Annotated in this window: 51 protein-coding genes and 1 pseudogene (2 of these 52 running past the window's edge); 37 read left to right on the forward strand and 15 right to left on the reverse strand. The window is 64.5% G+C overall.

Going from position 1 to position 55,763, the window contains the following annotated elements:
• The 25 genes and pseudogenes from mnxG to MRBLPB4O_RS12900 form a co-directional block, all read left to right on the forward strand.
• On the forward strand, positions 1–1,093 hold the 3' portion of the coding sequence (gene mnxG, locus MRBLPB4O_RS12780; protein WP_341798724.1) for a manganese-oxidizing multicopper oxidase MnxG. Its footprint begins 4,757 nt before the window's first position; only the last 1,093 of its 5,850 coding nucleotides appear in the window; the start codon falls outside the window, past its left edge; it ends in the stop codon at positions 1,091–1,093.
• A gap of 18 nt (positions 1,094–1,111) precedes the next feature.
• The gene (locus tag MRBLPB4O_RS12785) at positions 1,112–3,088 is read left to right on the forward strand and encodes a cytochrome D1 domain-containing protein (protein ID WP_341798725.1); all 1,977 of its coding nucleotides are present in this window, start codon (positions 1,112–1,114) and stop codon (positions 3,086–3,088) included.
• Positions 3,085–3,738 carry an SCO family protein gene (locus MRBLPB4O_RS12790; protein ID WP_341798726.1) on the forward strand — a complete coding sequence of 218 codons (654 nt, stop codon included), beginning with the start codon at positions 3,085–3,087 and terminating at the stop codon, positions 3,736–3,738. The genes MRBLPB4O_RS12785 and MRBLPB4O_RS12790 overlap by 4 nt, the downstream gene beginning before the upstream one ends.
• A complete protein-coding gene (locus MRBLPB4O_RS12795; protein ID WP_016499451.1) occupies positions 3,735–4,400 on the forward strand; it encodes an SCO family protein in 666 nt (221 codons plus the stop codon). The genes MRBLPB4O_RS12790 and MRBLPB4O_RS12795 overlap by 4 nt, the downstream gene beginning before the upstream one ends.
• Before the next feature lie 209 nt (positions 4,401–4,609).
• Complete coding sequence (locus MRBLPB4O_RS12800) at positions 4,610–6,094, forward strand: ABC transporter substrate-binding protein (protein WP_341798727.1); 1,485 nt, start codon at positions 4,610–4,612, stop codon at positions 6,092–6,094.
• A gap of 12 nt (positions 6,095–6,106) precedes the next feature.
• Positions 6,107–6,748 (forward strand): SurA N-terminal domain-containing protein, encoded by a 642-nt coding sequence (locus MRBLPB4O_RS12805; protein ID WP_049273631.1) that lies wholly within the window; start codon positions 6,107–6,109, stop codon positions 6,746–6,748.
• A 249-nt stretch (positions 6,749–6,997) separates the two neighbouring features.
• Entirely contained in the window at positions 6,998–7,531 is a 534-nt protein-coding gene (locus tag MRBLPB4O_RS12810; protein WP_049273640.1) for a response regulator, read from the forward strand.
• A gap of 61 nt (positions 7,532–7,592) precedes the next feature.
• Positions 7,593–9,266, forward strand: a complete 1,674-nt coding sequence (locus MRBLPB4O_RS12815; protein WP_341798728.1) for a GspE/PulE family protein — start codon at positions 7,593–7,595, stop codon at positions 9,264–9,266.
• The gene (locus MRBLPB4O_RS12820; protein ID WP_341798729.1) at positions 9,250–10,029 is read left to right on the forward strand and encodes a hypothetical protein; all 780 of its coding nucleotides are present in this window, start codon (positions 9,250–9,252) and stop codon (positions 10,027–10,029) included. Before MRBLPB4O_RS12815 ends, MRBLPB4O_RS12820 begins: the two co-directional genes overlap by 17 nt.
• Before the next feature lies 1 nt (position 10,030).
• Positions 10,031–10,573 (forward strand): pilus assembly protein, encoded by a 543-nt coding sequence (locus tag MRBLPB4O_RS12825; RefSeq protein WP_341798730.1) that lies wholly within the window; start codon positions 10,031–10,033, stop codon positions 10,571–10,573.
• Positions 10,560–11,123: a type 4a pilus biogenesis protein PilO gene (gene pilO / locus MRBLPB4O_RS12830; protein WP_258651673.1), complete on the forward strand. Its 564-nt coding sequence runs from the start codon at positions 10,560–10,562 to the stop codon at positions 11,121–11,123. The genes MRBLPB4O_RS12825 and pilO overlap by 14 nt, the downstream gene beginning before the upstream one ends.
• Entirely contained in the window at positions 11,123–11,647 is a 525-nt protein-coding gene (locus MRBLPB4O_RS12835) for a hypothetical protein (protein WP_341798731.1), read from the forward strand. Before pilO ends, MRBLPB4O_RS12835 begins: the two co-directional genes overlap by 1 nt.
• Complete coding sequence (locus MRBLPB4O_RS12840) at positions 11,644–13,509, forward strand: secretin N-terminal domain-containing protein (protein WP_156858793.1); 1,866 nt, start codon at positions 11,644–11,646, stop codon at positions 13,507–13,509. Before MRBLPB4O_RS12835 ends, MRBLPB4O_RS12840 begins: the two co-directional genes overlap by 4 nt.
• A complete protein-coding gene (locus tag MRBLPB4O_RS12845) occupies positions 13,506–13,985 on the forward strand; it encodes a type II secretion system protein (RefSeq protein WP_341798732.1) in 480 nt (159 codons plus the stop codon). The genes MRBLPB4O_RS12840 and MRBLPB4O_RS12845 overlap by 4 nt, the downstream gene beginning before the upstream one ends.
• A gap of 5 nt (positions 13,986–13,990) precedes the next feature.
• Positions 13,991–14,365 (forward strand): type II secretion system protein, encoded by a 375-nt coding sequence (locus MRBLPB4O_RS12850; RefSeq protein ID WP_012272103.1) that lies wholly within the window; start codon positions 13,991–13,993, stop codon positions 14,363–14,365.
• A complete protein-coding gene (locus tag MRBLPB4O_RS12855) occupies positions 14,340–14,867 on the forward strand; it encodes a type II secretion system protein (protein ID WP_341798733.1) in 528 nt (175 codons plus the stop codon). Before MRBLPB4O_RS12850 ends, MRBLPB4O_RS12855 begins: the two co-directional genes overlap by 26 nt.
• Complete coding sequence (gene csgE / locus MRBLPB4O_RS12860) at positions 14,864–15,259, forward strand: curli production assembly/transport protein CsgE (protein WP_016499463.1); 396 nt, start codon at positions 14,864–14,866, stop codon at positions 15,257–15,259. The genes MRBLPB4O_RS12855 and csgE overlap by 4 nt, the downstream gene beginning before the upstream one ends.
• The gene (locus MRBLPB4O_RS12865; RefSeq protein WP_016487339.1) at positions 15,256–15,669 is read left to right on the forward strand and encodes a curli assembly protein CsgF; all 414 of its coding nucleotides are present in this window, start codon (positions 15,256–15,258) and stop codon (positions 15,667–15,669) included. Before csgE ends, MRBLPB4O_RS12865 begins: the two co-directional genes overlap by 4 nt.
• A 34-nt stretch (positions 15,670–15,703) precedes the next feature.
• Positions 15,704–16,555 (forward strand): CsgG/HfaB family protein, encoded by an 852-nt coding sequence (locus tag MRBLPB4O_RS12870; protein WP_016499464.1) that lies wholly within the window; start codon positions 15,704–15,706, stop codon positions 16,553–16,555.
• A 316-nt stretch (positions 16,556–16,871) separates the two neighbouring features.
• Positions 16,872–17,177, forward strand: a pseudogene (locus MRBLPB4O_RS12875) (RHS repeat-associated core domain-containing protein); the annotation flags it as partial.
• A gap of 117 nt (positions 17,178–17,294) precedes the next feature.
• Positions 17,295–17,729, forward strand: a complete 435-nt coding sequence (locus tag MRBLPB4O_RS12880) for a hypothetical protein (protein ID WP_341798946.1) — start codon at positions 17,295–17,297, stop codon at positions 17,727–17,729.
• A gap of 426 nt (positions 17,730–18,155) precedes the next feature.
• On the forward strand, positions 18,156–20,066 hold the full coding sequence (locus MRBLPB4O_RS12885; RefSeq protein WP_341798734.1) for a sigma-54-dependent Fis family transcriptional regulator: 1,911 nt from the start codon (positions 18,156–18,158) through the stop codon (positions 20,064–20,066).
• A 2-nt stretch (positions 20,067–20,068) separates the two neighbouring features.
• Positions 20,069–21,802, forward strand: a complete 1,734-nt coding sequence (locus MRBLPB4O_RS12890; RefSeq protein WP_341798735.1) for an ABC transporter ATP-binding protein — start codon at positions 20,069–20,071, stop codon at positions 21,800–21,802.
• Positions 21,792–22,469, forward strand: a complete 678-nt coding sequence (locus MRBLPB4O_RS12895) for a peptidase S8 and S53 subtilisin kexin sedolisin (RefSeq protein ID WP_341798736.1) — start codon at positions 21,792–21,794, stop codon at positions 22,467–22,469. Before MRBLPB4O_RS12890 ends, MRBLPB4O_RS12895 begins: the two co-directional genes overlap by 11 nt.
• On the forward strand, positions 22,462–23,754 hold the full coding sequence (locus MRBLPB4O_RS12900) for a tryptophan 7-halogenase (RefSeq protein ID WP_341798737.1): 1,293 nt from the start codon (positions 22,462–22,464) through the stop codon (positions 23,752–23,754). The genes MRBLPB4O_RS12895 and MRBLPB4O_RS12900 overlap by 8 nt, the downstream gene beginning before the upstream one ends.
• Positions 23,755–23,791: 37 nt before the next feature.
• On the opposite strand, the gene MRBLPB4O_RS12905 is transcribed toward MRBLPB4O_RS12900, so the two are convergent.
• Together MRBLPB4O_RS12905 and MRBLPB4O_RS12910 are read right to left on the reverse strand one after the other, a co-directional pair.
• Positions 23,792–25,105 (reverse strand): hypothetical protein, encoded by a 1,314-nt coding sequence (locus MRBLPB4O_RS12905; RefSeq protein ID WP_341798738.1) that lies wholly within the window; start codon positions 25,103–25,105, stop codon positions 23,792–23,794.
• A 126-nt stretch (positions 25,106–25,231) separates the two neighbouring features.
• On the reverse strand, positions 25,232–26,725 hold the full coding sequence (locus tag MRBLPB4O_RS12910; RefSeq protein ID WP_341798739.1) for an aldehyde dehydrogenase family protein: 1,494 nt from the start codon (positions 26,723–26,725) through the stop codon (positions 25,232–25,234).
• Positions 26,726–27,219: 494 nt separating this feature from the next.
• Here MRBLPB4O_RS12910 and peaA point away from each other — a divergent pair, with 494 nt between their 5' ends.
• The 5 genes from peaA (at position 27,220) to MRBLPB4O_RS12935 (ending at position 33,661) form a co-directional block, all read left to right on the forward strand.
• Complete coding sequence (gene peaA, locus MRBLPB4O_RS12915) at positions 27,220–28,785, forward strand: quinohemoprotein amine dehydrogenase subunit alpha (RefSeq protein ID WP_341798740.1); 1,566 nt, start codon at positions 27,220–27,222, stop codon at positions 28,783–28,785.
• 48 nt (positions 28,786–28,833) lie between these two features.
• Positions 28,834–30,264: a quinohemoprotein amine dehydrogenase maturation protein gene (peaB, locus tag MRBLPB4O_RS12920; protein WP_341798741.1), complete on the forward strand. Its 1,431-nt coding sequence runs from the start codon at positions 28,834–28,836 to the stop codon at positions 30,262–30,264.
• Between the two features lies 1 nt (position 30,265).
• Positions 30,266–30,589 carry a quinohemoprotein amine dehydrogenase subunit gamma gene (qhpC, locus tag MRBLPB4O_RS12925; RefSeq protein WP_016499473.1) on the forward strand — a complete coding sequence of 108 codons (324 nt, stop codon included), beginning with the start codon at positions 30,266–30,268 and terminating at the stop codon, positions 30,587–30,589.
• A 32-nt stretch (positions 30,590–30,621) separates the two neighbouring features.
• Entirely contained in the window at positions 30,622–31,743 is a 1,122-nt protein-coding gene (peaD, locus tag MRBLPB4O_RS12930; protein WP_341798742.1) for a quinohemoprotein amine dehydrogenase subunit beta, read from the forward strand.
• A 244-nt stretch (positions 31,744–31,987) separates the two neighbouring features.
• Positions 31,988–33,661 (forward strand): fatty acid CoA ligase family protein, encoded by a 1,674-nt coding sequence (locus MRBLPB4O_RS12935; protein WP_341798743.1) that lies wholly within the window; start codon positions 31,988–31,990, stop codon positions 33,659–33,661.
• Positions 33,662–33,728: 67 nt separating this feature from the next.
• Here the strand turns inward: MRBLPB4O_RS12935 and mobA are convergent, their stop codons facing one another.
• The 3 genes from mobA to MRBLPB4O_RS12950 form a co-directional block, all read right to left on the reverse strand.
• The gene (mobA, locus tag MRBLPB4O_RS12940) at positions 33,729–34,304 is read right to left on the reverse strand and encodes a molybdenum cofactor guanylyltransferase MobA (RefSeq protein ID WP_174370435.1); all 576 of its coding nucleotides are present in this window, start codon (positions 34,302–34,304) and stop codon (positions 33,729–33,731) included.
• A gap of 61 nt (positions 34,305–34,365) precedes the next feature.
• Entirely contained in the window at positions 34,366–37,494 is a 3,129-nt protein-coding gene (locus tag MRBLPB4O_RS12945; protein WP_341798744.1) for an efflux RND transporter permease subunit, read from the reverse strand.
• Positions 37,495–37,505: 11 nt separating this feature from the next.
• Positions 37,506–38,681 (reverse strand): efflux RND transporter periplasmic adaptor subunit, encoded by a 1,176-nt coding sequence (locus tag MRBLPB4O_RS12950; protein ID WP_341798745.1) that lies wholly within the window; start codon positions 38,679–38,681, stop codon positions 37,506–37,508.
• 216 nt (positions 38,682–38,897) lie between these two features.
• On the opposite strand from MRBLPB4O_RS12950, the gene MRBLPB4O_RS12955 reads away from it, so the two are divergent.
• The gene (locus MRBLPB4O_RS12955) at positions 38,898–39,599 is read left to right on the forward strand and encodes a response regulator transcription factor (protein ID WP_016499479.1); all 702 of its coding nucleotides are present in this window, start codon (positions 38,898–38,900) and stop codon (positions 39,597–39,599) included.
• Between the two features lie 6 nt (positions 39,600–39,605).
• The gene (locus tag MRBLPB4O_RS12960) at positions 39,606–40,904 is read left to right on the forward strand and encodes an ATP-binding protein (protein WP_016499480.1); all 1,299 of its coding nucleotides are present in this window, start codon (positions 39,606–39,608) and stop codon (positions 40,902–40,904) included.
• Here MRBLPB4O_RS12960 and MRBLPB4O_RS12965 read toward each other — a convergent pair.
• The 4 genes from MRBLPB4O_RS12965 to nrfB form a co-directional block, all read right to left on the reverse strand.
• Complete coding sequence (locus MRBLPB4O_RS12965) at positions 40,879–41,970, reverse strand: GGDEF domain-containing protein (RefSeq protein WP_341798746.1); 1,092 nt, start codon at positions 41,968–41,970, stop codon at positions 40,879–40,881. The two genes, MRBLPB4O_RS12960 and MRBLPB4O_RS12965, sit on opposite strands and share 26 nt — an antisense overlap.
• A gap of 125 nt (positions 41,971–42,095) precedes the next feature.
• A complete protein-coding gene (locus tag MRBLPB4O_RS12970) occupies positions 42,096–42,935 on the reverse strand; it encodes a DUF4434 family protein (protein WP_341798747.1) in 840 nt (279 codons plus the stop codon).
• Complete coding sequence (locus MRBLPB4O_RS12975) at positions 42,935–45,940, reverse strand: phage receptor (RefSeq protein ID WP_341798748.1); 3,006 nt, start codon at positions 45,938–45,940, stop codon at positions 42,935–42,937. The genes MRBLPB4O_RS12970 and MRBLPB4O_RS12975 overlap by 1 nt, the downstream gene beginning before the upstream one ends.
• A complete protein-coding gene (gene nrfB / locus MRBLPB4O_RS12980) occupies positions 45,937–48,111 on the reverse strand; it encodes a cyclic di-3',5'-guanylate-activated glycosyltransferase NrfB (RefSeq protein WP_174370439.1) in 2,175 nt (724 codons plus the stop codon). Before nrfB ends, MRBLPB4O_RS12975 begins: the two co-directional genes overlap by 4 nt.
• A 192-nt stretch (positions 48,112–48,303) precedes the next feature.
• Here nrfB and MRBLPB4O_RS12985 point away from each other — a divergent pair, with 192 nt between their 5' ends.
• Together MRBLPB4O_RS12985 and ilvA are read left to right on the forward strand one after the other, a co-directional pair.
• Positions 48,304–48,735 (forward strand): PACE efflux transporter, encoded by a 432-nt coding sequence (locus MRBLPB4O_RS12985; protein ID WP_016499485.1) that lies wholly within the window; start codon positions 48,304–48,306, stop codon positions 48,733–48,735.
• Positions 48,736–48,915: 180 nt separating this feature from the next.
• Entirely contained in the window at positions 48,916–50,475 is a 1,560-nt protein-coding gene (gene ilvA / locus MRBLPB4O_RS12990; RefSeq protein ID WP_341798749.1) for a threonine ammonia-lyase, biosynthetic, read from the forward strand.
• A gap of 88 nt (positions 50,476–50,563) precedes the next feature.
• Here the strand turns inward: ilvA and MRBLPB4O_RS12995 are convergent, their stop codons facing one another.
• On the reverse strand, positions 50,564–50,770 hold the full coding sequence (locus tag MRBLPB4O_RS12995) for a hypothetical protein (RefSeq protein ID WP_341798750.1): 207 nt from the start codon (positions 50,768–50,770) through the stop codon (positions 50,564–50,566).
• Between the two features lie 368 nt (positions 50,771–51,138).
• Between MRBLPB4O_RS12995 and MRBLPB4O_RS13000 the strand changes: the two genes are divergently transcribed.
• On the forward strand, positions 51,139–51,939 hold the full coding sequence (locus MRBLPB4O_RS13000; RefSeq protein ID WP_341798751.1) for a lipopolysaccharide biosynthesis protein: 801 nt from the start codon (positions 51,139–51,141) through the stop codon (positions 51,937–51,939).
• A 72-nt stretch (positions 51,940–52,011) separates the two neighbouring features.
• Complete coding sequence (locus MRBLPB4O_RS13005; RefSeq protein ID WP_341798752.1) at positions 52,012–52,512, forward strand: methylated-DNA--[protein]-cysteine S-methyltransferase; 501 nt, start codon at positions 52,012–52,014, stop codon at positions 52,510–52,512.
• A gap of 3 nt (positions 52,513–52,515) precedes the next feature.
• On the opposite strand, the gene MRBLPB4O_RS13010 is transcribed toward MRBLPB4O_RS13005, so the two are convergent.
• From MRBLPB4O_RS13010 to MRBLPB4O_RS13020, 3 genes are all read right to left on the reverse strand, one after another.
• Positions 52,516–52,758, reverse strand: coding sequence for a hypothetical protein (locus MRBLPB4O_RS13010; RefSeq protein WP_016499490.1), 243 nt, complete (start codon positions 52,756–52,758; stop codon positions 52,516–52,518).
• Positions 52,755–53,498, reverse strand: a complete 744-nt coding sequence (locus tag MRBLPB4O_RS13015; protein ID WP_341798753.1) for a carbon-nitrogen hydrolase family protein — start codon at positions 53,496–53,498, stop codon at positions 52,755–52,757. The genes MRBLPB4O_RS13010 and MRBLPB4O_RS13015 overlap by 4 nt, the downstream gene beginning before the upstream one ends.
• Positions 53,499–53,574: 76 nt before the next feature.
• Positions 53,575–54,090, reverse strand: a complete 516-nt coding sequence (locus MRBLPB4O_RS13020; RefSeq protein WP_341798754.1) for a DUF3016 domain-containing protein — start codon at positions 54,088–54,090, stop codon at positions 53,575–53,577.
• Between the two features lie 75 nt (positions 54,091–54,165).
• Between MRBLPB4O_RS13020 and MRBLPB4O_RS13025 the strand changes: the two genes are divergently transcribed.
• Positions 54,166–54,897, forward strand: a complete 732-nt coding sequence (locus tag MRBLPB4O_RS13025; protein ID WP_341798755.1) for a metallophosphoesterase — start codon at positions 54,166–54,168, stop codon at positions 54,895–54,897.
• Here MRBLPB4O_RS13025 and MRBLPB4O_RS13030 read toward each other — a convergent pair.
• Both MRBLPB4O_RS13030 and MRBLPB4O_RS13035 read right to left on the reverse strand, forming a co-directional pair.
• Complete coding sequence (locus MRBLPB4O_RS13030; RefSeq protein ID WP_341798756.1) at positions 54,845–55,459, reverse strand: LysE family translocator; 615 nt, start codon at positions 55,457–55,459, stop codon at positions 54,845–54,847. The genes MRBLPB4O_RS13025 and MRBLPB4O_RS13030 overlap by 53 nt on opposite strands.
• A 105-nt stretch (positions 55,460–55,564) precedes the next feature.
• Positions 55,565–55,763, reverse strand: partial view of an AraC family transcriptional regulator gene (locus MRBLPB4O_RS13035; protein ID WP_341798757.1) — the final stretch only. The gene runs 620 nt beyond the window's last position; only the last 199 of its 819 coding nucleotides appear in the window; its start codon lies beyond the right edge, outside the window; it ends in the stop codon at positions 55,565–55,567.

Genomic DNA, 55,763 nt, shown 5'->3' on the forward strand with positions numbered 1-55,763 from the left:
CGAGGGTTCCACCGCCTTTGCCAATAACCTGATGCGGCCGTCCAGCCACGTGGGCCTGCATGCGCAGTTGCTGGCCTACGACATCACCAAGTCCGACGGCGCCAACGTTGGCCTGAACCCGGTGCAGACCGTACCTCCACGTGCCGGCACCAGTGGTGCTTACCCGACCAAGGTGTACCAGTACTACGCCGGCCACCTGGAGCGGGAAGGCAAACCTGTGTCGCAGCTAGGTCGCACGGTGGACAACATCAACTCCACTGCCATCGAGTTCGGCGGCCTCAACCTGACCCCGTCAGACTTCATCAAGCAGCCGCAGAAAGGCCTGGTGGGCGCCATGAGCATCCTGCCGCAAACTGCCACCTGGACCGAGGACGCCGCGTCCCGTACCCAGGCCACGGTGAAGGTCAGCGGGCAGCCGGACTACCGGGACTTCGTCACGGTGTGGCAGCGCGCCCTGAACATGCGCTGGGCCGATGGTCGTCCGGTGGAAGGCATCAACACCGAAGGCAACGGTGCTGCCGGTGACCCGCAAGACAACGGCAACATGGCGGTCAACTACAAGACCGAGCCGTTGTGGCTGCGCTTCGGCATGGCGCCTGACTCACCGTTCGGCCGTGCAAATGGCCTGGGCTTTGGTGATGTACCAAACGCCCACATGGCCTACGCCAACGCCCTGGTCGGCGGCGACCCGCAAACCCCGGTGCTGTACGCCAAGCCTGGGCAACCGGTGCGCAACCATATCGTGATGCCCAGTGGTGGCAGCCGCGGCATGGTCTACCAGCTGGACGGGCACCTGTGGCCATTGCACAACTACCAGGCCGAGAAGAGTGACGTGGACGGCTACCCGATGAGCCTGCCTGGCATCGGTTCGGTGCGCTTCGGCTACAACCCGATGGCCATGTACATCGGTGCCCAGGAGAGCGTACTGCCTGCGGCGCACTTTAGCTTCATGCTGCCGAGTGCCGGTGGTGCCAACGCGGTGGCAGGTGACTACCTGTTCCGCGACTACGCCGCCTACGGCAACCTCTCGGGGCTGTGGGGGATTCTGCGGGTGACCAACGAAGCGCCGCCGGCAACGGCCCCGGCGCAGTGACGGAAGGGGAGCGCGAGCATGAACAAAAAGACTCGCCCTGCTTGCTTGGGGGTATTGCTGGGGGTAGCGCTGATCGGCCTGGGCGTGGCGTATGAAAAGCTCTGGTGCGATCCCCGCGAGCTGTTGCAGGAACCTGCCGACCCGCAGGCCCTGCACCGGCTCAGCCGGGACGGCGTGACCGTGGAGTTCGAGGCCCGGCCGCTGGCCGGGGGCGAGTTGAAGGAAGGCGCCTTCGCCAATATCCGCTTCAAGGTCAGCGACCAGACCAGTGGCCAGCCGCTGTCGGGCATGGCCCCGGGGGCGTGGATCGACCCGGCGCAGTCGGCGCCGATAGGCGACCGCAACCAAAGCTGCAAGGCGCGGGTTGCGCTGTTTCTCAAGAGCAGCATCGGCGCCCGGCCGCTGCTCGACCTGAACAGCTACTTCCTGTTGATGCTGAACAACGACGCCAGCCTGACGGTGATCGACCCGACCGTTTCGGTGGGCGGCGTGACCAGCACCATGGCCCGCATCGACCTGCCCGGGCGGCCCATGGACTGGGTGGCCACCAGCGACGACAAGCAGGTGTTCGTGTCGATCCCCGAGCGCGGCAAGGTGGCGGTGATCGATACCGAAACCTTCACCCGCGTGGCCGACCTGGACGCCGGTGACCAGCCGCTGCGCGTGGCCTTGCAACCCGACCAGCACCGGTTGTGGGTGGGCAACAACAGCAGTGACCCGGCCAAGGGTGGGGTGACGGTGATCGACGTGCCAGGGCGTACCACCCTGAAAAGCTTCAACACCGGCACCGGGCACCACGAAATTGCCTTCAGCGCCGACTCGCGGTTTGCCTACGTCAGCAACCGCGACAGCGGCACCCTGAGCGTCATTGATATCCCGCAAATGCGCCTTGCCAAAACCATCAAGGTTGGCCCGCACCCGCTGTCGGTCAGCTACTCGGCGCTGTCCCAGGCCGTTTACGTGGTCGATGGCGAGGAAGGCAGCGTGCGGGTGTTCGATGCCCACAGCCACGAGCTGCGCCATATGGTCAAGGCCGAGCAGGGCCTGGGGCCGATGCGCTTCAGCAGCGATGGGCGCTACGGCGTGGTGCTCAACACCCTTGAGAACCAGGCACTGGTGATCGATGCCAGTACCGACAAGCTGATCCACCACATCCCGGTAGCGGCCGAACCCTACCAGCTGACCTTTACCAAGGGCTATGCCTATGTGCGTGGTCTGGCCTCGCCGAAAGTGACCATGATCAACCTGTCCAGCCTGGGCGAAGGACGCCCGCCGATCGTGCAGGGCTTCGAGGCTGGCCCTGCAGCGCCGCGCCAGGCCGGTGACCTGCCGCTGGCCCAGGGGTTGTCGGTGTCGCGTGATGACAATTCGGTGTTTGTGGTCAACCCGGTGGACAACACCACCTACTTCTACGCCGAGGGCATGAACGCGCCGATGTCCGGCTACAACAACCGTGGCCACCAGGCCCGCGCCGCCATCGTCGTCGACCGCAGCCTGCGCGAGGTGGCGCCCGGGGTGTACGGCTCGACGGTGAAACTGCCCGCTGCCGGCAAGTTCGACGTGGCCTTCCTGCTCAACCAGCCGCAGATCATCCACTGCTTCAGCGCCGATGTCGCCGAAGCGCCCAATGCCGGCAAGCGCAAGGCCGCGCATGCCGAGTTCATCGGCCTGGACCAACCAATGCCGCAGCACAGCGCCATTACCGCACGGGTGCGTATCGTTGGTGACGACGGCCAGCCACGGCTGGGCCTGAACGACCTGAGCCTGCGCTACTTCCTGGCGCCGTCGTCGATGCCGCGCAACCTGCAGTTGCAGGAAGTGGGTGAGGGCGTCTATCAGGCAGCCCTGACACTGCCCGAAGCCGGCGCCTGGTACCTGCATGTGCAGTCGCCATCGCTGGGACGCAAGTTTGCCGAAGAAAACTACACCAGCCTGCGCATCCTGCCGGCCACAGCAACCAACGCTTCCCAGACTGAAATGAGGAGTGTGCGATGAACGCCAAGCATTCTTTCCAACTGCTGGCACTGAGCCTGGCACTGGCCAGCAACCTCGCCCTGGCCCACGCCGGCCACGATCACAAGGGCGCCGAACAGCCACCGGCGGCGCGCCAGGAAAAGACCAGTGTACGTTTTGCCGACGTTTCCCTGCTGAACCAGGACGGCATGCCGGTGCGCCTGGAGAAGGACCTGGTCGGTGACCACCTGGTGGTCATGGGCTTCATCTACACCAGCTGCACCACGGTGTGCCCGGTGGTGTCGTCGATCATGGGCAAGGTCCAGCAACAGCTGGGTGGCCGGGTAGGCGAAGAAATCCACATGGTGTCGATCAGCGTCGACCCGCAGCGTGACGACGCCAAGCGCCTGCAAGACTACGCCAAGGCCTTCCAGAAGGGGCCAGGCTGGAGCTGGCTGACCGGCACCCCGTACGCTGTCACCGAAACCCTCAAGGGCCTGGGCAGCTTCAGCGCCGACCTCAGCCAGCACCCGCCGCTGATCCTGGTGGGTGACGGGCGCAGCGGGCACTGGACCCGCTACTACGGCTTCACCGACCCCACCGTACTGATTGAAGAAATCAACCGTCTCAGCGCCCGCCGGGTGCATGCCAAAAGTACGGCCATTGCCGACCACCATGAGGTGCAACCATGAGCTCTGTTACCTCCCGCCGCGGCGGCATGCGCGCTTTCGACTGGCTGGTGCTGGGCGGCTGCCTGTGGATTCTCGCTTCTGTGGCGTTCGCCCACGAAGGCCACCTGGAGCAGGCCCCCGAGCCACAGCCCGCCCCCCAGGCGATGACCAGTGGCGGCGGCACCCGCGATGCCCAGACCTGGTTCACGGATACCGTGCTGAAAGACCAGAACGGCCGCGAGCTGCGGTTCTACAGCGATGTGCTCAAGGACAAGGTGGTGATGCTGAACGTGATCTTCACCCACTGCACCGACGCCTGCCCGCTGATCACCCGCAAGCTGCGCGAAGTGCGCGAGGCCATGGGCCAGCAACTGGCCAGCCAGGTGACCTTTGTGTCGATCAGCAGCGACCCGCTCAACGATACCCCGCAAGCACTCAAGGCGTTTGCCGCCAAGCAGGGGGTTGATGGGCCGAACTGGCTGTTCCTGACCGGTGACAAGGCCAATGTCGACCTGGTGCTTGGCCGTATTGGCCAGTTCCTGCCCAGCCCCGAGCAGCACTCCACGCAGCTGATTGCCGGCGATGTGGCGGGCAAACGCTGGAGCAAGATCCGCCCGGATGCACCACCGGCGGCCATAGCCCAGCGCATGCAACTGCTGACCCAGCCCTTGGCAGGCCGGTGATTGCCATGGTGCGATCACCGTGGAGTCAACGACTGAGAGGGCAGCCTTTGTGGGAGCGGCCTTGCGTCGCGAAAGGGCTGCGCAGCAGCCCCGGCAATGGCAGCCTCAACCCAGAAAGCGGGGAGCGCTGCGCGCTCCTTTCGCGACGCAAGGCCGCTCCCACAGGTATTCGCACTGGGCTTTCGATCTGCTTGGCATGCTTGCTGGGCATGGCACCTTTTGCCTCAGCCCTGGACCTGACCGAACACGAACAAGCCGGCAAACGCCTCTACCGCGAGGGCGTCTCCAGCAGCGATGCACAATTGCAGGCCCGGGTCGGTGCCAGCGACATCAGTGTGCCCGCCAGCGTGCTGCCCTGCGCCAGCTGCCACGGCAACGACGGCCGTGGCCGGGCCGAAGGCGGCGTGCGCCCACCCAACCTGGACTGGCAACGCCTGGCACAAGGCCAGGGCGCACGCGAAGCCAATGGCCGCAGCTACCCGGCGTATACCGAGCGCAGCCTTGCCCGGGCCATCCAGCATGGCGTAGACCCGGCGGGCAATCGGCTGGACCCGGCCATGCCACGCTTCGAACTGACCATGGCCGACCAGCGCAACCTTACGGCCTACCTGAAACGCCTGGCCGAGGAACGCGACCCCGGTATAGAGGAGGGCGTACTGCGCCTGGGCACCTTGCTGCCGGCGTCCGGCCCGCTGGCCGAAGCCGGGCAGGTGGTACGTGCGGTACTGGAAGACGGGGTAGCGCAACTCAACCAGCAAGGCGGCATTCATGGGCGGCACCTGGAGCTGGTTGTGCTGGACCCTGGGTTCGACCCGGCCAGCGCCGAGCGGGCCTTGCAGCAGTTGCTGGAGCAGGAGCGTGTGTTCGCGCTGATTTCGCCTTTGGCACCGATGCTCGACCCGCGCCTGACAACCTTGCTGGCACCACAGAATGTACCCCTGATTGGCAGTACCCCGCGCAGCGGCGGCAGCGCGCAGATCTTCGACCCGCTGCCCGGCTTACCTGCGCAATTGCTGAGCCTGGCGGGCCACGCCCGTGCAGGTTTGGGCCTGGCACCGGGCGACTTGCGCGTGGTGTACGCCGGCAGCGACCAGGCAGAGGCGGCCAAGCAGGTACGTGAGCGCCTGTTGCAGGAAGGCTGGGCGCCGCCCGCCATCGAGGCCTTCGAGGGCCAGGCCGTGGACGGGCAGGGCATCGTCTTCCTTGGCCGCGCCCAGGCATTTGTCGAGCTGGCGACGGCGTTGCAGGCCGCAGGCCGCCAGCCCTACCTGTTCGCTGCGTCCGGCCAGGTGGCCGGCGCCGTGGCGCGTTTGCCCGAGCAATGGTCGCAACGGGTGTTTCTGGCCTACCCCTATGTCCCCGAAGACTGGACCGAGCAGGGCATGGCCACCCTCGCCGGGCTGCAGCAGCGCCAGGGCCTGGACCCACGCCAGGCGTCGTTGCAGGTCAATACCTTGTGCGCCCTGCGCCTGCTGAGCGAAGCGCTGAAACAGATTGGCCGTGATGCCAGCCGTGAACAACTGATCGGCGCACTGGAAGGCTTGCACGATGTGTCTACCGGCCTGACCCCGGCGCTGGGCTTTGGCCCCGGTCGCCGTCAGGGCATGGCCGGTGCCCATGTAGTGGCGGTGGCCCTGCCCGGGCCGCGTTTCACCGCAGTTACCCCTTACCGGCCGGTGCCGGACAGCCTTTGAGTGGAGGTTGCCATGCGTATTGTGTTGCTGTGCCTGTTGCTGGTAATGGCCAAGGCGAGCTGGGCCGATGTACCTGCTGCACGGGTCAATGGCGTGGAGATTGGGTTGACGCGCCTGGAGCGCTATTTCAGCGAATACCTGGCCGCCCAGGGCCGCGCGGTGACCAGCATCCGCAACCCGGGGCTTTATAAGCGCCTGCGCGATCAGGCGCTGGATGAGCTGATCGACAAGGAGCTGCTGTGGCAGGAGGCGCGGCGACAAGGCATCGCCATCAGCGACGCGCAGGTGTCGGCGCATGTCGGCGAGGTAGAAGCTGCGTTCGGCAGCCCGGCAATTTTCGAACGGCGTCTGGCAGAGGCGGGCTTTGACAGGGCGCAGTACACTGAGTACACCCGGCAAGATATGGCGGCCCAGCAGGTGTATGCCCAGCTCAGCGCAGTCGACGCGCCGAGCCCGGCCGAAGTGCAAGCATTCTATGATGCCAACCGAGAAACACTGCAAGGAGCGCAGAACCAAAGTGTTAACCCTTCGGTCATACACGAACAGGGCCTGGTCTTGGCCAGGGCCGCGCTCATCGGTGAGCGCGAGGCGCAAGCGCGCAAGTCCGTGCGCCAACGTTTGCGCAATTCCGCTAAAGTGGAGATCGCTGACTGAAGCCCCTGGTGGCGTTCCCCCCAATGCTGGGGAATTAGGGTTTGGCAATGTGCCATCAGTTTCCCCGGTTGTGGGGAAGCGGGCGGGTGTGCCTGCCCGCCGTGTGTTGGGTGCTGGCTGGCACCTTTTGCAAATCAATGGCTTACAGCGGTGCAACATGACTATTCACGCCTGGCACGAAGCCTGCTCAAGCCTGTACAAGGGCGCACTTCGCAGACCGGGAAACCGGGCAGTTCTTGGGAGTCGACCTTGGTGAACAGAGTATTGGTAGTCGATGACGAACAGACCCTTGCGCAGAACCTGCAAGCGTACTTGCAGGCGCAAGGCCTGGAAGTTCATGTTGCCCACGACGGTGCTAGTGGTATCGAACAGGCTGAGCGCCTGGCGCCACAAGTGATCGTGCTGGATTACCGCTTGCCCGACATGGAAGGTTTTCAGGTTCTGGAGGCTGTACGCAAGAACAGGCAGTGCCACTTCATGCTGATCACCGCCCACCCCACCGTCGAGGTGCGTGAGCGGGCCGCGGAGCTGGGTGTGAGCCATGTCCTGTTCAAGCCGTTCCCATTGGTGGAACTGGCCCGTGCAATCTTCGACCTGATGGGCATCGAGCGCCGGCGCAGGGCCACGGACAACCCGGCTGAAGGGTTCGTCGAACGACGCCAGAACAGGAACGAATCGTTCCCCCTGCAGTTGTACGATGGAAGCTGGGTGTTGGCTGACCGCCGCCGTAATGGCGCCAAGCCACCAGGGCCCGACGACGATCAACTGCTCACAGGGGAATAGCGGCGCCCGCACCCCTGGCTGAGCCAGCCTGCGACGCGCCCCCTGAGCGGAGTCGCAGGCCATGCCAGCAGCATTCGATGCACCAGTCTCAGCCTACCCCCGCGACCTGCTGGCCCAGGCCCGTCTGCAAGCCAGCGACGAGCGCCTGCTCAACTGCCTCGAACGCCTTGCTTGCGACAACCCCGACACCTTCACCCGTCGCCTTGGCCTGACCCTGCATTACCAGGTGCTGGACAGCCACACCCTGCTGGCGAGCAGCCCACGCTTTGACAAGGTCAGCCTAGCTGCGTGCCTGAAGCGCGAATTCGTGCTGATCGAGCAGGGCGGCCAGCTGTTGGGCGTGTTCGCCGACCCCTTCGACCCCGCTCGCCTGGCCTGGATCGATGATGTACTGCAAGGCGCGCCGCTGTACCTGGCCCACGCCGCCGAACTGGCCACCTTCCTTGCCCGCCACGAAGAAAGCTTCCACGCCGTCGATGCCCTTGACCATGACGCCGAGGCCAGCAGCGAAGGCGACCCGCTGCAACGCCTTTCGCTGGCCAGCATCAGCGAAGACCAGAGCCGCGTGGTCAAGCTGGTCAACTCCACCCTGTACGACGCCCTCAAGCTGCACGCCAGCGACATCCACCTGGGCATGACCGGCCAGGGCCTGACCATCAAGTACCGCATCGACGGTGTGCTCAACGGCGCCGGCAAGGCCAGTGGCAGTGCCTTCGCCGACCAGGTGATCTCGCGCATCAAGGTCATGGCCGAACTGGACATTGGCGAAAAACGCGTGCCCCAGGACGGCCGCTTCAAGGTTGCCGTGGGCGACCGGCAAATCGATTTCCGGGTATCGATCATGCCCAGCATCTTTGGCGAAGACGCCGTGCTGCGGGTGCTCGACAAGCAGGACTTGTCCGACCGGGTCAGCGGCGTGCAACTGCAGGCCCTGGGTTTTGCCGACGAAACCCTGCGCGCGCTGCGCCGGCTGGCTGCCGAACCCTACGGCATGATCCTGGTCACCGGCCCCACCGGCAGCGGCAAGACCACCACCCTGTACGCCATGATCAGCGAGATCAACCACGGCGTGGACAAGATCATCACCATCGAAGACCCGGTCGAGTACCAACTGCCCGGCGTGTTGCAGATCCCGGTCAACGAGAAGAAAGGCCTGACCTTCGCCCGCGGCCTGCGCTCCATCTTGCGCCACGACCCGGACAAGATCCTGGTGGGTGAGATCCGCGACCCGGACACCGCGCAAATTGCCGTGCAGTCGGCGCTCACCGGCCACCTGGTGTTCACCACCATCCACGCCAACAACGTATTCGACGTGATCGGCCGCTTCAGCCAGATGCAGGTCGACCCCTACAGCTTTGTTTCCGCGCTGAACGCGGTGCTGGCCCAGCGCCTGATCCGCCTGGCCTGCACCCATTGCTCCAGCCCCTGCGAAGTGGATGACGACACCCTGTATGGCTCGGGCCTGACCCGTGAGGGCGTGGCCGGCTGGAAGTTCGTCCGCGTGCAGGGCTGCGGCCAGTGCCGGGGCAGCGGCTTTCGCGGCCGCAGCGCCATCGCCGAACTGCTGCACCTGGACGACGACCTGCGGCAGATGATCGTCGAGCGCCGCCCCCTCTCGCAAATCAAGACCCTCGCCTGCCAGCGCGGCCTGCGCCTGCTGCGGGCTTCGGCCCTGGACCTGGTCCGCGATGGCCGTACCACACTTGAGGAGATCAACCGTGTCACATTCATCTGATCGTTTCTGTGCCGTGGTCGGCGCCGAGGGTGTCGGCTTGGGTTGCTGGCACAAACACCAACACCAGTGGCTGGGCAGCCGCGAGTTCAGTTGCGACGCCGCCCAGCCTGCCTGGGACGCCGCGGTCGACGCGCTGGCCGGGCTGTTGGCCGAGCATGCTGTACGTGGCGCCCGGTTGCGGGTGCTGTTGTCGGCCCGCTACAGCCGCTTCTGCCTGGTGCCCTGGAGTGATGCCATCGGCCACCCGCGCGAGCTGGACGCCTATGCCCGGGCCTGCTTCGAAAACCTCTACGGGCAGCCGTTGGACGACTGGCGTATCGTGCTGTCGCCTGAGCCTGCCGGTGCCGCCCGCATCGCCACGGCGCTGCCCGAAGCCCTGCTGCAACGGTTGCAGGGGCTGGGCCGGGAAACCCGCCTGAGCCTGCGCTCGGTGCAGCCGTACCTGATGGCTGCCTATAACCGCTGCTCGCCGCAGCTGGAGCAGGGCGACTTCCTGTTCGTGCTGGCCGAGCCGCGCCGCAGCGTGCTGCTGCTGGCCGCTGGCGGCGCCTGGCAGCAAGTGCTGACGCAAGGCTGCGCCGACAGCGACCAGGCCCTGCAAGCGTTGATCGAGCGCACCTGCGAGCTGTATGGCGAGCACCTGCCACGGGTGTACCTGCATGCCCCGGGCCGGGGCGACGTGCCGCAACTGGCGGCGGTGCAGCTGTGCCAGCCGGCCAGCGAAGCCGACCCGCTGTGCGCCATGTGGCGGGCGGTGGCTTGACATGCGCCGCCTTGAACTGGAATTCCAACCCCGGCGCAGCGGCCCACTGGCCTGGTCGCTGCTGGCCCTGGGCTGCGCCATGGTCGCCGGCCTGGTGCTGCTGCAACAGCATTTGCAGACCGAGCAGGTAGACCTTGAGGCCAGCGTGCACAGCCTGGAGCTGCAACTGGGCCGCCGCCCGGCCACCGTGGCCCCGCAAAGTACTGCTGCCAGCCGTGAGCAGGCCGAGCGACTGGCCCAGATGCGCAGCGTGTCGCAACAACTGCAACGCCCCTGGCAGCAGCTGTTCGCCATGCTCGAAGCCATGCCGCAGGACGATGTGGCGCTGCTCGGCCTGACCCCGGACGCGCGCAAAGGCCAGGTCCGTATCGCCGCGGAGGCACGCAACCTGGAAGCGATGCTGCAGTACCACCAGCGCCTGGAAGCCAGCGATGAGCTCAGCGATGTATCGCTGCTCAACCATGAGGTGTTGGCCGCGCAGCCCGAGCACCCGGTGCGCTTCACTCTCACCGCCACCTGGGAGACTGGCCATGCGCGCCCTTGAATCGCTGAACAGCCTCATCCTCCAGGAACGCCTGCGCCGCGTCGGCCCGGTTGGCCTGGCCGCCGTCGCCGTGGGCGTGCTGGCGCTGGGCGTGGTGTGCGCCGGGGTGCTGCCGCAGTGGCAGAGCGTGCGTGAACTGCGCGCCACCGAAGCGGACGCCAGCGTTCAGGTCGGGCGGGTCAAGCGTGGCGAGGTGAAGATCGCCGTCAAGCCCGAGCAGCAGGCCCTCGACAGCCTGCGCCAGCAACTGCCGGGGCAGCCCCAGGCCAGCGAGCTGATCGAGCGCCTCTACCACCTGGCCAGTGCCGAGCACATCAGCCTGGCGCGCGGTGAGTACGCCTTGGGCGTCGATCCCAAGACCCAGCTGGCTCGCTACCAGATCGTGCTGCCGGTGCGCGGCAGCTACCCGCAGATTCGCGCCTTTATCAAAGGCCTGCTCAAGCAGCTGCCGACCTTGGTGCTGGAAGACCTCGAGCTGCAACGCAAACGCATCGGCGACAGCGAGCTGAATGCCCGCCTGCGCATGACCCTTTACCTGTCGAGGTCATGATGAACACACAACGTGCAGTCATCTGGGCCAGCTTCCTCGGCGTGAGCGCAGTCCTCGCCTGGGCACCAGGGCACTGGTTTGACCAGGAAGATAGCGTTGCGGCCTTCGCGGGCTCGCCCGCTCCCACAGGTTCTGCGGCACTCACAAATCCGATGGGAGCGGGCGAGTCGGGGCGCCGAACCGCCGCGAAAGGGCCGGAACAGGCCTCCCGTGATCTGTTCCCAACCCAGCAATGGACCAAACCCCAAGCCCTGGCCACCGTCACCGAACAACCCGTGGCTGTCGCGCCCATCGTGGCCACAGCGCCGACCGCCCCGGAGCTGCCGTTCCAGTTCATCGGCCGCATGGGCAACGACAACGACCTGCAGATCTTCCTGCAGAGCGGCGAAAAACTCTACGTCGTGCGCCAGGGCGACGTCATCGAAGACACGTATCGCCTCGATCGGGTATCGGCCAGCGAGCTGAGCCTGGTCTACCTGCCTTTGCACCAGTCGCAGACCTTGTCTGTCGGGAGCGCACCATGAAGTCGTCAAAGCTGTGCAAGCCTGCTCCGTTCCTGCTGTTGGCGTTGTGCGTGGCCATTGCCGGCTGCGGCTCCAGCGCGGTACGCAAGGACAGCGACCAGCTGATGAAGGAGGGCCAGTACGAAGCCGGTATCGCCCGGCTGGAAGAAGCCCTGCGCGACGACCCGCGTGATACCGAGCTGAACATCGCCCTGGCCCACAGCCGTCAGGCCGCAGTCGAGGCGCTGATCACCCAGGCCGATGCCGACCGCATCCGCCATGACTTTGCCAACGCCCGCATGGGGTATGGCCGGGTGCTGACCCTGGAGCCCAACAACCGCCGCGCCCAGGAAGGTACGCGCCAGCTGGAGCTGATCCGTACCCTCGACGAGCGCGTGGCCCTGGGCCAGGCAGCGTTGCGCCAGGGCGACCTGTTCGGCGCCGAGCGTTACATGCGCGAAGTGCTGCGCCTGGACCCGCAAAACCAGAAGGGCATGGCCCTGCGCAGCGACATCGAGAATGTCCAGGCGCGCACCGCGCAACCCTTCCCGCAGCTGCGCAGCAAGCTGGACCGGCCGGTCACCCTGGAGTTTCGTGATGCCAACCTGAAGACCATTTTCGAAGTGCTGTCCCAGGTCGCCGGTATCAATTTCATCTTCGACAAAGACCTTCGCCCGGACATGAAGGCCACCATCTTCGTGCGTGAAGTGCGCATCGAAGACGCCGTGGCGCTGCTGCTGGAGCAGAACCAGCTGCGCCAGAAGATCGTCAACGACAACACCCTGATGGTGTACCCCGACTCGCCGCAGAAGACCAAGGACTACCAGGAACTGGTCATGCGCACCTTCTACCTGACCAGCATCGACGCCAACACCGCGCTGAACATGGTCAAGACCATGCTCAAGACCCGCGACGTGTTCGTCGACGAGCGCCTCAACACCCTGACCATGCGCGACACCCCCGATGCCGTGCGCATGGCCGAAAAGCTGCTGCAGTCGCAGGACCAGTCCAACCCCGAAGTGGTGCTGGAAGTGGAGGTGATGGAAGTGGCCACCTCGCGCATCCTCGACCTTGGCCTGCAATGGCCCAACACGTTCGGCGTGCTGACTTCCGACGGCAAACCGGTCAGCGTGCTCGACCAGCTGAGGGGCATCGACTCCAGCCGCATCAGCATCGGGCCGGCACCGCAGGCCAAGATCAATGCCTCGGACAAAGACATCAACACCTTGGCCAGCCCGGTGATCCGCGTCAGCAACCGCGAGCAGGCACGTATTCACATCGGCCAGCGAGTGCCGATCATCAGCGCCACTTCGGTGCCGTCCACCCAGGGCCCGGTGATCACTGAAAGCGTCACCTACCTGGACGTGGGTCTCAAGCTTGAAGTGCAACCCACCGTGCACCTGAACAACGAAGTGGCGATCAAGGTGGCCCTGGAAGTCAGTAACGCCACCCCGCTGGAGGCTACCCGCCAGGGCACCATCCCGGTCCAGGTCGACACCCGCAATGCCCAGACCACCCTGCGCCTGCACGATGGCGAAACCCAGGTACTGGCCGGCCTGGTGCGCAACGACCACAACGCCAGCGGCAACAAGATCCCGGGGCTGGGTGACATCCCCGGCCTGGGCCGGCTGTTCGGCAGCAACAAGGACGACATGAGCAAGTCCGAGCTGGTGCTGGCGATTACCCCGCGCATCGTGCGCAACCTGCCGTACCAGAGCCCGTCGGACATGGAGTTCTCCACCGGCACCGAGTCGGCCATGCAGGTACGTCAGATGGCCCCGCTACCGCCAATGGACGTGCCCGGCAACGCGCCGGCTACCGACGCACCGGTCGTGGACAGCCAGATGGCAGTGGCCCCGGCCAACGGGAGCCCACGGCCATGAAAGCCCGGCGCCGCATGCAGGGCTTCAGCCTGATCGAAGTGGTGCTGACCCTGGCACTGCTCGGGCTGCTGGCCAGCATGGCCGCGCCACTGACCGAAACCGTGGTGCGCCGCGGCAAGGAACAGCAACTGCGCGAGGCGCTGTACCAGATTCGAGATGCCATCGACGCCTACAAGCGGGCCTTCGACGCTGGCTACATCGAGAAGCGCCTGGACGCCAGCGGCTATCCGCCGAACCTGCAGGTGCTGGTGGACGGTGTGCGCGATGTGCGCAGCGCCAAGGGTGCCAAGTTCTACTTCCTGCGGCGCATCCCGCATGACCCGCTGCTGGCGGCCAAGGATGAAGACCAAGGCGGCTGGGGCCTGCGCGCCTATGACAGCAGCCCCGACAACCCGCGCGAAGGCGAAGATGTGTTCGACGTGTATTCCAGGGCCCGTGGCAAAGGCCTCAACAGCATCCCCTACGGGCAATGGTGACAGCCATGAAACGCAGCAAAGGCTTCACCCTGATCGAACTGCTGGTGGTCATGGCGATCATCGCCACGCTGATGACCATCGCCATGCCGCGCTACTTCAACAGCCTGGAAAGCTCCCGCGAAGCCACCCTGCGCCAAAGCCTGGCGGTGCTGCGCGAGTCGCTGGACCACTACTACGGCGACACCGGTCACTACCCGGACTCGCTGGAGCAGTTGGTTGAGCAACGTTACCTGCGCAATACCCCGGTCGACCCGATCACCGAGCGCAGCGATGCCTGGCAGCTGGTGCCACCGCCCGAGGGCGTGGCCGGCGGCGTGGCCGATATCAAAAGCGGTGCCACAGGGAGGGCGCGTGATGGCAGCCTCTTCGCTGAGTGGTAAGGCCGAGCGTGGCTTCACCTACCTGGGCGTGCTGCTGCTGATTGCGGTCAGCAGTGTGGCCCTGGCCGCCACTGGCACGATCTGGGCCAGCGCCGCCCAGCGTGATCGCGAGCACCAGTTGCTGTGGGTGGGCAGCCAGTACGCCCAAGCCTTGCGCAGCTACTACCGTGCCTCGCCGGGCCTGGCCCAATACCCGCAGGCGCTGGCCGACCTGCTGCAGGACAACCGCTTCCCTCAGGCCCAGCGGCACATTCGTCGGCTGTACCCCGACCCCATCACCAACAGCGACGAGTGGGGCCTGCTGCGTGCAATCGACGGCCGCATCACCGGCGTGTACAGCCGCTCGGACGCTACTCCGTTCAAGCGCAGTGGCTTCAGCGCCGAATGGAGCGGTTTCGAAGGGCTGGAACACTACAGCGACTGGCAGTTCGTCGCCGAGCAGGCCTTCAGTGAAAGCGCCGGCGGCGTGCAGACCCACAGCGGCCCGGGAGACACGCCATGAATACCTTGGCTGCGCTGTGCCTGGGCCTGCTGCTGGCGTTGGCCACTTCGGCCAAGGCCGGGGACGAAGACGAGATGCAGGGCTTCATCGTCGACAACACCATTTCGCACATCGGCCACGACTTTTACTACTACTTCGCCGACCGCCTGCGCGCCACCAGCCGCCTGGACTTCAACCTGGTGGTACGCGAACGCCCGGATGCCCGCTGGGGCAGCCTGGTCACCGTGGAGTTCGAGCGTGAGGTGATGTACCGCCGCTTCCTGCCACCAAACACCACCGAGCTCAAAGACGAGGCCGTGGCAGCCGCCGACCTGGTCAAGCAGCAAATCATTCAACGCAAGCTGCAACGCCTGCTACAGGACACCACCGACTTGGAGAGGGACGAGCTATGAACCACCGCATTCCACGTTGCATCGCCGCCTGCCTGCTGGCCAGCGCTTGCGCTGCCCAGGCCACCGAGCTGGTGTACACCCCGGTCAACCCGGCCTTTGGCGGCAACCCGTTGAACGGCACCTGGCTGCTGAACAACGCCCAGGCGCAAAACGATTACGACGACCCCGACCTCAAGGACCGTGCCTCGGCCTTTACCGGCACCACGGCCCTGGAGCGCTTCAGCAACCAGCTGGAGTCGCGGATGTTGTCGCAGTTGCTGGACAACATCAGCAACGGCAGCACCGGCAGCATGGCGACCGATGCGTTTCTCATCGACGTCATCGACGATTCCGGGGCCTTGAGCATCAAGGTCACCGATCGTGCCACAGGAGAAATTTCGATCATTGAGGTCAGCGGCCTGAACCCCTGAGAGGGAAGGGCTTTTATGTTGGGGAGAGAACACCATGAAACGTCTGCTGAGCACGCTGCTGATCCTCACCGCCCTGGGCCTGCAAACGGGTTGCAGCCTGCGCGAACCCATGTCGGCCGAACAGGACTCGGAAACCCCGACCCTGACCCCTCGGGCCTCGACCTACTACGACCTGATCAACATGCCACGGCCCAAAGGCCGGCTGATGGCCGTGGTGTACGGCTTCCGCGACCAGACCGGGCAGTACAAGCCCACCCCGGCCAGTTCATTCTCCACCAGCGTCACCCAGGGCGCGGCCAGCATGCTGATGGACGCCTTGAGTGCCAGCGGCTGGTTCGTGGTGCTGGAGCGTGAAGGGCTGCAGAACCTGCTGACCGAGCGCAAGATCATCCGTGCTTCGCAGAAAAAGCCGGATGTAGCCGAGAACATCATGGGCGAACTGCCACCGCTGCAGGCCGCTAACCTGATGCTGGAGGGCGGCATCATCGCCTATGACACCAACGTGCGCAGTGGCGGCGAGGGGGCCCGCTACCTGGGGATAGACATCTCCCGCGAGTACCGGGTGGATCAGGTGACCGTGAACCTGCGTGCGGTGGATGTGCGCACCGGGCAGGTGCTGGCCAATGTGATGACCAGCAAGACTATCTATTCGGTCGGCCGCAGTGCCGGGGTGTTCAAGTTCATCGAGTTCAAGAAGCTGCTGGAAGCCGAGGTGGGCTACACCACCAATGAACCGGCACAGCTGTGCGTGCTGTCGGCGATTGAGTCGGCGGTGGGGCACTTGCTGGCGCAGGGGATTGAACGGCGGCTGTGGCAGGTGGCGGGGGATGCGGGGGAGGGCAAGGCTACGGTGGACAAGTACCTGAGCCAGAATCAGCAGCCGTGATTGGTCTGGAGGGCCTCTAAGCGGGTAAGCCCGCTCCCACAAGCGCTGGCCTCAGGCTTGACGCGGTCCCTCGTAGGAGCGGGTTTACCCGCGAAGAGGCCGGTGCAGGCGACGCAATCATTCATTCGCGGTCTACGCAACCTGCGTACATTGTTGTTTGCCGTTCGTGCGGGCGGAAGGTGGCGACGGGTTAGCATGAATTTACTGGAATGAAAACTGATGCTTCTGCCAGTAGCGCACTTCAAATTTCATATGCGACTGTTACGCTAAAGATGGCTTTCGGTACAGGCTAATGGCGGGCGACAATCTAGATGGTATGAATGCACGTGAATGCCAATCTCGGCAGCCTTTCTCTGGTACACCTCGATTAGCCCCTGAGAGCCAGGAGGTGACGTATTCACCCTATGGCTACTGTGATCGTGAGGTGGGCGTGTCACGCGTATTGGGCTTCAATGGTGAGCGGCAAGAGCAGGTGACTGAAGGTTACTTGCTGGGGAATGGTTATCGGAATTTTTATCCGACTTTAATGCGCTTCAGTTCTCCTGACAATCTAAGTCCGTTCGGAAGAGGTGGGATAAATGCATATTGTTACTGTGCAGGAGATCCAGTGAATCGGCAAGATCCGAGCGGGCATCAAATGTGGCCTATATTTCCAAGGAATTTCAGAAAAGCGAGGTATTTCAGAATTGTTACGGGGTTTTTATACAAGGCCGGCCGGTCAAGGGTAAGGCGGGCGTCGATGCCGGCACTTCTTGACAGGCCTTCGGATGATGAAATTGTAAAAGAGTGGGACATGGTTGGTTTGCACGCGAGTGCGTCTGAAAATCTGAAAAGTCTGCAGGCTAACCTTGATCCAATATTTCAAGGCACTCCTGGTCGTGAGTTTTTGGGTCCGGGCTTCTACGCAGCACCAGAAATTGAAGTGCCCACCAAGATTGCTGGCAGCATTCAACGGTATGACAATAAAGAAACTATGATTTTCTCGGTATACACAAAAAGCATGGCACGTCTTAAGCTGGGTAGAGATTATGATTTTTCTCAGTTCCTTGACATGCCCACTCAACGTAACCAAATGGAGATAGTCTTCCGGACGAAGGCATATTATTTGATAGCCGTCCGACAAGTGAGGTCAGGTCGGATAGTGCTTCCTCGGTCTAAAGAAGCGCCATTTTAAAAATTGCATATCCCTCATTGCTGGGGGCGCTACGCATCCCATTCTTGGTTGCCTCTAAATGCATGCGTCTGCTGGCCAGCGATTTGTGGCGGCTCCAGTGAATCAAGGAGCGATATCCCTGATTGACCTCCAGGGCCTCTTCGCGGGCTCGCCCGCTCCCACAGGTACACCGCAGTCCTCAGGCTTGCTGCGAACCCTGTGGGAGCGGGCAAGCCCGCGAAGCAGGCGACGCGGTGGATCGCACCGGCAACGCCGGTGATCGCCGGCAAGCCAGCTCCCACAGGGATTGCGCCAGCGTCAAGTAACCTGGCCAGCTACACCCCAATCCATCCACTACCAGATGACGGCCAGCCTTTTCTACCGCACACTGCGGAAAATTCCCAAGCCCGTACCCCGCCACATTGCGGGGCACAGCCGGAGTAGAAAATGGCGCGACAACTAATAACAAACGCCCACGACCCGCTGCACGAATCCCGCCAGGCCCGCCTGAAGCTGGCCAGCGAAGGCGAATTACCGCTGGGCATGCTGCGCGACGAGATCGACGCGTCCTGGCGCCGCAGCCTGGGCCATGGCCTGGATTGCCTGCAGGGCGAACAGGTCGGCCTGGGCCTGGAGCAGGGCCATGACCTGCGCATGCTGCTGGAGCGCAACCGCCTGTTGGTCGACGCCGTCACCCCGGAGCTGGACTACCTGGTAGCACGCCAGGGCAAGGCCGGTATTGTCATCCTCGGCGACGCCGAGGCCAACGTGCTGGCCATCGAAGGGCAGAAGCATGTGTTGCAGCGCGAGGGCCTGCGCGACCTGCACCCGGGCAGTTGCTGGAGCGAGTCGCTGCGCGGCACCAATGCCATCGGCACCGCCGTAGTGGAAGGCCGGCCTACGCTGATCAACTGCGGCGAACATTACCTTGACCGCCTCAGCCCGTTTTCCTGCACCTCGGTACCCCTGCGTGACCCGCGTGGCGAAGTGATCGGCGTGCTCGATATCACCCGTGAAGGGGTGATGGCGCAACCGCAGGACAGCCTGTCGACACTGATGCTGGCTGCCGGCAACATCGAGAGCCGCATGTTTGGTTTGTGCCACCCAGAGCAACTGGTGCTGGCGTTCCACAGCCGCCCGCAGTACCTCAACAGTGCCTGGCATGGCCTGTTGGCGTTGAGCCTGGACGGTGAGGTGCTGGCGGCCAACGACAGTGCCTGCCAGCTATTGCAGGTGCCGCGCCATGAGCTGATCGGCCGGCACAGTACGGACCTGCTCGGCGAACGTTCACCCGCGTTTATTGCACGCCTGTGGCAGGGCGGGGTGAGCAGTGTGCAGACGGCTAAAGGCGAGTTCTACTTCCGTGCTTTGCAGTTGCCGCGTCATGGCCGGGTGAATAGCAGTCCGCCAGTCAGCAAACCGACGCTCGGCAAGCAGTCTCCCGCGCTCGATGCATTGGCCGGTGGCGATCCACGTCTGGCGCGCAACCTGCGCATGGCCCGCCAAGGGTTGGGCAATGGCCTGCCAGTGCTGCTGCTGGGCGAGACCGGTACCGGCAAGGAAGTGGTCGCCCGGGCCCTGCACCAAGCCAGCCCGCGGGCTGACAAACCGTTTGTGGCCGTGAATTGCGCCGCCATCCCCGAAGGTTTGATCGAGTCCGAGCTGTTCGGCTACCGCGAGGGCGCCTTCACAGGCTCCCGGCGGGGCGGCATGGTCGGGCGGTTGATGCAGGCTCATGGTGGCACGCTGTTCCTTGACGAAATTGGCGACATGCCGCTGGCTTTGCAGGCGCGCCTGCTGCGGGTACTGCAGGAACGCCGGGTGGCACCGCTGGGTGCCGGTGACGAGCAGGACATCGATGTGGCGCTGATCTGCGCCACCCACCGCGACCTCAAGCGCCTGGTACAGGAGCAGCACTTCCGCGAAGACCTGTACTACCGGGTCAACGGCGTATCACTGCGCTTGCCGGCGCTGCGCGAGCGTGATGACCTGGCGCAGATCATCCAGGGCCTGCTGGACAAGGCCGATGCCCGTGGCGTAACCCTGGACCCGGCACTGGCCACATTGCTCGAAGGCTTCGACTGGCCGGGCAACATCCGCCAGCTGGAAATGGTTGTGCGCACGGCGCTGGCCATGCGCGAGGACGGCGAGCAGGTGCTGACCCTGGACCACCTCACCGATTGCCTGCTGGACGAACTGGCCAGCGGCACGACGCCCTCCGGCAGCCTCAAGGACAACGAACTGGAGTTGATTCGCGGCGCCTTGGCGCGCCACCAGGGCAACGTTTCCGCCGCGGCCGAGGCACTGGGGATCAGCCGGGCGACGCTGTACCGCAAGCTCAAACAGTTGCGCAGCTGACCATGGGCCCCTTGTTCGCAAGGCTGGTGGAGTCCAGCGACCCTGCGCTCATGCGCCAGGCGTTGGCCTGGCTGTATGGTTTCGTACGCCCGCATCGGCGTGCCATCGGCCTGTTGCTCGGCTTGTCACTGGGCGCCTCGCTGCTGGCGCTGGCACAGCCCTGGCTGGTCAAGACACTGATTGACGAGGGGCTGTTGGCCAAGGACTACCAGACCCTCTGGCACATGGCGGCGATCATGATCGGCGCGGGCCTGTTGGGCACGGTGCTGGCCGGGGTCAACCGCTACCTGCATACGCGGTTGTCGGGGCGCATCCTGTTTGCCCTGCGTGATGACCTGTACCGTCACCTGCAGCAGTTGTCGCCGACATTCTATGGGCGGCGGCGCATGGGCGACATTCTTTCGCGGCTGGATGGCGATGTGGCGGAGATCCAGCGGTTTGCCGTGGATTCGTTGTTCTCGGCTGTATCTGCCGTCATTGGCCTGGTGGGCGCGGTGGCGTTGATGCTGATGCTGTCATGGCAGCTGTCGCTGTTGCTGGCGTTGCTTGTGCCGATCGAGGTGCTGTGGCTGCGCTGGATGCGGCGCAAGGTGGAGCGAGAGGTGCGCAGCCTGCGCGAGCGTTCGGCGGATGTGTCTTCGTTCCTGGTCGAGACCTTGCCGGCGATGAAGTTCATTCAGGCAGCCGGCCAGCAAGGCCGCGAGGCAGGGCGGCTGGACCAGCTTGGGCAAGGCTACATGCGTCAGCTGTTAAAGGTGCAGGTGACCGAATTCTTCACCCAGGCCATCCCCGGCACGCTCACCTCCTGGTGCCGCGCTTGCGCGTTCCTGGTCGGCGGTTGGTGGGTTATCCAGGGGACCTGGCAGTTGGGCGCGCTGATCGCCTTTTCCACCTACATGGGCATGGCAGTAGGCCCGGTGCAGAGCCTGCTGGGCCTGTACGTGGCGGTACAACGCATGGCGGTGAGCCTGGGGCGGGTGATGGAGCTCAAGCGCGAGGCCGTGGCCGTGCGCCCGGCAGCCAACCCGCTGCCAATGCCCGACGGGCCGGGCGAATTGCGCCTTGAGGCGCTGAGCTTCGCCCATGAAGGGCGGCAGGGCGCCGTGCTGGACAACGTGCAGGTGTGCGTGCCGGGTGGCCTGAAGGTGGCCATCAGCGGTGCCTCGGGGGTGGGCAAGTCGACCCTCATCGACCTGCTGCAACGTTTCTATGACCCGGACGCCGGGCGCATCCTGCTGGATGGCACCGACCTGCGCGAACTGGACCTGGCCGCGCTGCGCCGTCGCATAGCCGTTGTCAGCCAGGACATCGTGCTATTCCGTGGCACCCTTGCGCAAAACCTTGCCTACGGCGTGCCGGAAGCCAGCCGCGCGGAGCTGGAGCGAGTGGTGCGCCTGGCGCGGCTGGACAGCCTGGTCGACAGCCTGCCGTTGGGTCTGGACAGCCTGTTGGGCGAGCGTGGCCAGCAGTTGTCCGGCGGCCAGAAGCAACGCATTGCCATCGCCCGTGCGGTACTGCAAGCCCCGGCGATTCTGGTGCTGGACGAGGCTACCTCGGCAGTGGATGAAGCCACTGAGCGCGAAGTGATTGCGGCCATCGACCAACTGTTCGCTGGCCGCACGCGCATCCTGATCAGCCATCGGGCTTCGACCCTGGCCGACGCCGACCTGCACTTGCAGCTGCATGACGGCCAGCTGCAGGTGCTGCCGCAGGAGGTGATCAAGCATGGGCACTGACGTGCGCGTTGGCATCCTCGACAGTGGCTGCTCGCCGGAGCAGGCCAACGGTTTGCTGGGTGCCCGCCGTTTCTGGCTGGAAGACGGCCAGTTGCGTGAAGGAGAAATACGGCCGGACCAGCTTGGACATGGCAGTGCGGTGCTTGCCGGCTTGCAACGCGAGGCCGGCCCGGTACCGTTGCTGGTGGCCCAGGTGTTTGGTGGCCAGGCCAGCACCAGCGCCTTGCAGGTGGCGGCCGGACTGTTGTGGCTGGTGGAGGCAGGGGCCACGCTGGTCAACCTCAGCCTGGGGTTGCAGCAGGACCGGCCTGTGCTGCACCAGGCCTGTACCGAAGCGCTGGCGGCTGGCGTGCTGTTGTGTGCATCCAGCCCGGCGCAGGGTGAGCCGGTGTACCCGGCCAGCTACCCCGGGGTGCTCCGGGTTACCGGTGATGCCCGTTGCGCGCCCGGCCAGTGGTCCTGGCTGGGCACCGGGCAGGCGGATTTTGGCGGTTATGTCGGGGCAGGCGGCAGGGCGGGCGCGAGTCTGGGTTGCGCAGCCTTGAGCGGCAGGATCGCGGCGCTGATGCGCGAGGAGCCGGGGATGGACCGCCAGCAGGTTTATGACTGGTTACGCCGCAATGCAGCGTTTACCGGCCCTGAGCGACGAGGTGCCAGCCATGCCTGAACCGCGCATTGTGGTACTGGGCGCCGGCCCTGCAGGTGCTGCCACGGCTATCGGCTTGCGGCGGCTTGGCTACACCGTGACGGTGGTGTCGCAATGGCGCCGTTTCGCGGCAGTGGAAGGGGTTTCGCAGCGGGTACTGGAGGGCTTGCGGCATGCGGGTCTTGGCGGGGCCTTGGGCCACGCGGCCATGCCGGCTACCCGGCAGGTGCACTGGAATGGCCAGCACCTGCACATGAACCAGGAATTTCTGCTGGATAGGCAACGGTTTGACCGGGCGCTGCGCGACGACCTTCAGCGTGCGGGTGTGAGTGTGGTCGAGGGACGGGTGCGCGAGGTCGTGCACGAGGGCGGTCATCGTGTTCGTCTGGACGATGGGCAGGTACTGATCGCTGATTTTCTCGTTGAGGCTCGAGGCCGTCAGGCACCGCTGGCCGCAGACCGCCTGCGCGGGCCGGAAACCGTCAGCCTGCTCAATACCTGGCAAGGTAGCCCCACGGCGCCTGCGTCGGCAGTGGAAAGCCTGGAGGATGGCTGGGCGTGGATGGCGCGGCTGGAGGATGGCCGCTGTTATTGGCAAGTCACGCTGGACGCCGCCGGGTTGCCGGGTAAGTCCGAGCTGGGGGCCTACTGCGCAGACCGCCGATGTCAGAGTGCACTGGTAGCCGAGCTGTTCGATGAGAGGGCGCGGGTGCCAGCACAGGTGCATGCCCGCAGCAGTACGGCGATTGTGGCGGGCGAATGTGTCGGGCAGGACTGGATACGGGTGGGTGATGCCGCGATGGCCGTTGATCCGCTGTCGGGCAACGGTATCTTCCAGTCGCTATCTTCGGCGTTACAGGCACCGGTGGTGATAAATACATTGCTGCGCAGGCCTGAACGGGCCGAGTTGGCGCGGCAGTTCCACCAGCAGCGGATCGAGCAGCTGTTCTTGCGCTTTGCCCGTATCGGGCGGGATTTCTACGGGCAGGAGCAGGGGCGGGCAGGGCAGCCGTTCTGGGCCAGGCGCCAGGGCTGGCCGGATACGCAGCCACTGCATCAGGCGGCTGATTGGCAAGCAGTACGGGTTGAGCGGCGGCCGGTGCTGCGTGATGGGCTGGTGGATGCGGCCGAGGTCGTGGTAACGCCGGATCAGCCGTTGGGGGTGTGGCATTTGCAGGGCGTGGCGTTGGCGCCTGTACTGCGGGAAATACTTAGTGGCCGGCCTGTTGAGGCGGTGTTGTCGGGGCTTGCGGGTGAACAGCAGAGGATGGTGCGGCGGTGGCTGATGGAGCAGGGCTTGGCTTGAGGTTGCCGGGGCTGCAAAGCAGCCCCAGAATCTTGAATCAGAAGAAGGTCCCGACCACCAGTTGCATATAGGTCCCGGTGTCCGTCCCACCCAGCTGCGTACCGCCATTGGCCGCACTGCGCTCAGGCTGGTAGAACCCCACCAACGGGCTGATCAGCAAGTGGTCGTTGACCATCCACTCCACATACAGGTCCAGCTCCCGCCCGCCGAGGTTGCCCTGGTCGGTGTCCAGCGTATCGAAGTCGAAGTACAGCGCGCCGACGGTCAGGTTGTCCCTTGGCTTGCCTTTGAGCGCCATGTGGTGCACCTGGTTGTTCTTGTTGAACGGCCCGGCATAGTTGGCTGCCACTTCACCTTGGAACCAGGTGCCATAGCCTCGGCTCAGGCCGTAGAACAGTGGGTCGAAACCTTCGGAGAAGCGGCTGTAGCGGTAGGTGGCGGTGGGTGACCAGGGCAGTTCGGAGAAGGTCCAGTTGCCCTCCAGGTACCAGGCATTCTCGCGCCCGCCGGTCTTGTCCTGGGTTACGTACTCGGCGGCCAGTTCCAAGTCTTTCACGCCCAGGTTGCCGCGCCCGCGCAGGCTGGCGGTGTTCATGCCATCGCGGTGCTCCAGGCCCATGATCTGCGCGTAGCGCTGGTCCACGTCCAGGCCGCGGATCCAGCTGAGGCCAAGGGTACCGGCGTCGGCGACGTGTTCCAGGTTGGCCACCGCCAGCGAGGTGTCGGCCTGGTAGTGGTTGTCGGACTTCAGCCACATCAGGTCGCCGCGCCAGCCCTGTTTGCCGCCCAGGCGCAGCACGGCGGTGCGGTCGAAGGCCTTGCGGGCAGCCAGGTAGTAGGCACCGCCACGGTCGAAGTTGGCGCCCAGGTCGACCTTGCCCAGGTTCACCGGGTCGCCCTGGATCAGGAAGCCGTCACCCAGCGTCACCACCTGGCGACCGCCAGAAATGTCCACGCCGTCTTCGCCCAGCGCCGGGAACAGGTTGGCCGAGCGCCAGCCCAGGTACAAATCTTCGATGGCGGTACGGCGCTCATCGCCCAGGGTCAGGCCGGCAGCATCGCCGTCGCCCCAGGTGGCGGAACTGAGCAGGTTGAAGGCGCCGTACACGGCCCCGCTATCGGCCAGGGCCTGGCTGCCGCTGAGGCCGTATTTTACGTAGCCTTCCTGCCAGGCGGTGCTGCCGGGTTGGCGGTTGCCGGCCTGGTTGAAGCTTTCGTCGCTATGGAACGTGCCGAACAGGGCTTCGAGGTCGGCGTTGAGGGTGGTGCCGTTCTGGTTGTACAGCTCGTAGGCTTGGCTGGCGGGCGCGGCGAGCAGCAGGGCCAATGTGCAGGCGAGTGTGTGCTTCATGGGGGGCTCCATGGTTTTTTATTGTTGTTTTTGGGTTGCCTGGGCCGGCCTCTTCGCAGCACAAGGCTGCTCCTACAAAGACCGCGTGCGCTTGTGTGCGGCGAAGAGGCCGGTACAGGCAGAGGATCAGAGCTTGATCAGCACCGACTTGAGCTCGGTGTAGTGCTCGATGGCAGCGGCGCCCATCTCACGACCCACGCCAGACATCTTGTAGCCACCAAACGGCAGCGCAGGGTCCAGCGCGCTGTGGCAGTTGACCCACACCGAGCCGGACTTGATGCGCGGGATCATCCTATGCACCGCCGCCAGGTCGTTGGACCAGATGCTGGCGCCCAGGCCATAGGGGTTGTCGTTCGCCATGCCGATTACTTCGTCCAGGTCATCGAACGGCATCGCCACCAGCACCGGCCCGAAGATTTCTTCCTGCACCAGGCGGTGGCGCTGGTCGACATCGACGATCACCGTCGGCTTGACGAAGTAACCCGGGCCAAAGCCTTCGCCGCCGCAGGCGATGGTCGCACCCAGTTCGCGGCCAAGCTCGATATAGCCGGTGACGCGGTCCTGCTGCTTGGCCGAGATCAACGGGCCCATCTGCACGGCCGGGTCCAGCCCGTTACCCAGCTTCATGCCGCTGGCGATCCCGGCGATGTCGGCCACCACATTGTCGAAGTGCTTGCGGTGCACGTACAGCCGCGAGCCAGCGCAGCACACCTGGCCCTGGTTGAAGAAGATCGCCGTGGCGGCGCCGGCAGCAGCTTCCTGCAGGTTGGCGTCGGGCATGACGATGGTCGGCGACTTGCCGCCCAGCTCCAGGGTGAGGCGGGTCATGTTGTCCATGGCCGCCTTGCCGATCAGCTTGCCCACTTCGGTGGAACCGGTGAAGGTCAGCTTGTCGACGCCGGGGTGGCGGCTGAGCGCGGCGCCGGCATTCAGGCCGGTGCCGGTCACCACGTTGAACACGCCTGCCGGGTAGCCAGCTTCGTCTACCAGTTCAGCCAGCTTCAGCACGCTCAGCGGGGTTTCATCGGCGGGCTTGAGCACGATGGTGCAGCCGGTAGCCAGGGCCGGGCCGAGCTTCCAGCAGGCCAACAGCAGCGGGAAGTTCCAGGCGACGATGGCGCCGACCACGCCGATGGCCTCACGGCGCACAAAGCCGTGGAACTGGTCGTTGGGCATCAACGGCATGGAGGCTTCTACGGTGCTACCCTCGATCTTGGTGGCCCAGCCCGCCATGTAGCGCAGGAAGTCGATGGCCAGCTGCACGTCCATCACCTGGGCCACGGCGGCGCTCTTGCCGTTGTTCAGGCATTCCAGCTCGGCCAGCTGGCGAGCGTCGCGCTCCATCAGGTCGGCCAGGCGCCACAGCAGGTTTTGGCGTTCCCGCGGGCGCAGGCGGCTCCACGGCGAGTCGTCGAAGGCCTGGCGTGCTGCGCGCACGGCGCGGTCGACATCCTCGGCGTCGGCGGCGGGCACTTCGCCCAGCACTTCGCCAGTGGCCGGGTTGCGGAACGACAGGGTGCGACCGCTGGCGGCGTCCTGCCAGTGGGCGCCGATGCGCATCTTCAGCTTGCGTTCGAGAAAGGCGCGGGTGGCGGGCAGGATGGGCAGTTCACAAAGCATGGGGCTGTGCCTCTTGTCATTGGGTGTAAAGGGCACAGGCGCAATGGGCGTGCCAAGGTGGGCAGATGCCAGCAAGGCATTGAGTTGACTGGGTTTTGCCGTGATGCAAGGTTCGGATTGCAGGCGTGCGCTGTTGCACATTGAGACGGTGTGAGACCGTGGTGAAACAGTGGCTTCAAGGGCCAATCGCCGGCAAGCCAGCGCCCACAGGTACAGCGCAGGTCTTCAAGGTAATGGTTAACCTGTGGGAGCGGGCATGCCCGCGAAGGTCTGCATGGCAGGCGCCTGTCTCAGGATGAAACACCCTGTCGCGAAATGGCACGCTGCAATTGGCCATCCTTGCTGCTGGCCAACCCCAGCAAACTGCCTAAGAGGTTGAAAGGCCACGCTTTTACTGCAACTGGCACAGTTCCTGTATCACATCTGCCACATGCACACCTGCTGTACCAAAGCGTGCGAAAAACGATAAGAACAACAACCGTGGAGGTCTGACCTTGAAGACGACTCGACTCCGGCGGCATGCGGGCAAACTGGCGCTGGTCGCCGCCGCGCTGCTGAGCACCCAGGCCATGGCGGCCGAGCAGGGCCCGAGCCTGTTGCAGAACAAGTGCATGGGGTGCCATATCCCCGAAGGCAACGATACCTACAGCCGCATCAGCCACCAGCGTAAAACGCCGGAAGGCTGGCTGATGAGCATCGCTCGCATGCAGGTGATGCACGGCCTGCAGATCAGCGACGACGACCGTCGCACGCTGGTCAAGTACCTGGCCGACAAGCAGGGCCTGGCGCCCAGCGAAACCGATGGCGTGCGCTACGCCATGGAGCGCCGGCTGAACACGGTCGAGCATTTCGACACCCAGCTCAGCGAAACCTGTGGCCGCTGCCACTCTGGTGCTCGCGTCGCCTTGCAACGCCGCCCGGCCAAGGAGTGGGAGCACCTGGTCAACTTCCACCTCGGCCAGTGGCCGTCACTCGAATACCAGGCCCAGGCGCGGGACCGCGACTGGTTGCCGCTTGCCCTGCAACAGGTGGTGCCGGAACTTGCCAAGCGCTACCCGCTGGACAACCCGGCCTGGGCAGAATGGCAGCAGGCAAAACCGAAGGCCGACGTGCTGCCGGGGCAGTGGGCGTTCAGCGGCCACATGCTGGCCAAGGGCGATGTGCGCGGTGTGATGAGCGTTTCGGCCGGGGAGGGCGACACCTTCAAGGTCGAGGTCAAGGGCGCCTATGCCGACGGTACTCCTTTCAACGGCAGCGGCACTGCGATCCTGTACAACGGCTATGAATGGCGCGGCAACGTCAAGGTTGGCGACACCAATCTGCGCCAGGTATTCGCGGCGCTGGATGGCGAAATGAAAGGCCGCATGTTCGAGGCCGAACACGACGAGCGTGGCCTGGACTTCATGGCAGCCAAGGAAGGCAAGGCGCGCCTGCTGGCGGTGCAACCGGCATTCATCAAGGCCGGTGGGGAGAGCGAGATCACCTTGGTGGGCAGCGGCCTGGACGGCAAGCCCGACCTGGGTGCCGGGGTAGAAGTGACCCAGGTACTGGAGCAGACCCCGACGCTGGTACGGGTCAAGGCCCGCGCGGCAGCCGACGCCAAGCCCGGGCAGCGCGAAGTTGCAGTGGGCGCGCTTAAAGGCGTGAATCTGGCGGTGTACGACAAGGTCGAGGAAGTGAAAGTCGTGCCGGCGTTCTCCATTGCCCGCATCGGCGAAAACGGCGCTTCGGTGCCGAAGGTGCAGGGCCGCTTCGAGGCGGAAGCCTGGGGCAAGGATGCCAGTGGCCAGCCGCTGCGCATTGGCTACCTGCCGGCCACCTGGAAGGTCGAGCCGTTCAACGAGCGTGCGGTCGAGGACGAGGACGTCAAGTTCGCCGGGCAGATGCAGGCCGATGGCGTGTTCGTGCCAGGCGGTGCCGGCCCTAACCCCGAACGCAAGATGATGACCAACAACGCGGGCAACCTGAAGGTTATCGCCACGCTGGCCGACGGTGGCCAGACCGGCGAAGGGCACATGATCGTCACCGTCCAGCGCTGGAACAACCCGCCGCTGCCGTAACGGCAGGGTGTAACGGTTTTCCATCGGATCGATTACCGGGAGGTCGCCATGGGCGCACTACTGAACCTGGTCGAACGCAACCTGCATGAAGTGCAGGTTGATGCCGACCGCATGCTGTTCCATATCCCCAGCAGTTCGCTGTTCACCGCCGACGCGGTGACCGGGGGCATCATCGACACGTTGCGCCAGCAAGGCTGTTCGGCCGAGGAGCTGATGCAGCGCCTGGGCCAGCAGTTTGCCGGCAACGATATCCAGGACACCCTGCGCGAGCTGATCGCGCTGGAGCTGGTCAGTGACGGCTCGCCGCTGACCCCGGAAATCGGCGTCAAGCGGGTCGAGCGCACCGCGCTGAATACCGTGGTGCTCAACGTCAACACTGGTTGCAACCTCAGCTGCACCTATTGCTACAAGGAAGACCTGGACAAGCCTTCTGCCGGCAAGAAGATGAGCACCGCCACCGCCGAAGCCTCGGTGGAAATGCTGCTCAAGGAGTCGCCCGACGAGGAGCGCTACAGCGTGGTGTTCTTCGGTGGCGAGCCGTTGTCCAACCGGCCGCTGATCGAGCACATGGTGGCTTACTGCGAGCGGCGTTTCGCCGAGGCGGGCAAGCAGGTGGAGTTCATCATGACCACCAATGCCACGTTGCTGACCGAAGAAATTGTCGACTGGCTCAATGCCCACCGTTTCGGCCTGTCGATCAGCATCGACGGCCCCAAGACCGTGCATGACCGCAACCGCATCACCGTGGGCGGGCAGGGCACCTATGACGTGGTGCGGCGCAAGGCCGACATGCTGCTGTCGCGTTACAACAGTCGCCCGGTGGGGGCGCGGGTAACCTTGACCCGCGGCATCACCGATATCGAGACCATCTGGAACCACCTGTTCAACGAAATGGGCTTTGCCGAAGTCGGCTTTGCCCCGGTCACCTCCGGCGACATGGCGGCCTTCAACCTCACCGGCGAAGAACTGGTTGAGGTCTTCGCCAACATGAAGGCGCTGGGCCGCCGTTACCTGGACGCAGCGCTGGAGCACCGCAACATCGGTTTCTCCAACCTGCACCAGCTGATCACCGACATTCACGAGGGCCACAAGAAGGCCCTGCCATGCGGTGCCGGGCTGAAAATGCTGGCGGTGGACCATGAAGGCGAGCTGAACCTGTGCCACCGTTTCACCGGCTCTAGCCTGCCGACCTTCGGCAACGTGCATCAGGGGGTGAAGCAGGTGGAGCTCAACGACTTCCTGTCGCAGCGCCTGGACCGCAGCAACACCGGCTGCGAGAGCTGCCGCATTCGCAACCTGTGCTCTGGCGGCTGCTACCACGAAAGCTACGCCCGCTACGGCGACCCGCAGCACCCGACTTACCACTACTGCGAACTGATGCGCGACTGGGTCGACTTCGGCATCGAAGTCTACAGCCGCATCATGGCCGCCAACCCGGCCTTCATCGACCGCTACATCACCCCGCGGAAGGCGCACTGACATGAAGCACTTGAAGCCCCTGAACAACAAGGCGCGCATCCTTGAGCAGGCCGCTGCCGAAGACCGCATCGAAGAAGTCATGGCCATGAGTGCGGTGGCCGGCTGCACGGCCACCACGGACCCGGGTTGGGAAGTGGATGCCTTTGGTGGCGTGAGCTCGCTGTGCCAACCGATGGAGGCCGACCTGTATGGCTGCTCCGACCCTTGCTGGTGGCCGGCCCAGGTGCCGGACATGATGAGCACCTATCAGGACTGGAACGCCCAGGCGACCAACTCGGCGGATGACTGGCGCAACCTGGGCACTGTGTTCCCGAAAGACAAGTAACCGGCCCAACAAGAATGACAAGGGGAAACCGCATGAAAGCTGGACGCTGTGCGCAACTCGCGCTCACCATCGCCGCCACGGCCTGCGCCGGGCTGGCTCAGGCTGACGACACCGGGCCTGCGCTGAAGGCTGGCCACGAATACATGATCGTGACCAACTACCCGAACAACCTGCATGTGGTCGATGTGGCCACCGACACGGTGTACAAAAGCTGCCAGATGCCCGACAAGTTCGGCCCTGGCACTGCGATGATGGCGCCGGACAACCGTACCGCCTACGTGCTCAACAATCACTACGGCGACATTTACGGCATCGACCTGGATAACTGCAAGAACACCTTCCGGGCCAACCTGTCGAGCGTGGCGGGTGAAGTGGGCCGGTCTATGTACTCGTTCGCCATCAGCCCGGATGGCAAGGAAGTGTACGCCACGGTCAACCCGACCCAGATGCTGAACGACCATTACGTGGTCAAGCCGCCACGGCTGGAGGTGTTCAGCACCGACGATGGCCTGCAGGCCAAGCCGGTGCGCACATTCCCGATGCCGCGCCAGGTGTACCTGATGCGTGCCGCCGACGATGGCAGCCTGTTTGTCGCAGGGCCGGACATCTACAAGATGGATGTGAAAACCGGCAAGTACACGGTGGCCTTGCCGCTGCGCAACTGGAACCGCAAAGGCTACAGCGCCCCGGACGTGCTGTACTTCTGGCCGCATCAGAGCCCGCGGCACGAGTTCACCATGCTGTACACGATTGCCAGGTTCAAGGACGACAAGCAGGACCCGGCCACCGCCGAGCCACTGTATGGCTACCTGAGCGTCGACCTCAAGACCGGCAAGACCCACACCCAGGAATTCGCCGACCTGACCGAGCTGTACTTCACCGGCCTGCGCTCGCCTAAAGACCCGAACCAGATCTACGGCGTGCTCAACCGCCTGGCCAAGTACGACATCAAGCAGCGCAAGCTGATCAAGGCGGCTAACCTTGAGCACACTTACTACTGCGTCACCTTCGACAAGAAGGGCGACAAGCTGTACCTGGGCGGCACCTTCAACGACCTGGCAGTGTTCAACCCGGATACGCTGGAGAAGGTGAAGAACATCAAGTTGCCGGGTGGTGACATGTCCACCACTACGCCGCAGGTGTTCATCCGCTAGAACGAGGGTGGATTTACTGGCCTCTTCGCAGCACAAGGCTGCTCCTACAGGTCACCGCGTGCCGATGTATGGGCTGGCCTCTTCGCAGCACAAGGCTGCTCCTACAGGTCACCGCGTTCCGATGTATGGGCTGGCCTCTTCGCAGCACAAGGCTGCTCCTACAGGTCACCGCGTTCCAATGTAGGAGCAGCCTTGTGCTGCGAAGAGGCCGGCCGAGACACCACAAAAACAACAAGAGGTTGCCATGCCCCAGCCAAGCTACTCCCAGGGCAATCCAGACAAAGCCCTGCTTACCCAATGCATCGGCGACGCCTTCGATACCACTGTCGCCCGCTTCCCCGACCGCGAGGCGCTGGTGGTGCGCCACCAGGCCCTGCGCTACACCTGGCAGCAACTGGCCGAGGCCGTCGACCAGCACGCCCGCGCGCTGATGGTACTGGGCGTGCAACCCGGTGACCGGCTGGGTATCTGGGCACCCAACTGCGCCGAGTGGTGCATCACCCAGTTCGCCAGCGCCAAGGTGGGCGCGATCCTGGTCAACATCAACCCGGCCTATCGCTCCAGCGAGCTGGATTACGTCCTCGGGCAGTCTGGCTGCCGTTGGGTGATCTGTGCCGACGCGTTCAAGACCTCCGATTACCACGCCATGCTGCAGGGGCTGATCCCAGGCCTGGCCAGCGGCCAACCCGGCGCGCTGATCTGCGAGCGCTTCCCCGAACTGCGCGGCGTGGTCAGCCTGGCCGTCTCGCCACCCCCAGGCTTCCTGGCCTGGCCCGCGTTGCAAGCCCGCGCCGACGCTGTCAGCCGCGAGGCCCTGGCCGAGCGCCAGGCGCAATTGCGCTGCGATGACCCGATCAACATCCAGTACACCTCGGGTACAACCGGTTTCCCCAAAGGTGCCACCCTCAGCCACAGCAACATCCTCAACAACGGCTACATGGTCGGCGAAAGCCTGGGCCTTACCGAGCACGACCGGCTGGTGGTGCCGGTGCCGCTGTATCACTGTTTCGGCATGGTCATGGCCAACCTTGGCTGCATGACCCACGGGAGCACCCTGATCTACCCCAATGATGCGTTCGACCCGCTGGCCACACTGGGTGCGGTGGCGGAGGAAAAGGCTACCGCGCTGTACGGTGTGCCGACCATGTTCATCGCCGAACTGGACCACCCGCAACGCGGCGAGTTCGACCTGTCGAGCCTGCGCACCGGGATCATGGCCGGCGCCACCTGCCCGATCGAGGTGATGCGCCGGGTGATCGGCGAAATGCACATGGCCGAGGTGCAGATTGCCTATGGCATGACCGAAACCAGCCCGGTGTCGCTGCAGACCGGGCCCGATGATGACCTGGAGCGCCGGGTGACCAGTGTTGGCCGTACCCAGCCACGGCTGGAGAACAAGGTGGTGGACGCCGACGGCAACACCGTGCCGCGTGGCGAGATCGGCGAACTGTGCACCCGCGGCTACAGCGTGATGCTCGGTTACTGGAACAACCTCAAGGCCACGGCCGACAGCATCGATGCCGAGGGCTGGATGCACACCGGCGACCTGGCGGTAATGGACGAGCAGGGGTATGTGCGCATCGTCGGGCGCAGCAAGGACATGATCATTCGCGGCGGCGAGAACATCTACCCGCGCGAGCTGGAAGAGTTCTTCTTCACCCACCCGGCGGTGGCGGATGTGCAAGTGATTGGCGTGCCGTGCAGCAAGTACGGCGAAGAAATCGTGGCCTGGGTGCGGCTGCACCCGGGGCATACCGCCAGTGAAGAAGCGCTGCGTGAGTGGGCGAGGGCGCGGATTGCGCACTTCAAGGTGCCCCGGTACTTCCGCTTTGTCGACGAGTTCCCGATGACGGTGACCGGCAAGGTGCAGAAGTTCAGGATGCGCGAGATCAGTGTCGCGGAGTTGTCTGCTGGATGATGCATTACCTGTACCGGCCTCTTCGCGGGTTTACCCGCGAAGAGGCCGGTACAGGCAGCAGAGAATCTCAGCCTTGCAGCAGTTCCGGGCTGTTGAAGTTGCTCAACCGGCGATCATCATCGGCACACTCCAACCCCTGCACCGCCTCGCGCAGCAAGGCCTTCTGCAAACTCCGCTCTCCCGTCGCCCAGGCCTGCTCCAGCATTGGCAGTAACCGCCGTGGCAGCACGCTGAACATCGGCTGCCAAAACCCACCCTGACGTACCATTGCCGCACTGTCACTGGCCACCGCCAGCCTTGACAGCGCCTCGATCAAATCGCGGTCAACCAGTGGTGCATCGCAGGCCAGTACCACCATCCACTCATGCCGTGCCACCTTGAGCCCGGCAATCACCCCCGCCAACGGCCCGGGGAAGTCCGCTTCGGCATCGCCCACCAGCTGGTCAGCGTACGTACGGTAAGCCTCCTGGTTACGGTTGCAGGAAATCACCAGGTCATCGCTTAGCGGCCGCACCACCCGCTGTACATGCGCAACAAGCGGTTCGCCCTGCCACGCGACCAGGCCTTTGTCACGGCCGCCCATGCGTTGGCCACGGCCGCCGGCGAGAATGAGGATGGAGCAGGGGGGCAGTGCATCAGGCATGAAAAAGGGCTCCGGGCAGTCATTGCCGGGAACCCTCCCATTTCACACGGGGCTTGTCCAGTCAGCTTTCGCTGATCCCAACTTGTGCGTTGGCGTCACGCGCCTGACGCCGTCCCGCAAGGCGCATCACCACCACGAAGAACACCGGCACAAACACCACCGCCAACGTGGCGCTGAGCATGCCGCCGATCACCCCGGTGCCGATGGCCTGCTGGCTGGCCGAGCTGGCGCCGCTGGCAATGGCCAGGGGTACCACGCCGAGGATGAACGCCAGCGAGGTCATCACGATGGGCCGCAGGCGCAGGCGGGCGGCCTGTACGGCGGCGTCTGCGGCGTCCATCCCTTGGTCGACCAGGTGCTTGGCGAACTCGATGATGAGGATGGCGTTCTTCGCCGACAGGCCGATCAGGGTAATCAGGCCAACCTTGAAGAACACGTCGTTGGGCATGCCGCGCAGGGTCACGGCCAGCACCGCGCCCAGGATACCGAGCGGTACCACCAGCAGCACGGCGGTCGGGATCGACCAGCTTTCGTACAGCGCTGCCAGGCACAGGAACACGATCAGCAACGACAATGCCATCAGCATCGGCGCCTGGCTGCCGGACAAACGCTCCTGCAGCGACAGGCCGGTCCACTCCAGGCCGGCGCCGGGCGGCAGCTGCGCCACCAGGCGTTCGATTTCGGCCATGGCTTCGCCCGAACTGTGGCCGGCTGCCGGCTCACCGGAAATCGACACCGCCGGGTAGCCATTGTAGCGGGTCAACTGCACCGGGCCGCTGACCCACTTGGCCTGGACGAATGCGCCCAGTGGCACCATCTTGCCGCTGTTGTTGCGTACGTGGATTTTCAGCAGGTCTTCGACCTGGCTGCGCTGGTCGCCTTCGGCCTGCACCACCACCCGCTGCATGCGGCCCTGGTTGGGGAAGTCATTGACGTAGCTGGAGCCCACCGCCACATCCAGTACCGAGCCAATGTCGGCGAACGACACGCCCAGGGCATTGGCCTGGCGGCGGTCGATCTCCAGTTGCACCTGCGGGCTTTCGGCCAGCGAGGCTTCGCGCACGTTGGTCAGTACCTTGCTTTTGCCGGCATTGGCCAACAGCGTGTCGCGGGCGGCCATCAACTCGGCGTGGCCCATACCACCGCGGTCCTGCAGGCGGAACTCGAAGCCGGTCGACTCACCCAGGCCGTCGATAGGCGGCGGCAGCACCGAAAACGCCACGGCGTCCTTCAACTGGGAGAAGGCCGCGCTGGCGCGGTCGGCAATCGATTGGGCGCTGTCGTCGGCACCACGCTCGGACCAGTCCTTGAGGGTGGTGAACGTCAGCGCTGCATTTTGCCCGCTACCAGAGAAGCTGAAGCCGAGGATCACGGTGGTGTTGCCCACGCCGGGTTCTTCGGCGTTGTGTGCCTCGATTTGCGCGGCCACCTGCTCGGTGCGCATGCGGCTGGCCCCTGGTGGCAGCTGGGTGTCGGTGATGGTGTAGCCCTGGTCTTCGGTGGGCAGGAATGCCGTGGGCAACTGGCTGAAGCCATAGCCCAGCACCGCCAGCAGCACCGCGTACACCAGCAGGTAGCGGCCGCTGCGCTTGAGCGCCTGCACCACCCAGCGCTGATAGCCGTTGCTCATGCTTTCAAAGCGCCGGTTGAACCAGCCGAAGAAGCCTTTGCGTTCATGGTGCTCGCCCTTGGCCACCGGTTTGAGCAAGGTGGCGCACAGCGCCGGGGTGAGGCTGAGGGCCAGGAATGCCGAGAACAGGATCGACACTGCCATCGACAGCGAGAACTGCTGGTAGATCACTCCCACCGAGCCCTGCATGAAGGCCATGGGCAGGAACACCGCCACCAGCACCAGGGTGATGCCGACGATTGCACCGCTGATCTGGCCCATGGCCTTGCGCGTTGCTTCCTTGGGCGGCAGGCCTTCCTCGGCCATGATGCGCTCGACGTTTTCCACCACCACGATGGCATCGTCGACCAGGATGCCGATGGCCAGCACCATGCCGAACAGGGTCAGCACGTTGACGGAGAAGCCCATGGCCAGCATGACCGCGAATGTGCCCATCAGCGCCACCGGCACCACCAGGGTGGGGATCAGGGTGTAGCGCAGGTTCTGCAGGAACAGGAACATCACCGCGAACACCAGCAACATGGCTTCGAACAGGGTGGTAATGACCTGCTCGATGGACACCTTGACGAACGGCGAGGTGTCGTAGGGGATGTCGTACTTGACGCCTTCCGGGAAGTAACGCGCCAGTTCCTGCATTTTCGCCCGCACCAGGGTGGCGGTTTCCATGGCATTGGCACCCGGCGACAGCTGCACGCTGAACGCGGTGGCCGGCTTGCCGTTCAGGCGCGTGCCGTACTGGTATTCCTGGGCGCCGATCTCGACCCGGGCGACATCACCGACGGTGACCGTGGAGCCATCCAGGTTGGCGCGCAGGACAATGGCGGCAAATTCCTCGGGGGTGCTCAGCTGGCCCTTGACCACCACGTTGGCGGTGATTTCCTGGGTGTCGCGGCTGGGCAGGTCGCCGATGCTGCCAGGCGCGACCTGAGCGTTCTGCGCCGCAATGGCCTCGGCCACGTCGTTGGGCGTCAGGTTGAAACCGATCAGCTTGCCCGGGTCGATCCAGATGCGCATGGCGCGCTCCGAACCGTACAGCTGGGCCTTGCCGACGCCCTTGAGGCGGCGGATCTCGTTCATCACGTTGCGCGCGAGAATGTCCGACAGTGCGGTTTCGTCGAGCTTGCCGTCTTCAGAGGTGAGGGTGCCCAGCAGCAGGAAGCCGGTGGACACCTTTTCCACTTGCAGGCCCTGCTGGGTGACCGGGCGCGGCAGGCGCGACTCGACCACCTTCAGGCGGTTCTGCACGTCGACCTGGGCCAAGTCCGGGTTGGTCCCCGGGGCAAAGGTGGCGGTGATGGTGGCGCTGCCGAGGCTGCTCTGCGACTCGAAGTACAACAGGTTGTCGGCGCCGTTGAGCTCCTGCTCGATCAGGCTCACCACGCTTTCGTCCATGGTCGCCGCCGAGGCGCCCGGGTACACGGCGTAGATTTCCACCTGCGGCGGTGCCACGTTGGGGTACTGGGCCACCGGCAGCTGCGGGATGGCCAGCGCACCGGCCAGCAGGATGAACAGCGCGACCACCCAGGCGAACACCGGGCGGTCGATGAAGAATTGCGGCATGAATCAGGCCCTCACTGGCCGGTGTGCTGTGCGATGGGCGGTGCCCCGGATGCGTTGTCGACCTGCACCTGGTCACCGGCCTTGACGTGTTGCAGCCCCTCGACCACCACCCGCTCGCCGGGGGCCAGGCCTTCGCTGACGACCCAGCGGTCGCCTTGGGCGCTGCCCAGTACCACCTGGCGATCGCTGACCCGGGCCTGCTGGTCCACCACCAGCACCTTGGGCACGCCGGCACTGTCGCGCAGGATGGCGCGCTGGGGCACGCTCAGGCCCTTGGGTTGCACGGCCTGCTCCAGGCGTACGCGCACGTAGCTGCCGGGCAGCAGGTCGAGGTCCGGGTTGGGGAACTCGCTGCGCAGGGTGATCTGGTTGGTGGTGGGGTCGACGCTGATGTCGGAGAACAGCAGCTTGCCGGGCAGTGGGTAGGCGCTGCCGTCGTCCTGGATCAGCGTGGCGCGGGCCTGGCCGTCGCCCACCTGCTGCAGTTCGCCTGCGCGCAAGGCGCGGCGCAGGGCGTTGAGCTCGCGGGTAGACTGGGTAACGTCGGCATGGATCGGGTCCAGCTGCTGGATGGTCGCCAGCGGGGTGGTCTCGTTCTGGCCGACCAGTGCGCCTTCAGTGACCAGGGCACGGCCGATACGGCCGGAAATCGGTGCCGTTACGGTGGCGTAGCCGAGGTTCAGGCGGGTGCGTTCCAGGGCAGCCTTGGCGGCGGCCACTTCGGCATCGGCCTGCAGGAAGCTGGCCTTGGCGTTGTCATATTCCTGGCGGCTGACAGCCTTGTCGTCGACCAGTTCGCGGTAGCGCTGCTCCTGCAAACGCGCCTGGTACAAGGTGGCCTCGGCCTTTGCCAGGGTGGCGCGGGCGCTGTCATGATCAGCCTTGAATGGCGCTGGGTCGATCAGGAACAGCACATCGCCCTGTTTGACGTCACTGCCTTCGCGGTACACCCGCTTGAGCACCACGCCCGCGACGCGTGCGCGCACTTCGGCGGTGCGCGGCGCCAGGATGCGGCCGCTGAGTTCGCTGCTGATAGCCAGTGGCTGCAGTTGCAGGGTTTCTACCCGCACTTGCGGTGCAGGGGCTTTTTCGTCTTGCTCGGCGCTGTCGCCACAGCCGGCCAGGGACAGGCTCAGAAACGCCATGAGCGCCAATGGGCGCAGGCGAGGGGGGAGGGTAGTAGGCATGCGGATCTTCCGATGATGACCGCGCCTATGGTACGGCAGGTACTGCCCATGCGGCTGTTAACACCTGTAGGGCGAGTGTGAAAAAGTGTGAAGAACAATCCTTTCGAGCGGCTGGGTTCTATATTCTGCGTATGCCTGTGCCGGCCTCTTCGCGGGTAAACCCGCTCCCACAGGGATCGCGTACAGGCCTACCTCAACCCAGATTCCCAAGCACCTATGCCGAATATTTTCCTGGTCGAAGACGACAGCGCCCTGTCCGAGCTGATCGCCAGCTACCTGCAACGCAACGACTTCCATGTCCAGGTGATCGCCCGGGGCGATCATGTGCTGGACGAATATCGTCGGCAAAAGCCTGACCTGGTCATACTCGACCTGATGCTGCCGGGTATCGATGGCCTGCAACTGTGCCGCCTGCTGCGCCAGGAGTCACAGACCCTGCCGATCCTGATGCTGACCGCCCGCGACGACAGCCATGACCAGGTATTGGGCCTGGAAATGGGCGCCGACGACTACGTGACCAAGCCCTGCGAGCCCCGCGTGTTGCTGGCCCGCGTGCGTACCCTGCTACGCCGCAGCAGCGTCAACGAGCCGCGGCTGGATAACGACCTGATCCTGATCGGAGGCCTGCGCATCGACCTGGCCGAGCGCACGGTCAGCTGGCGCGGCGAAGAGGTGGAGCTGTCCAGCGGCGAGTACAACCTGCTGGTGGTGCTGGCGCGCAATGCCGGCGAAGTGCTGAACCGCGACCGCATTTTGCAGCAGCTGCGCGGCATCGAGTTCAACGGCACCGACCGTTCGGTGGACGTGGCCATCTCCAAGCTGCGGCGCAAGTTCGACGATAACGCCGGCGAAGCGCGCAAGATCAAGACAGTGTGGGGCAAGGGCTACCTGTTCAGCCGCGTCGAGTGGGAGTGCTGACCGGCCATGCTCAAAATCCTGGTGCGGTTGTATCTGGTGATCATCGTCGCCTACGCCGGTGCGTTGCTGTTCATTCCCGATACCATCGTTGGCCTGTTCCAGGAACGCTTCATGGCCTACAACCTGGACCAGGCCAAAGGTGTGCAATCGTTGATCGTGCGCCAGTTCCACCAAGCCCCGCGCGAGCAGTGGCCGGCCGTGGAGAAAGACCTGGCCAATGCGTTCGCCCCGCTGGAAGTGAAGCTGCTGCGCATGGGCCAGGCCGAACTCAGCGCGGATGAGCAAGCGCGGCTGCAGCACGGCCAGTACGCGGTACGAATTGCCGAGTGGGGCTACTACGAAACAGTGCTGGCACCGCTGGACAAGGAGTGGCTGGTGCGCCTGCATGCACCGCCAGACCCGCTGGACATCAATGTGCTGTCGTGGGGCGTGACCGTGCTGATCGGTGCGGCCATGCTGGGCTGCCTGTTGTTATGGGTATGGCCGCACTGGCGCGACCTTGAGCGCCTGAAGGAAACCGCCCGGCGCCTGGGCCAGGGGCAGATGGCCGAGCGCACTCACATTTCGCCGCATTCCAACATTGGTGAGTTGGCCGGGGTGTTCGACACCATGGCCAGTGACCTGGAGCGCCACGTCAACCAGCAGCGCGAGCTGCTCAATGCGGTGTCCCATGAGCTGCGCACGCCGCTGACCCGCCTGGACTTCGGCCTTGTGCTGCTGTTCGACGAAGTGCCGCAGGCCAGCCGCAAGCGGCTGCTGGAGCTGGTGGGGCATGTGCGCGAGCTGGATGAGCTGGTGCTGGAACTGTTGTCCTACAGCCGCCTGTACAACGCCGACCAGGCCCGCGAGCGGGTCGAGGTGTCGTTGCTGGAACTGGTCGACAGCGTACTCGGCGGTTTTGCCGAAGAGCTTGATGGCCGGGGTATCCAGTGGGAAGTAAGGGCCGAGGGCAATTTGCCCCGGTTTGTGCTGGACCCACGGCTGACAGCGCGCGCGGTGCAGAACCTGGTGCGCAATGCCATGCGCTACTGCGACGAAAGCCTGTTGCTGCGCTTGCGTCTGGAGGACGATGGCGCTTGCCTGCTGACGGTGGAGGATGACGGGATTGGTATTCCGGTGGAGGAGCGGGAGCGGATTTTCCAGCCGTTCTACCGGCTGGATCGCAGCCGCGACCGCAACACCGGCGGTTTTGGCCTGGGGCTGGCGATCAGCCGGCGGGCGATCGAAGGGCAGGGCGGGACCCTGACTGTGGCGCAGTCGGCGCTGGGCGGGGCGCAGTTCAGGATTCGCTTGCCAGCTGGGTAGTCCACAGCACGAAACGGTCTTTGCCGGTGTGTTTGGCTTCATACAACGCCTGGTCGGCCTTGATTAGCGCCATGGTTAACGTATCGCCCGCGCTCACCTGTGCCAGGCCGATGCTGATAGTCACCGGATGAGCACCTGAATCTTCACGCACTCTGCGTAGCAATGCCTCCACCCGCTGTTCAGCGCCTTTTTGGTCCAGCCCCTCAAGAAAAATTGCGAATTCCTCGCCGCCCAACCGCGCAAACTCGGCGTCGACCATGGCTGCCTTGATGTGTAGCGCAACGCGTTTGAGTACTTCGTCACCGATGTCGTGGCCGAAACGGTCGTTGACCTTCTTGAAGTTGTCTATGTCGACCATCGCCAGGTACTGCCCGGGGGTTGCCTGATGCAACTGTTGCTCCGCTTTGGCCATGAACGAGCGGCGGTTGGGGATTTCGGTCAGGGCGTCGACGTAGGCTTGCTCGAGCAGCACCTTGGACAGGTAAAAGTTGTGCAGCTTGGTCTTGCGGATCTGCAGGTAGCTGTAGCTGACCAGGCCGCTGAGAAACACTGCGTAGCTGATCAACATGGCGCCTTCGACCGCGTCGGGCTCCATGCGGGTGTGGTAGAACGGGCTGAGCATCACCCAGGTGATGGCCATGGCGCAGAAGAATGACCAGCGCCGCACCGGCAGCACCGACATGGCATACAGCACGGTGGAGACCCCTAGGATCAGCCATACCGGGCGCAGGGCCACCGGGAGGCCTTCGATTACCAGGCGCATGCCCAAGGTGATGACGGTGATGAACAGCAGGTTGAGCACGTCGAAGTGATGGCTGCGGCGGGTAAAGTTCAGCACGACGGCCAGGCAGCCGAGCAGGGAGATGAACAGGTAGGACAGCCAGGTGAAGCCCTGGCCTGCGAGGAAACTGACGATCAGGTCGAAGACCAGCCAGACCAGGATACTCACGCAGATTACCAGCAGGCAGAACGGGCGCATGGACTCGAATTCGTGCTGGCGGAACTCGGCGCGCAGGGCGGCGGGGGCGACCTGCTTGCGTACGTGCTCCTCGATGGTTTTGAACATGGGTGAGCTCCTGGGGGGACTGCTTTGCCAGGCCCGGCCCTTTCGCAGCACAAGGCTGCTCCTACAGGAGGCGTGCGCTATCTGCAGGAGCAGCCTTGTGCTGCGAAAGGGCCAGCCCTGGCGACTCAATTCTGTGGCAAAACACCCCGGGCCCAGGGCCTGTAGCGCAAGTCAAACACCGCCTCGAGATGGCACCCGCCAACCAGTTTCGGCTCCGTAGGTTCAGCCCTGAATACCTGCCCAGGTGCGCTCACCTGGCGGAACGCCTCGCGCACCACGCCTATTCGGCACGGCAAGGCCTGTTCGTAACCCTGGCGCACCAACGGCGGCAATCGCCCGGTGCCGGCGCCATCCTGCCACCACACAGTCAAGCCCAGGCCTGCCAGTTGATCCAGCCAGGCGGCGTTGACCCGGGGCGACAGCTTGCCTGCGCTGAAGGCACTGATGTGCAGAGGCTTGTCCAGTTGGCGGTTGAAGGCCTGTAACTGGCTGAACAGCGCTTCGCGCCGTGCGGGGTCGCGAAAATGCTGGTCGTCCAGCTCCATGGGCAGGTACCAGCCCTCCACCGACAACTGCCAGGCCTGGCGCAGTTGCTGGTACTGGGTGAGCGAGCGCCCCAGTTGCGCTTTCCAATAGCTGTTCAGGCCTTCGCCGTCCAGTTCATCCAGACGCTGGTAGTAGGCGGGGTCCATGTACAGGCCCAGCACCACCTGCAGGCCTTGGGCACGTGCGCTGCGCAGGCTGTTGGCCAGCCAGCCCTGGGCGCCGCCGAAGTCGCTGTCGCCATAGGCGCTCCATTGCACGATCAAAGCCTTGCCCCCCTGGGCCACGGTGGCATGCCACAGCTGTTGCCACTGGGCGGGAGTGACATTGGCGTCGCGGTTGAGCGGTTGGTAGAACAGGCGCTGGTCGGCCGTGGCGGGCAGGCACAGGGCAAACAGGCAGAAGGCGAGGATCGCACGCATCAGAAGGTCATCTCCGCACCGACCAGCACGCCGTTGGCGCGCTCGTAAAGATTGCCGCCCAGCGACTGCTGGTACTCGGCCCGCACTTTCAGCGAGCCGCGGTAGGCGTTGTAGCGGTCGTCATCGAACCACCATTGCCAGCGCACGCCAACCCCGGCCCGGGCGTCCTGGCGCCAGTCGTTGCTCGGGTCCTGGCTGGAGAACTCGACAAAGCCATAGGGCATGAGGGTTTGCGGGGCACTGCCGGGAAGTTTCCAGGCATGGCCTTGCTGGTAGCGCGACAGCCAGGCGTGATCGCCGGCGCGGGTCCACCAGGCCGCGTCGAGGTAGAGGAAGCGCTCGTTCCAGTCGTCTTCATCCACCCGCCAGTCATTGCGCCAGTCGCCCTGGTCGAGGAACGAGGCGGTGGCGCGCAACAGCAGGTCGTTGCTCGATTCGGCATGGTGGCGCAGGTCGCCCCAGTTGCCACCGACCTTGGCCGGGCTCAGCAGCTGGCCAAGGCTCAGGCCGCGGTAGTGCGCTTCGTCGATCTGCCGCTGGTGGTACAGCTCGGCGTACAGGTTGAGGTTGGCCTGGCCGAGCGGCTTGTAACGCAGGCCGACCCCTGTACCCATGCTTTGCGCATAGTCGGTGCGGCTCTGGCCACCGAACAGTACCCGGCCATACACCGACAGGGTGCTGCCGTTGCGGCTGGGTTCTTCGCCCAGGGCATGGTCCCACATGGCCAACTGCACGTTCTGCGATTGGGCACGGCGTGAGCTGCCGCTGCGCTGGCCGTTGTCGAGGAACTTGTCATTGGTCGAGGTGCCGGCGGGTGACCAGGTGCTGGCCAGGGTGATGGTGTCACGCCGTGACAAGCTTTCGTGGGCTCGGCGCTGGCGGTATTTGCGGGCTTCCAGGCTGCCGTATTCGTCGTCACCGTCGACCAGGTTCTGCTCCACATCGAGGATGCGGCGCAGCTCGCGGCGTGCCGAGGCACTGTCTTCGGCTTCGTCGTAGCGCAAGGCCAGGGTTTCGCCGAGGCGATAATCCTCGGGGAAGTCATGCGTGGCACGCTCCAGGTAGGGGATTGACTGGCGGCGCTGGGCCTTGTCTGTCGAGCCGGCCAGGCGCATGCCGTAGTCGGCACGGTAACGTGGCTGATCGGGGGCCAGGCGCACGGCTTCGGCGAGCCAGGCCATGCTCTGGGCGCTGTCGCCGGCCAGTTGCGCGGTGTTGGCCGCGGCGTAGTAGTGGTCGGCCCGTGGGTTGCTTGCCAAGGCATGGCGCTGGAAACCCAAGGCCGCCTGGTAATTGCCCTGGCGCTGGGCAATGGCTGCGCCCAGTGCCCAGTCATCGGCGCTGTGGTGTGCGGCAGCGTCCCAATAGCGCCGGGCCGCGTCAGCGTCGCCTGCGTTCAGCGCGCCACCGGCGGCCGTGAGGCGGGCGTTGTCGGTCCAGGCGCTGTCCGGCAGGCTGCGCCAGATAGGCAGCGCGGCTTCGGAGTCGCCGGCCGCTTCAAGTGCATAGGCCAACGCCAGGCGGTTGCCGGCGTCGCCCAGGCGCTCGGCGGCCTGGTAGTAGACCACCGCTTCACCGGGCTGGGCGGGCATGGCGCAGCGGCCCAGGGCGCGGTACTGGCCGGGCTCGCGGGGGGTGGACGGCACCGCCTGGCGAACGGCGTCGCACTGGCCGGCCTCGGCCAGGCGGCCGAGCAACTGGGCACGGGTATTGGCATCGACCCGGGGGATCAGGCCGAGCATGCGGTGGCTGTCCAGAGGCCCATCGTTGCGGGCATACAGGTTGCCCAGGCGCTGCAACAGCGATGGGCTGATGCGGCCCTGACGGCGCTCGTAGGCCTGTTCCAGCAGTTGCCGGGCGTGACCGGCCTGGCCCTGTTCCACCAGCAGGAACGTAGCTTGCTCCAGTGCGGCCAGGTCGCCACTTTGCCGGTAGCGGTTTTCCCATTCTCTGGCTGTGCGCGGTTGTGGGGGTTGCGGCGGGTCGCCATACAGGCGTTGCTTGAGCACGGCGTAGGCGCGCGTGTCGGTAGTGGGTGTGCAGCCTTTGAACTGTTCGCGGGCCAGGTCCGGGTCATGGCGTGACAGCCAGTCGACGGTGTCCAGGCAGGGGCGTTGCAGGTCGTTGCTCAGGCGGCGCACCAGTGCCGCATCATCACCTTCGCGGGCCAGCTCCCACAATTGCTGGCGCTGGTCGGGCTGATTCAGTTGATCTGGCGGCAGCGACTGCAACCAGCGCTGGGCTTGCTGATTGTGGCCCATGGCAATGGCGCGGTTGGCCATGGCCAGGCGCGCCTGGTCAGCTGCTTGAGGAGAGGGCGCGCTGGGCAGCAGTTTGTTCAACCCTTTTTCATCCACCTGCTGGACATAGGCATTGGCCAGGCGTTGCCAGTCTTCGGCGGGCAACTGGCCCTTGTCGGCGAGCGGCTGCAGTTGCTCGATGGTTTCCTTCCAGTTGCGCAGTTGTTCGGCGAAGTTGGCCCGGACCAGGCGCAATACCTGGCCGTCATCCCTGGGCGGCAACTGGCTGAGCCAGTCCAGCGCCTTGCCCGCGCCACCGAATTTAGCCAGGCTCAGGCTATAGGCCTGCCACAGGCGCACGCGTTGATTGCCCTCACTGGCAGCCAGCCATTGTTCCACCTGGCTGGCCGGCGGTGGGTCCTGTTCGATCCAGGTCAGGCGCAGCTCGAGCAGGGCGTCGGCGTATTCGGGGCTGCCGTCGAGCTGTGCGGCCAGCGCTTCGGCTTCCTTGTAGCGGCGTTGATGGGCCAGGGCTTCTACCAGCAGTGCGCGGGCCTCGTCGTTGTTCGGCACCCGGCCCAGCACGTGACGGGTCAGGCGCTCGACCTCGGCCCAGTTGTCTTTCTTGGCCTCACGATAGCCGCGGTCCATGAACGGGAAGCTGGTGAACCGCTGGAAGTCGGTCATCGGTGCCGAGGCGTCGACAGGCAGCGCGGCGCAGCACAGCAACAGGCCAGTGAAAGTGAGGGAAAAGCGCGGCTTCATGCCACCTCCCGGGTCAGATCAAGGGCGGCCTGCTGCTCGATGGCCTGTTCGTCAAGCGCCTGCTGCAACACCTGTTCGGTGATGATGCCGCGGGCGATCAGGTGCTCGCCCAGGCTCTGGTGCTCGGGGTCGAAGTCGATCAGCGCCTGGTTGAACAGGGTGACCGGGACCATGCCGCGCACCTGCAACAGCGTACCGAGCATGATCTGGTGGTGGCTGACACGCTCCAGCAGCGCTTCATCGTCCTGATGGCGCTCCAGAATGGCCAGCATGTCGCGGGTTTCCGGCTTCTGCCAAGGGCTTGGGTAGTGGTAGCGCAGGCCCAGGGTTACCCGGCCCTGCGGCGCCAGTCGCACGCGGACCGGGCGTTTCAGGTAGCGGCTGATCACCCCCAGCGACACTTGGCTGACCGGGCTTTCGCTGGCAAGGATCAGCGTGTCGCCGTCTTCGGCAACGGGCAGCACGCCATAGTGCGTCGCCAGTTTGCGTGGCAGTGTGGCAATCAGTTGCGGGTCTAGCTTGAACGGGTTAAGCGGCGCCCAGGGCAGGTCCAGCTGCTCGGCCAGGGTGGCCACCAGTTGTTCGCTGTTCACCCAGCCACGCAGCAGCAGCTCGCGGCCCAGGCGCCGGCGTACCGGGCTGGTGATTGCCTGTTGCAGCTGTTCGTCACTGATCAGCCCTTTGGCCACCAGGCGCTGGCCCAGCGGCGTGCGGGCAGGGGCTGCGATGGCGGGGAATTCATGGGTGGTCTTGTCCCAGGCCACGCGCCGCGAGTCGCCCATTTCCATCACTTGGCGCAGGGCACGCAGGTTGGCGAAGAAGTTGACGAAGTTGCTCCACATCATCCGCGGCGCCGACAGCAGGCCTTCGCCGATGCCGTAGAAACGGGTGACGAACCAGCCGCGCTGGAACAGGCGATTGAACAGCATCAGCCCGTTCAGCCACAGCAGGGTAGACAGCAGCCAACTGTCGCTAAGGATCGACATGAAGCGCCACGAGTCTGGCGCTATCACCGTGACCAGCCACATGGCCAGCAACACCAGCAGCAACATGTTGACCAAAAAGCTCAGCAGGTAGGCGAACAGCCCACGGCGGTCGCGCCAGAGGAAGTAGTTGAGTGCGCCCTTGCGGCTCCAGCCGAGGTTGCTGGTGCCCTGGAACACGATGCCGACGATCCACCGCGACTTCTGCCGGATGGCATGCTGCCAGTCACGCGGAAAGTGCTCGCGCACGCAGATCACCTGGGAGAATTCCCGGCTCATGCCCGGGCGCCACTCCTGCTTCAGGGTCAGCGCCGGGTCGGTGATGGAATAACGGGCGAAAATGCACTTCATGCCCTTTTGCTTCAGACGAAAGCCAATGTCGTAGTCTTCGGTGAGGCTCTGCACGTCGAAGGCAATGCCGTCGCCGTCCTCCAGCAGCGCACTGATGGCGCGGCGGCTGAAGCAGGTACCGACACCGGCGCTGGGCACCTGGCCGGTCAGCGCTTCGCGGACGATGACGTCCTTGCCGTGGTTTTCGGCAAACTCGTCGACATAGTGGCCGGCGGTAAAACCTTTCCATTCCGGTGCGTAGGGGTAGACCGGGATCTGGATCATGTCCTTGTTCGGCAGCAGGTAGTTGAACAGGCGCAGCTCCATGGGCGAGATCACGTCTTCGGCGTCATGCAGGATGAAACCGGCGAACTCGATGCCGGCGTCCTGCTGGAAGCGCAGCAGGGCGTCGATGATGTTGTTCAGGCAGTCGGCCTTGCTGGTGGGCCCAGGGCGTGCGCACACCACCTTGTGCACGTTGGGGTAGTGCAGGCACACCGCGTCGACGTCGGCCTGGGTTTGCGGGTCGTTGGGGTAGGTGCCGACGAAAATCTGGTAGTTCTCGTAGTCGATGGTGGAGGCCGCCAGGCGCGCCATTTCACCGACCACGCCCACTTCGTTCCAGGCCGGGACCATGATGGCAAGGGGTTTTTCCGGCACTTCGTACAGGCGCTTTTCGTCGGCCTTTTCGTACTTGTCATACACGCGAAAGCGCCGGATCAACTTGCGCACCCAGTAGCACAGGTCGATGAACAGGTCGTCCAGGCCCAGCAGGAACATCAGCGAGGCAAGGATGATGGCCAGGATCTTCAGGCCGAACAGCACGTAGGTGAGAAAATCGATGAATGCCAGGCTCATATGGCAGGCACCGGCATGGCAGAGTGGGCCATCGTCTTTATCCTCGCTCGCTTCCCTCGACGAAGTTGTACGAAATGTCACTTCTGTACGGGATAGATACAAGCAGCCCTATACGCTGTTGTCCAAATTTCGGGCTTTTTCTTGTGAGCTACATCTTGTAGCTTTACAGGTCGTTCATTCAGGGAGCTGAACATGCAAGGCAAGGCCCGCAAGATCGTCCAGGCCATTCTCTATGAAGCCATCGCGGTCGCCTGCGTGGCGCCCGCGCTGGAGCTGGCGTTCGGTGCCGGCATGGCGCAGTCGACGGTGCTTTCGGTGCTGATGTCAGGCATCGCGATGAGCTGGAACATGGGCTACAACTGGGTGTTCGAGCGCTGGGAAGCGCGCCAGCGCCAGCGTGAGCGCACATTCATGCGGCGCTTGCTGCACGCCTTGGGCTTCGAGGGCGGGTTGGTGGTGATCCTGCTGCCACTGGTGGCGTACTGGCTGGATGTGAGCCTGTGGGCGGCGCTGCTGACCAACCTGGCGTTGTTCGTGTTCTTCTTCGTCTACGCCTTTGCCTTCCAGTGGGGCTTCGACAAAGTGTTCGATGTGCCGCTTTCGGCGCAGCAAGCCAAGTGTTGACTTTGTGCCGCACTAACGGCTAAGTTCCTACCCCATGAATACATTCCCGCATGTGAACGCCATTATTATTACCGCCATTATCAGCTTGGCGGGCTAGCGCGTACGTGCACCGAACCCGCCCTGGAGGCGGGTTTTTTCTCTCTGACTCCTGGGCAACATAAAAAAGCCAAGGAGTCATCGATGACCAGCTTCAGCGTCCCTCGTCCTACCGTCACCCCCCAGCAACTGTTGTCGGAGCAGGTGCGGCGCATTCTGGCCGCGCCGGTGTACGACCTGGCCATCGAAACGCCGCTGCAAGCCGCGCCTGCACTGTCTGCCAGCCTGGGTAACCAGGTGCTGCTCAAGCGCGAAGACCTGCAACCTACCTTCTCGTTCAAGATCCGCGGCGCCTACACCCGTTTGTCACGCCTGAGTGCTGTGCAGCGCGAGCGTGGGGTAATCACCGCGTCGGCGGGCAACCATGCCCAGGGCGTGGCCCTGGCGGCGTCGCACCTGGGCATGAAGGCCACCATCGTCATGCCGACCACCACGCCGTCACTCAAAGTGGAGGGGGTGCGGTCGCGCGGCGGGCATGTGGTGCTGCACGGTGAGAGCTTCCCGCACGCCCTGGCCCATGCCCTGAAGCTGGCCGACAGCGAAGGCGCCACCTTTGTGCCGCCGTTCGATGACCCGGACGTGATCGCCGGGCAGGGCACCGTGGCCATGGAGATCCTGCGCCAGCGCCCGGGCGCGCTGGACGCCATTTTCGTACCGGTGGGCGGTGGCGGGCTGATCGCCGGTATCGCTGCCTACGTGAAGTACCTGCGCCCCGAGGTGAAGGTGATTGGCGTCGAGCCGGAGGACTCCAACTGCCTGCAGGCCGCCATGGCCGCCGGCGAGCGGGTGATCCTGCCGCAGGTCGGCACCTTCGCCGACGGTGTAGCGGTGGCGCAGATCGGCGCCCATTGTTTCGAGCTGTGCCGGCATTTTGTCGACGAAGTGGTAACCGTCAGCAGTGACGAGTTGTGCGCGGCGATCAAGGACATCTACGACGACACCCGGTCGATCACCGAGCCTTCTGGTGCCCTGGCCGTAGCCGGGATCAAGAAGTACGTGGCACGCGAGGGCGTGCAAGGGCAGACCTTGGTGGCCATTGACTCCGGGGCGAACGTCAACTTCGACCGCCTGCGCCATGTGGCCGAGCGGGCCGAGCTGGGCGAGCAGCGCGAGGCGATCATCGCCGTGACCATCCCCGAGCAGCCAGGTAGCTTCCGCGCCTTCTGCCAGGCGCTGGGCAAGCGGCAGATCACCGAATTCAACTACCGCTACTTCCCAGGCAAGGAAGCGCGCCTGTTCGTCGGGGTGCAGACTCACCCGGTGCACGACCCGCGTGATCAGCTGTTGGCCAACCTTCGTGAGCAGGGTTACAGCGTGCTGGACCTGACCGACAACGAGCTGGCCAAACTGCATGTGCGCCATACCGTGGGCGGCCACGCAGCGCCGGGCGCTGATGAGCGGGTGCTGCGCTTTGAGTTCCCCGAGCGCCCAGGGGCGTTGCTGGGCTTCCTGGAGCGGTTGGGCAAGCGTTGGAACATCAGCCTGTTCCATTACCGCAACCACGGCGCGGCGGAGGCCCGGGTATTTGCTGCGCTGGAGGTGCCGGCGGATGAGTCGGCGGGCTTGCCCTTGGCACTGGACGAGATGGGGTATCGGTATTGGGATGAGACTGACAACCCGGCGTACCAGCTGTTCCTGGGCTGACAGTTATTTTAGACACCGGGGGCCGCTGTGCGGCCCCTCGTTGCGCCTGCAGGGATCGCACGGGCGCCTGTATATCGAGCGCCCACGATCACCCCACTTCACTTCGCTTGTTCAATTGCTCGCACTGCACCTGCGCATCTGTCCGGCTCGGGTAGCTCGGCTTGAGCCTCTCCTTCGCCTGGTTGTCGTAAATGTCGAACCCTCCACACACGGTAGCGGCGTAGTAGCGGGTACCCACGCGGAACGACTCCTTTTCTATCGGCACCGCAGGAACGATAACGAATCTGGTTTGCATGTTTCGTGCCTCCCCAGGCAGAGACTTAAGTATTAGTCTCACCCGTGACAAGCATCAAGCAGGCTCATGAATAAAACCGCGTTTGATGAAATGGCGGCGGGCCGTCTGTCGCCTCCAGGGTGGTAATCGGTATTCCTGATCCAAAGTGGGGGAACAACCCTTGGGCCAGGTGGTCTGCTGAAATGGCCTAAGTCGAACCAGGCGGCATTGAACATGCACCGTCTGAGCGCTGTGCAGCGCTCCAGAACCCCGCCAGTCAGGGACATGGCGGTCGATTATGTTCAGGTAGGTAAAGTTAGGTAAAAGCGGCCACGGCATATACACGGATCAGTATTGTGGTTTGTACTGTCCAGTTAAAGATGCCATTGATGAACACACTTCCGTCGCAGCCAAGCGCTGAACGCGGGGCGTTCTCCAGTTTCGAGGCGTGTCGCAACACCCAACAGGGCCCCGTGGTGATCCTTGCCTCTGGCGCCTCTGCCAAGCATTTTCCGCTGGGCGAATTCGCCCATTTACCCATCATCGCCATGAACGGTTCGGTTGCGATGACCGCCGAACACGGCATCCAGCCATTCTTCTATGTGTGCACCGACAAAAGCTTTCGCCAGCAACAGCCGGCCCTGTTCGCTACTGCCGTGCGCGACAGCGAGCGCCTGGCGCTCTGGCCCGAGCAGTATGCGGGTGCCGATGTGCCGGTAGGCACCGAGTGCTATGCCTTGCATAAAGCGGATACGCCGGGCCTGCTGGACGGGTTGCGTGGCCATGGTGACAGCTGCGTGTGCAACCGCACCCTGTGGAGCAAACGCAGCCGCTCGATTGCCTTCAGCAAAGACTTGGCGCAGGGTTTCTTCGACGCCCGCACAGTGGCGTACGTGGCCTTGCAGTTGGCCTATCACCTGGGCTTCGAAGAAGTGTTGCTGGTGGGGGTGGACCTGGATCAGAGCGTCGGCCGCTTCTACGAGAACGGCCAGGGGCAGTGTTCGCCGTGTGGGCTCGACCAGCATTGGGAGAGCCGCATCCTGCCGTCGTTGACGCTGATGGCCAGGGAGGTCGTGAACGAGCACTTCCACGTTTATAACCTGTCGTCGATCTCGCGGATTCCAGCCGAGCTGATCCCCAGGGTCAACCTCAGGGAGGCGCGCCGGATTGCCGGTTGTGCAATTACCTGAGCAAGAAAGCGGGTGCGTGCAGGGCTGTGGATGCGTACAGTACGCCGAACGCAAACAGGCAGGAACCCGCTCATGTCCAGCGCATTCACCTTCATGCATTCGCCCGTCGGCACCCTGACCCTGGTTGCCCGCGGCCAGTGCCTGGCAGCCGTACTGTGGGAAGAGGAACGGGAAAACCGCGTGCGCCTCGGCGCCTTGCACCGTGACGACCAGTGCCCGGTGCTGCTGGACACCGTGCGGCAGCTTGGCGAGTACTTTGCGGGCAAACGCCAGCGCTTCGAGCTGGCGCTGGATTTCGCCGGTACCGAGTTCCAGCGTCAGGTGTGGGCCGCGCTGTTGGCGATACCCTTCGGTGAAACCCGCAGCTACGGCGACATCGCCCGGCAGATCGGCAACCCCAGCGCGGTGCGAGCGGTAGGCGCCGCCAATGGCCGCAACCCGATCTCGATCATCGCCCCGTGCCACCGCGTGATCGGCGCTTCGGGCAGCCTGACCGGCTTTGCCGGTGGCCTGGCGGCCAAGCAGTACTTGCTGGCGCTGGAGGGCCGGCAAAGCCTCGCGCTGGACCTGTAGCCTTCAGCTGAACCAGCTGGCGACCAGGCAGGCCAGTAACGCCAGCGCCGAGCCAGCCATGAGGGTGTACTGCCGATGGGCCCGACGTGCATGGGCCTTGACCGCACGCAGGTACTCGCCGGGTGTCGGTGCATCGGGCCGATGGCGCAAACCCTCGGCCACATCGGCAAGCTGGCCCTGGATCAGCAAGCCGACCAGGTAGTAGGTGCAGGTGTAACTCAGCAACGCCAGAAACAGATAGATCATGCCGGGTGTGGGTCCAAAGGCAGGGCCATTGCGCTGGCGTTGCCAGTGTCCAGCATGATCAGCCCTTCACTGTGGTCGTCCAGGCGGGCCAGCAAGCGCCCCTGGCTGTCCCAGGCTGCCGAACCGCCCGCACCGATGAAGGTGTCGGCTGGCCCCACGCAGTTGGCCATCAGTATCGGCATGCCCAGTTCACGTGCCACCTCCGGGTAATGTGCGTATCCCTCGCGGATGCCCTTGGCGGTTTTCGCCACGCTGACCAGATACAGGTCGGCGCCGTGCTCGCGGGCGGCCGCCGCGTGGGCCATGAACATCGATTCGTAGCAGATTGCCGGTGCCACCCGATGATCGCCTACTTGCAGCAGCAGTGCCTGATCGCCAGGGGTGAAGTAGGGCAGCTCGTCATCATGCAGGCGCCGTTTGGCATAGGCCTGGCGCGGTGCCCCGGGGCTGAAGATGGGCATGCCGATGCGAATACCGTCGGGTGTCGGCAACGGCAGGCCAACGGCCACGGTGATACCCAGGCGGTCACAGGCTGCCTGCAGCGGGCTCAGTCGCTCGGAGCTGACCGGCAAGGCGGCCTGGCGCGCAAGGCTGGGCTCATAGCCGGTCAGCGACAGTTCGGGGAACACCACCAGCGCCGCGCCAAGGGCTGCGGCCTGCTCGATGCAGGCCAGATGACGCTGGAGGTTGCCTGGCAAATCGCCCTTGAGCGACGCCAGTTGTACGGCGCACAGTTTCATGAAATACCCTTCCCTGGTACAGGTTGAAGGGTCGAGCATACTATCGGCACCAACGCCTGTACCAGTGAAGGCTTTTTCAGGTTGCCGGGTGCGTCGCGAAGCGCTGGCGGAACCAGTCGTCGAGCATGGCCTTCTCGGCATACAGGCGGTCGCTGCTGCTGGCGACCCGGCCGGGGCGGCTGAGGTACATCTTGTCGCTGACCCGTTCCTCGACGTGCTGGGCGGGTTTGCCCGGCTGGCTGAGGGTGTAGGTGAGGTCGATGCTCGGCCAGGTGATCTCGCGCATGAAACGCACATCGTAGGCCTGGCTGTGCCAGGGCTCGAAGCGCCCGGCCAGGTCGATGTCGCGGATATCGATGACCAGCTGCTGGCCCGGCTGCAGGTAACGCTGACCGAGCTTTTGCAGGTACTGGGTAAGGGACTTCATCACATAGGCGTCGGCGCCACGCTCATAACCGTGGCTGTCCAGGCTGGCGTCGCGGAATTGTTCCGGGTGGTCGAAACGCACCTCGACCTGCGCGGCCGGGGAGCCTTGTGCCATGCTGTTCAGTGACAGCGCCATGAGCACGGCACACACGAGGGCGGTACGCATGATGCACCTCCGGGGTAGATTGGGGGTGTTTCCATTTTACGCCCGCCATGGCAGCACCTGCAGAGGAAGATTGTAATGGGACGGTTTCGGCGGTTGCTCGCCAATATCCGGGGGCGTGACCTGGCGGTGGGCGATATCCATGGTCACTTCCAGCGCCTGGAACAGTGCCTTGAAGCGGTGGGGTTCGACCCCGCGGTAGACCGCCTGTTCAGTGTGGGTGACCTGGTCGACCGGGGGCCGCACAGCGAGGCCGTGCTGGAGTGGCTCGCGCAGCCTTGGTTCCATGCGGTGCAAGGTAACCATGAGGCGCTGGCAATCACTCGCGTGCGTGGGGGGCGGCTTGACCTGGACATGTACCGCGCAGCGGGTGGGAGCTGGTTCCTGGACCTGCCGCGGGCCGCACAATTGCGCTTCGTGGAGCGCTTCGAGCAGTTACCGATTGCCATCGAAGTGGAAAGCGCGGCCGGCCTGGTCGGGTTGCTGCATGCGGACAGCCCGTTTGCTGATTGGGCAGTGCTGCGTTCATGGCTGGAGCTGGAGCTGGATCACGACCCGAAGGTACGCGAGGTATGCCAGTGGTCGCGGCGGCGCCTGAAGGAAGGCGATACTCAACCTGTGCAGGGCCTGCGTGCTTTGCTGGTCGGGCACACGCCGGTGCTGAAGGCAAAGCTGCTGGGTAATGTCTGGCACCTGGACACGGGGGGCTGGGCGAGTGGCCACTTTACCTTGATGGACATGCGCACCTTGCAACTGGTCAGCCCCGGGCCAGATGCAGTAGCAGCGCCGCAGCCAATATCACCAACATGAGCCCTGAGGCCCGCTCCAGCCACGGCAGGCTGCGAGCGAAACGCCGCAGTACCCGCTGGTTACCGATGGCCACGGCCACCAGCAGGTCCCAGAGCAGGACGATGCTGAACATCCACACGGCGTAGGCCGATTTCCAGCCGGTGCTGGCGCTGGCTACCATACTGGCAAGGCTGGCATAGAACAGCGCGTTCTTGGGGTTGAGGATGCCGGACAAGAAGCCCATGCCCAGATTGTGCCACCAGCCTTGGACCCGCTGGTTGTCAGCGACTGAGCGCAGGCTGGTTTGCCCGGCATGGCGCAGGAACAGCACGCCGATGTACAGCAGGTAGCTGGCGCCGGCCAGTTGCAGGGACGTGAACAGCAGGCTGCCTTCCTGCAACACCGACAGGCCGGTGAAGGCCATGGCGATGAACGCGCCATTGGCCAGGGCAATGCCCAGGCAGGCGCCGCTGGCGATGCGCCAGCCGCTGTTGATCGAGCTGCGTGCGACCAGGAAGAAGTCCGGGCCGGGTGAGAGCAGGGCGAGGAAGTGGGCGAGGGCGATGATCAGGAACTGTTGCATGGGCGGCGCGGCTCTGCGGGGAAAACCGCAGTCTGCTGCCGGGCTTGTCAGGCGTATTGAAGAATATTGCGTGGTAGTGCCTTGGGGCTGCTGCGCAGCCCTATCTCAAGGGCTGCGCACATCCCGATACTGCCCTGGCGTCACGCCCACATGGGCCTTGAATACCCGCTGGAAATGGCTTTGGTCGGCGAACCCGAGGCGGTAGGCGACCTCCGCCAACGCCAGCCCTTCACCCAACAACTGCCGCCCGCGATTGATCCGGGCATTGAGCACATAGGCATGCGGGGTCAAGCCGGTGGCGGTG

The sequence above is a fragment of the Pseudomonas sp. LPB4.O genome, from assembly GCF_038383825.1.
Taxonomy (GTDB): Bacteria; Pseudomonadota; Gammaproteobacteria; order Pseudomonadales; family Pseudomonadaceae; genus Aquipseudomonas; species Aquipseudomonas putida.

Bases quoted from the DNA above. Each gene is read 5' to 3' on its own strand.
- MRBLPB4O_RS12905 (WP_341798738.1), bottom strand. From the start codon at position 25,105: ATGAAGCACACACTCGCCTGCACATTGGCCCTGCTGCTCGCCGCGCCC.
- ilvA (WP_341798749.1), top strand. From the start codon at position 48,916: ATGACCAGCTTCAGCGTCCCTCGTCCTACCGTCACCCCCCAGCAACTG.
- MRBLPB4O_RS13020 (WP_341798754.1), bottom strand. From the start codon at position 54,090: ATGCGTACCGCCCTCGTGTGTGCCGTGCTCATGGCGCTGTCACTGAAC.
- MRBLPB4O_RS12945 (WP_341798744.1), bottom strand. From the start codon at position 37,494: ATGCCGCAATTCTTCATCGACCGCCCGGTGTTCGCCTGGGTGGTCGCG.
- MRBLPB4O_RS12840 (WP_156858793.1), top strand. From the start codon at position 11,644: ATGAAGTCGTCAAAGCTGTGCAAGCCTGCTCCGTTCCTGCTGTTGGCG.
- MRBLPB4O_RS13005 (WP_341798752.1), top strand. From the start codon at position 52,012: ATGTCCAGCGCATTCACCTTCATGCATTCGCCCGTCGGCACCCTGACC.
- MRBLPB4O_RS12800 (WP_341798727.1), top strand. From the start codon at position 4,610: ATGGCACCTTTTGCCTCAGCCCTGGACCTGACCGAACACGAACAAGCC.
- MRBLPB4O_RS12785 (WP_341798725.1), top strand. From the start codon at position 1,112: ATGAACAAAAAGACTCGCCCTGCTTGCTTGGGGGTATTGCTGGGGGTA.
- MRBLPB4O_RS12890 (WP_341798735.1), top strand. From the start codon at position 20,069: ATGGGCCCCTTGTTCGCAAGGCTGGTGGAGTCCAGCGACCCTGCGCTC.
- MRBLPB4O_RS12965 (WP_341798746.1), bottom strand. From the start codon at position 41,970: ATGTTCAAAACCATCGAGGAGCACGTACGCAAGCAGGTCGCCCCCGCC.
- peaB (WP_341798741.1), top strand. From the start codon at position 28,834: ATGGGCGCACTACTGAACCTGGTCGAACGCAACCTGCATGAAGTGCAG.
- MRBLPB4O_RS12985 (WP_016499485.1), top strand. From the start codon at position 48,304: ATGCAAGGCAAGGCCCGCAAGATCGTCCAGGCCATTCTCTATGAAGCC.
- MRBLPB4O_RS12955 (WP_016499479.1), top strand. From the start codon at position 38,898: ATGCCGAATATTTTCCTGGTCGAAGACGACAGCGCCCTGTCCGAGCTG.
- MRBLPB4O_RS12950 (WP_341798745.1), bottom strand. From the start codon at position 38,681: ATGCCTACTACCCTCCCCCCTCGCCTGCGCCCATTGGCGCTCATGGCG.
- MRBLPB4O_RS12910 (WP_341798739.1), bottom strand. From the start codon at position 26,725: ATGCTTTGTGAACTGCCCATCCTGCCCGCCACCCGCGCCTTTCTCGAA.
- MRBLPB4O_RS12865 (WP_016487339.1), top strand. From the start codon at position 15,256: ATGAACCACCGCATTCCACGTTGCATCGCCGCCTGCCTGCTGGCCAGC.
- MRBLPB4O_RS13025 (WP_341798755.1), top strand. From the start codon at position 54,166: ATGGGACGGTTTCGGCGGTTGCTCGCCAATATCCGGGGGCGTGACCTG.
- MRBLPB4O_RS12960 (WP_016499480.1), top strand. From the start codon at position 39,606: ATGCTCAAAATCCTGGTGCGGTTGTATCTGGTGATCATCGTCGCCTAC.
- qhpC (WP_016499473.1), top strand. From the start codon at position 30,266: ATGAAGCACTTGAAGCCCCTGAACAACAAGGCGCGCATCCTTGAGCAG.
- MRBLPB4O_RS13010 (WP_016499490.1), bottom strand. From the start codon at position 52,758: ATGATCTATCTGTTTCTGGCGTTGCTGAGTTACACCTGCACCTACTAC.
- peaD (WP_341798742.1), top strand. From the start codon at position 30,622: ATGAAAGCTGGACGCTGTGCGCAACTCGCGCTCACCATCGCCGCCACG.
- MRBLPB4O_RS13015 (WP_341798753.1), bottom strand. From the start codon at position 53,498: ATGAAACTGTGCGCCGTACAACTGGCGTCGCTCAAGGGCGATTTGCCA.
- MRBLPB4O_RS12795 (WP_016499451.1), top strand. From the start codon at position 3,735: ATGAGCTCTGTTACCTCCCGCCGCGGCGGCATGCGCGCTTTCGACTGG.
- MRBLPB4O_RS12885 (WP_341798734.1), top strand. From the start codon at position 18,156: ATGGCGCGACAACTAATAACAAACGCCCACGACCCGCTGCACGAATCC.
- mobA (WP_174370435.1), bottom strand. From the start codon at position 34,304: ATGCCTGATGCACTGCCCCCCTGCTCCATCCTCATTCTCGCCGGCGGC.
- MRBLPB4O_RS12845 (WP_341798732.1), top strand. From the start codon at position 13,506: ATGAAAGCCCGGCGCCGCATGCAGGGCTTCAGCCTGATCGAAGTGGTG.
- MRBLPB4O_RS13000 (WP_341798751.1), top strand. From the start codon at position 51,139: ATGAACACACTTCCGTCGCAGCCAAGCGCTGAACGCGGGGCGTTCTCC.
- MRBLPB4O_RS12835 (WP_341798731.1), top strand. From the start codon at position 11,123: ATGAACACACAACGTGCAGTCATCTGGGCCAGCTTCCTCGGCGTGAGC.
- MRBLPB4O_RS12870 (WP_016499464.1), top strand. From the start codon at position 15,704: ATGAAACGTCTGCTGAGCACGCTGCTGATCCTCACCGCCCTGGGCCTG.
- MRBLPB4O_RS12995 (WP_341798750.1), bottom strand. From the start codon at position 50,770: ATGCAAACCAGATTCGTTATCGTTCCTGCGGTGCCGATAGAAAAGGAG.
- MRBLPB4O_RS12895 (WP_341798736.1), top strand. From the start codon at position 21,792: ATGGGCACTGACGTGCGCGTTGGCATCCTCGACAGTGGCTGCTCGCCG.
- MRBLPB4O_RS12855 (WP_341798733.1), top strand. From the start codon at position 14,340: ATGGCAGCCTCTTCGCTGAGTGGTAAGGCCGAGCGTGGCTTCACCTAC.
- MRBLPB4O_RS12850 (WP_012272103.1), top strand. From the start codon at position 13,991: ATGAAACGCAGCAAAGGCTTCACCCTGATCGAACTGCTGGTGGTCATG.
- nrfB (WP_174370439.1), bottom strand. From the start codon at position 48,111: ATGAGCCTGGCATTCATCGATTTTCTCACCTACGTGCTGTTCGGCCTG.
- csgE (WP_016499463.1), top strand. From the start codon at position 14,864: ATGAATACCTTGGCTGCGCTGTGCCTGGGCCTGCTGCTGGCGTTGGCC.
- MRBLPB4O_RS12880 (WP_341798946.1), top strand. From the start codon at position 17,295: ATGCCGGCACTTCTTGACAGGCCTTCGGATGATGAAATTGTAAAAGAG.
- MRBLPB4O_RS12935 (WP_341798743.1), top strand. From the start codon at position 31,988: ATGCCCCAGCCAAGCTACTCCCAGGGCAATCCAGACAAAGCCCTGCTT.
- MRBLPB4O_RS12900 (WP_341798737.1), top strand. From the start codon at position 22,462: ATGCCTGAACCGCGCATTGTGGTACTGGGCGCCGGCCCTGCAGGTGCT.
- MRBLPB4O_RS12970 (WP_341798747.1), bottom strand. From the start codon at position 42,935: ATGCGTGCGATCCTCGCCTTCTGCCTGTTTGCCCTGTGCCTGCCCGCC.
- MRBLPB4O_RS13030 (WP_341798756.1), bottom strand. From the start codon at position 55,459: ATGCAACAGTTCCTGATCATCGCCCTCGCCCACTTCCTCGCCCTGCTC.
- MRBLPB4O_RS12790 (WP_341798726.1), top strand. From the start codon at position 3,085: ATGAACGCCAAGCATTCTTTCCAACTGCTGGCACTGAGCCTGGCACTG.
- MRBLPB4O_RS12805 (WP_049273631.1), top strand. From the start codon at position 6,107: ATGCGTATTGTGTTGCTGTGCCTGTTGCTGGTAATGGCCAAGGCGAGC.
- MRBLPB4O_RS12825 (WP_341798730.1), top strand. From the start codon at position 10,031: ATGCGCCGCCTTGAACTGGAATTCCAACCCCGGCGCAGCGGCCCACTG.
- pilO (WP_258651673.1), top strand. From the start codon at position 10,560: ATGCGCGCCCTTGAATCGCTGAACAGCCTCATCCTCCAGGAACGCCTG.
- MRBLPB4O_RS12975 (WP_341798748.1), bottom strand. From the start codon at position 45,940: ATGAAGCCGCGCTTTTCCCTCACTTTCACTGGCCTGTTGCTGTGCTGC.
- MRBLPB4O_RS12815 (WP_341798728.1), top strand. From the start codon at position 7,593: ATGCCAGCAGCATTCGATGCACCAGTCTCAGCCTACCCCCGCGACCTG.